This window comes from Vibrio sp. Vb1755 (assembly GCF_033338635.1).
Taxonomy (GTDB): domain Bacteria; phylum Pseudomonadota; class Gammaproteobacteria; order Enterobacterales; family Vibrionaceae; genus Vibrio; species Vibrio alginolyticus.
The window spans coordinates 1-57,671 of the sequence record NZ_JAWOTA010000016.1 but is presented as its reverse complement, the minus strand read 5'-3'; the positions used below and the strand labels follow the sequence as shown (position 1 = coordinate 57,671).

At 44.8% G+C, this 57,671-nt stretch carries 52 protein-coding genes (1 of these 52 running past the window's edge); 39 read left to right on the top strand and 13 right to left on the bottom strand.

From position 1 onward, the window contains the following. The 7 genes in view from R7E00_RS14825 to fliJ are tightly spaced (at most 24 nt apart) and all read left to right on the top strand, a layout consistent with a single transcriptional unit that may run on beyond the window. On the top strand, positions 1-498 hold the end of the coding sequence (locus R7E00_RS14825) for a sigma-54 interaction domain-containing protein (RefSeq protein WP_031778880.1). The gene continues 834 nt to the left of window position 1, outside the view; the window shows 498 of its 1,332 coding nt (coding positions 835-1,332); its start codon lies beyond the left edge, outside the window; it ends in the stop codon at positions 496-498. Between the two features lie 15 nt (positions 499-513). Further along, positions 514-870: a flagellar hook-basal body complex protein FliE gene (gene fliE / locus R7E00_RS14820; protein ID WP_005375045.1), complete on the top strand. Its 357-nt coding sequence runs from the start codon at positions 514-516 to the stop codon at positions 868-870. Between the two features lie 3 nt (positions 871-873). Next, positions 874-2,625, top strand: coding sequence for a flagellar basal-body MS-ring/collar protein FliF (gene fliF, locus R7E00_RS14815; protein WP_005384024.1), 1,752 nt, complete (start codon positions 874-876; stop codon positions 2,623-2,625). After that, positions 2,594-3,607 carry a flagellar motor switch protein FliG gene (locus R7E00_RS14810; RefSeq protein ID WP_005375048.1) on the top strand — a complete coding sequence of 338 codons (1,014 nt, stop codon included), beginning with the start codon at positions 2,594-2,596 and terminating at the stop codon, positions 3,605-3,607. The genes fliF and R7E00_RS14810 overlap by 32 nt, the downstream gene beginning before the upstream one ends. A 4-nt stretch (positions 3,608-3,611) precedes the next feature. Further along, the gene (gene fliH / locus R7E00_RS14805; RefSeq protein WP_005375050.1) at positions 3,612-4,367 is read left to right on the top strand and encodes a flagellar assembly protein FliH; all 756 of its coding nucleotides are present in this window, start codon (positions 3,612-3,614) and stop codon (positions 4,365-4,367) included. Beyond that, positions 4,360-5,706 carry a flagellar protein export ATPase FliI gene (gene fliI, locus R7E00_RS14800; RefSeq protein ID WP_053307936.1) on the top strand — a complete coding sequence of 449 codons (1,347 nt, stop codon included), beginning with the start codon at positions 4,360-4,362 and terminating at the stop codon, positions 5,704-5,706. The genes fliH and fliI overlap by 8 nt, the downstream gene beginning before the upstream one ends. Positions 5,707-5,730: 24 nt before the next feature. Then, positions 5,731-6,171, top strand: coding sequence for a flagellar export protein FliJ (gene fliJ / locus R7E00_RS14795; protein ID WP_104976429.1), 441 nt, complete (start codon positions 5,731-5,733; stop codon positions 6,169-6,171). Between the two features lie 16 nt (positions 6,172-6,187). Here fliJ and R7E00_RS14790 read toward each other — a convergent pair whose 3' ends face one another. Both R7E00_RS14790 and R7E00_RS14785 read right to left on the bottom strand, forming a co-directional pair. Then, positions 6,188-7,246: a S1 family peptidase gene (locus R7E00_RS14790; protein ID WP_005375061.1), complete on the bottom strand. Its 1,059-nt coding sequence runs from the start codon at positions 7,244-7,246 to the stop codon at positions 6,188-6,190. Between the two features lie 73 nt (positions 7,247-7,319). Beyond that, complete coding sequence (locus tag R7E00_RS14785) at positions 7,320-8,213, bottom strand: LysR substrate-binding domain-containing protein (RefSeq protein ID WP_005375063.1); 894 nt, start codon at positions 8,211-8,213, stop codon at positions 7,320-7,322. 128 nt (positions 8,214-8,341) lie between these two features. On the opposite strand from R7E00_RS14785, the gene R7E00_RS14780 reads away from it, so the two are divergent. The 6 genes from R7E00_RS14780 (at position 8,342) to R7E00_RS14755 (ending at position 13,625) form a co-directional block, all read left to right on the top strand. Beyond that, positions 8,342-9,265 carry a DMT family transporter gene (locus tag R7E00_RS14780; RefSeq protein ID WP_005375064.1) on the top strand — a complete coding sequence of 308 codons (924 nt, stop codon included), beginning with the start codon at positions 8,342-8,344 and terminating at the stop codon, positions 9,263-9,265. A gap of 98 nt (positions 9,266-9,363) precedes the next feature. Beyond that, positions 9,364-9,810, top strand: coding sequence for an SRPBCC family protein (locus R7E00_RS14775; protein WP_005375065.1), 447 nt, complete (start codon positions 9,364-9,366; stop codon positions 9,808-9,810). Positions 9,811-9,893: 83 nt separating this feature from the next. Further along, a complete protein-coding gene (locus R7E00_RS14770; RefSeq protein WP_005375066.1) occupies positions 9,894-10,646 on the top strand; it encodes a phosphatase in 753 nt (250 codons plus the stop codon). Positions 10,647-10,802: 156 nt separating this feature from the next. Continuing rightward, positions 10,803-11,192, top strand: a complete 390-nt coding sequence (locus R7E00_RS14765; RefSeq protein WP_021035869.1) for a cytochrome b562 — start codon at positions 10,803-10,805, stop codon at positions 11,190-11,192. Positions 11,193-11,410: 218 nt separating this feature from the next. Further along, on the top strand, positions 11,411-11,770 hold the full coding sequence (locus R7E00_RS14760) for a hypothetical protein (protein WP_262606204.1): 360 nt from the start codon (positions 11,411-11,413) through the stop codon (positions 11,768-11,770). Positions 11,771-12,185: 415 nt separating this feature from the next. Continuing rightward, positions 12,186-13,625: a PepSY-associated TM helix domain-containing protein gene (locus tag R7E00_RS14755; protein ID WP_104976430.1), complete on the top strand. Its 1,440-nt coding sequence runs from the start codon at positions 12,186-12,188 to the stop codon at positions 13,623-13,625. Between the two features lie 51 nt (positions 13,626-13,676). On the opposite strand, the gene R7E00_RS14750 is transcribed toward R7E00_RS14755, so the two are convergent. The 3 genes from R7E00_RS14750 to R7E00_RS14740 form a co-directional block, all read right to left on the bottom strand. Further along, positions 13,677-14,060 (bottom strand): VOC family protein, encoded by a 384-nt coding sequence (locus tag R7E00_RS14750; protein WP_176311333.1) that lies wholly within the window; start codon positions 14,058-14,060, stop codon positions 13,677-13,679. A 30-nt stretch (positions 14,061-14,090) separates the two neighbouring features. Further along, positions 14,091-15,020 (bottom strand): LysR family transcriptional regulator, encoded by a 930-nt coding sequence (locus tag R7E00_RS14745; protein ID WP_042601221.1) that lies wholly within the window; start codon positions 15,018-15,020, stop codon positions 14,091-14,093. 77 nt (positions 15,021-15,097) lie between these two features. Continuing rightward, the gene (locus tag R7E00_RS14740; protein ID WP_176311332.1) at positions 15,098-15,571 is read right to left on the bottom strand and encodes a hypothetical protein; all 474 of its coding nucleotides are present in this window, start codon (positions 15,569-15,571) and stop codon (positions 15,098-15,100) included. Positions 15,572-16,122: 551 nt separating this feature from the next. Between R7E00_RS14740 and R7E00_RS14735 the strand changes: the two genes are divergently transcribed. The 4 genes from R7E00_RS14735 to R7E00_RS14720 all read left to right on the top strand — a co-directional run bounded on the left by R7E00_RS14735 (position 16,123) and on the right by R7E00_RS14720 (position 19,879). Further along, positions 16,123-16,806, top strand: coding sequence for a spondin domain-containing protein (locus tag R7E00_RS14735; protein WP_005384002.1), 684 nt, complete (start codon positions 16,123-16,125; stop codon positions 16,804-16,806). A gap of 9 nt (positions 16,807-16,815) precedes the next feature. Beyond that, positions 16,816-17,511 carry a spondin domain-containing protein gene (locus R7E00_RS14730; RefSeq protein ID WP_213907560.1) on the top strand — a complete coding sequence of 232 codons (696 nt, stop codon included), beginning with the start codon at positions 16,816-16,818 and terminating at the stop codon, positions 17,509-17,511. Positions 17,512-17,657: 146 nt separating this feature from the next. Continuing rightward, entirely contained in the window at positions 17,658-18,389 is a 732-nt protein-coding gene (locus R7E00_RS14725) for a response regulator transcription factor (protein WP_017820525.1), read from the top strand. Positions 18,390-18,505: 116 nt separating this feature from the next. After that, positions 18,506-19,879 (top strand): sensor histidine kinase, encoded by a 1,374-nt coding sequence (locus tag R7E00_RS14720; protein ID WP_005383993.1) that lies wholly within the window; start codon positions 18,506-18,508, stop codon positions 19,877-19,879. Between the two features lie 28 nt (positions 19,880-19,907). On the opposite strand, the gene R7E00_RS14715 is transcribed toward R7E00_RS14720, so the two are convergent. Next, on the bottom strand, positions 19,908-20,423 hold the full coding sequence (locus tag R7E00_RS14715; protein WP_017635497.1) for a superoxide dismutase family protein: 516 nt from the start codon (positions 20,421-20,423) through the stop codon (positions 19,908-19,910). 541 nt (positions 20,424-20,964) lie between these two features. On the opposite strand from R7E00_RS14715, the gene R7E00_RS14710 reads away from it, so the two are divergent. The 11 genes from R7E00_RS14710 (at position 20,965) to R7E00_RS14660 (ending at position 34,678) form a co-directional block, all read left to right on the top strand. Then, the gene (locus R7E00_RS14710) at positions 20,965-22,374 is read left to right on the top strand and encodes an aminotransferase class V-fold PLP-dependent enzyme (protein WP_262606205.1); all 1,410 of its coding nucleotides are present in this window, start codon (positions 20,965-20,967) and stop codon (positions 22,372-22,374) included. 62 nt (positions 22,375-22,436) lie between these two features. Beyond that, complete coding sequence (locus R7E00_RS14705) at positions 22,437-23,369, top strand: transporter substrate-binding domain-containing protein (protein ID WP_017820522.1); 933 nt, start codon at positions 22,437-22,439, stop codon at positions 23,367-23,369. Continuing rightward, the gene (locus tag R7E00_RS14700) at positions 23,366-25,696 is read left to right on the top strand and encodes a putative bifunctional diguanylate cyclase/phosphodiesterase (RefSeq protein ID WP_213903430.1); all 2,331 of its coding nucleotides are present in this window, start codon (positions 23,366-23,368) and stop codon (positions 25,694-25,696) included. Before R7E00_RS14705 ends, R7E00_RS14700 begins: the two co-directional genes overlap by 4 nt. Before the next feature lie 212 nt (positions 25,697-25,908). After that, entirely contained in the window at positions 25,909-27,102 is a 1,194-nt protein-coding gene (locus R7E00_RS14695; protein WP_005375095.1) for a glycine C-acetyltransferase, read from the top strand. 44 nt (positions 27,103-27,146) lie between these two features. Then, on the top strand, positions 27,147-28,178 hold the full coding sequence (tdh, locus tag R7E00_RS14690; RefSeq protein ID WP_005383983.1) for an L-threonine 3-dehydrogenase: 1,032 nt from the start codon (positions 27,147-27,149) through the stop codon (positions 28,176-28,178). Positions 28,179-28,567: 389 nt separating this feature from the next. Further along, positions 28,568-29,113 carry a spore coat U domain-containing protein gene (locus R7E00_RS14685; RefSeq protein WP_021035866.1) on the top strand — a complete coding sequence of 182 codons (546 nt, stop codon included), beginning with the start codon at positions 28,568-28,570 and terminating at the stop codon, positions 29,111-29,113. A 39-nt stretch (positions 29,114-29,152) separates the two neighbouring features. Beyond that, entirely contained in the window at positions 29,153-29,650 is a 498-nt protein-coding gene (locus tag R7E00_RS14680; RefSeq protein WP_005383978.1) for a spore coat U domain-containing protein, read from the top strand. A gap of 20 nt (positions 29,651-29,670) precedes the next feature. Then, positions 29,671-30,426: a molecular chaperone gene (locus tag R7E00_RS14675; protein WP_158155475.1), complete on the top strand. Its 756-nt coding sequence runs from the start codon at positions 29,671-29,673 to the stop codon at positions 30,424-30,426. Between the two features lie 17 nt (positions 30,427-30,443). Then, positions 30,444-32,852, top strand: a complete 2,409-nt coding sequence (locus tag R7E00_RS14670) for a fimbria/pilus outer membrane usher protein (protein WP_318124440.1) — start codon at positions 30,444-30,446, stop codon at positions 32,850-32,852. Continuing rightward, entirely contained in the window at positions 32,849-33,817 is a 969-nt protein-coding gene (locus R7E00_RS14665) for a spore coat U domain-containing protein (protein WP_115386804.1), read from the top strand. Before R7E00_RS14670 ends, R7E00_RS14665 begins: the two co-directional genes overlap by 4 nt. Before the next feature lie 141 nt (positions 33,818-33,958). Then, positions 33,959-34,678: a carbonic anhydrase gene (locus tag R7E00_RS14660; RefSeq protein WP_115386803.1), complete on the top strand. Its 720-nt coding sequence runs from the start codon at positions 33,959-33,961 to the stop codon at positions 34,676-34,678. 72 nt (positions 34,679-34,750) lie between these two features. On the opposite strand, the gene R7E00_RS14655 is transcribed toward R7E00_RS14660, so the two are convergent. After that, on the bottom strand, positions 34,751-35,854 hold the full coding sequence (locus R7E00_RS14655) for a mechanosensitive ion channel family protein (protein WP_005375107.1): 1,104 nt from the start codon (positions 35,852-35,854) through the stop codon (positions 34,751-34,753). Positions 35,855-36,155: 301 nt separating this feature from the next. On the opposite strand from R7E00_RS14655, the gene R7E00_RS14650 reads away from it, so the two are divergent. Then, complete coding sequence (locus R7E00_RS14650) at positions 36,156-36,503, top strand: helix-turn-helix domain-containing protein (RefSeq protein WP_005375109.1); 348 nt, start codon at positions 36,156-36,158, stop codon at positions 36,501-36,503. Positions 36,504-36,593: 90 nt separating this feature from the next. Here the strand turns inward: R7E00_RS14650 and lldD are convergent, their stop codons facing one another. After that, positions 36,594-37,733, bottom strand: a complete 1,140-nt coding sequence (gene lldD / locus R7E00_RS14645) for an FMN-dependent L-lactate dehydrogenase LldD (protein WP_115386802.1) — start codon at positions 37,731-37,733, stop codon at positions 36,594-36,596. A 315-nt stretch (positions 37,734-38,048) separates the two neighbouring features. Then, positions 38,049-39,740 (bottom strand): L-lactate permease, encoded by a 1,692-nt coding sequence (locus R7E00_RS14640; protein WP_005375111.1) that lies wholly within the window; start codon positions 39,738-39,740, stop codon positions 38,049-38,051. A 162-nt stretch (positions 39,741-39,902) separates the two neighbouring features. Between R7E00_RS14640 and R7E00_RS14635 the strand changes: the two genes are divergently transcribed. Together R7E00_RS14635 and R7E00_RS14630 are read left to right on the top strand one after the other, a co-directional pair. Continuing rightward, positions 39,903-40,802, top strand: coding sequence for a LysR family transcriptional regulator (locus R7E00_RS14635; protein ID WP_005375112.1), 900 nt, complete (start codon positions 39,903-39,905; stop codon positions 40,800-40,802). Positions 40,803-40,922: 120 nt separating this feature from the next. Next, a complete protein-coding gene (locus R7E00_RS14630; RefSeq protein WP_206970610.1) occupies positions 40,923-42,956 on the top strand; it encodes a prolyl oligopeptidase family serine peptidase in 2,034 nt (677 codons plus the stop codon). A gap of 242 nt (positions 42,957-43,198) precedes the next feature. Here the strand turns inward: R7E00_RS14630 and R7E00_RS14625 are convergent, their stop codons facing one another. After that, positions 43,199-44,830: an ABC transporter ATP-binding protein gene (locus tag R7E00_RS14625; RefSeq protein ID WP_213896640.1), complete on the bottom strand. Its 1,632-nt coding sequence runs from the start codon at positions 44,828-44,830 to the stop codon at positions 43,199-43,201. An 85-nt stretch (positions 44,831-44,915) separates the two neighbouring features. Further along, the gene (locus R7E00_RS14620; RefSeq protein ID WP_017635485.1) at positions 44,916-45,413 is read right to left on the bottom strand and encodes a hypothetical protein; all 498 of its coding nucleotides are present in this window, start codon (positions 45,411-45,413) and stop codon (positions 44,916-44,918) included. Positions 45,414-45,600: 187 nt separating this feature from the next. Here R7E00_RS14620 and R7E00_RS14615 point away from each other — a divergent pair, with 187 nt between their 5' ends. The 3 genes from R7E00_RS14615 (at position 45,601) to R7E00_RS14605 (ending at position 51,240) form a co-directional block, all read left to right on the top strand. Next, a complete protein-coding gene (locus R7E00_RS14615; protein ID WP_005375118.1) occupies positions 45,601-47,961 on the top strand; it encodes a Lon protease family protein in 2,361 nt (786 codons plus the stop codon). Between the two features lie 293 nt (positions 47,962-48,254). Next, a complete protein-coding gene (locus R7E00_RS14610) occupies positions 48,255-49,883 on the top strand; it encodes a methyl-accepting chemotaxis protein (RefSeq protein WP_005375120.1) in 1,629 nt (542 codons plus the stop codon). Between the two features lie 397 nt (positions 49,884-50,280). Continuing rightward, positions 50,281-51,240, top strand: coding sequence for a porin (locus tag R7E00_RS14605; RefSeq protein ID WP_171344177.1), 960 nt, complete (start codon positions 50,281-50,283; stop codon positions 51,238-51,240). 124 nt (positions 51,241-51,364) lie between these two features. Here R7E00_RS14605 and R7E00_RS14600 read toward each other — a convergent pair whose 3' ends face one another. Then, complete coding sequence (locus R7E00_RS14600) at positions 51,365-52,111, bottom strand: flagellar brake protein (RefSeq protein ID WP_042521645.1); 747 nt, start codon at positions 52,109-52,111, stop codon at positions 51,365-51,367. A 127-nt stretch (positions 52,112-52,238) separates the two neighbouring features. Between R7E00_RS14600 and R7E00_RS14595 the strand changes: the two genes are divergently transcribed. Continuing rightward, positions 52,239-52,514 carry a GNAT family N-acetyltransferase gene (locus R7E00_RS14595; RefSeq protein ID WP_017635482.1) on the top strand — a complete coding sequence of 92 codons (276 nt, stop codon included), beginning with the start codon at positions 52,239-52,241 and terminating at the stop codon, positions 52,512-52,514. Next, a complete protein-coding gene (locus tag R7E00_RS14590) occupies positions 52,511-53,488 on the top strand; it encodes a phosphotransferase (protein ID WP_155396143.1) in 978 nt (325 codons plus the stop codon). The genes R7E00_RS14595 and R7E00_RS14590 overlap by 4 nt, the downstream gene beginning before the upstream one ends. A 46-nt stretch (positions 53,489-53,534) precedes the next feature. On the opposite strand, the gene R7E00_RS14585 is transcribed toward R7E00_RS14590, so the two are convergent. Next, entirely contained in the window at positions 53,535-54,035 is a 501-nt protein-coding gene (locus R7E00_RS14585) for a GNAT family N-acetyltransferase (RefSeq protein ID WP_017820512.1), read from the bottom strand. Positions 54,036-54,430: 395 nt separating this feature from the next. Here R7E00_RS14585 and napG point away from each other — a divergent pair, with 395 nt between their 5' ends. The 3 genes from napG to R7E00_RS14570 all read left to right on the top strand — a co-directional run bounded on the left by napG (position 54,431) and on the right by R7E00_RS14570 (position 57,436). Then, entirely contained in the window at positions 54,431-55,201 is a 771-nt protein-coding gene (napG, locus tag R7E00_RS14580; RefSeq protein ID WP_262606206.1) for a ferredoxin-type protein NapG, read from the top strand. After that, on the top strand, positions 55,201-56,055 hold the full coding sequence (napH, locus tag R7E00_RS14575; RefSeq protein WP_054579344.1) for a quinol dehydrogenase ferredoxin subunit NapH: 855 nt from the start codon (positions 55,201-55,203) through the stop codon (positions 56,053-56,055). Before napG ends, napH begins: the two co-directional genes overlap by 1 nt. Before the next feature lie 199 nt (positions 56,056-56,254). Further along, complete coding sequence (locus R7E00_RS14570) at positions 56,255-57,436, top strand: MFS transporter (protein ID WP_005375129.1); 1,182 nt, start codon at positions 56,255-56,257, stop codon at positions 57,434-57,436. The last annotated feature ends 235 nt before the right edge of the window (positions 57,437-57,671 follow it).

Sequence of the window (57,671 nt, the reverse complement as noted above, 5' to 3'; positions counted from 1 at the left end):
CGTGAAGATCTTTATTATCGATTAGATGTGCTGCCTCTGCACTGGCCGCCTTTGCGTGAAAGAAAAGAGGACATTCTACCGATTAGCCAATTCTTTATTGAAAAGTATCAAGATAGTAGCCGCTGTCACCTATCCCAAGATGCGATTAGTGCGCTGAGTCAGTATCACTGGCCGGGCAATATTCGTGAGTTGGAAAATGTCATTCAACGCGCTTTGGTCATGCGTCATGGTGATTACATTACAGCCCATGACCTGATGCTGCCTATTGAGCTTGTCGCGTCAGTTCCTACAGCAGAGCCAACTTCAAGTTTTGGTCATGTAGAAGCGAAGAAGCAAGCTGAATATCAGTTTATTTTGGAAAAGTTACGTCAGTTTGGTGGAAACCGAACGAAAACCGCAAACGCGCTTGGAGTCTCTACTCGAGCGCTACGCTACAAGCTCGCAGCAATGCGAGAACATGGTATTGATTTACAGTCGGCACTAGGCTCGGCTGCCTAATAGGAGAAAAAATAGATGGCAAGTCAACCTACTCATGCGGTCTCGGCAGAGCAACTTATGTTGTCAAAAATGCAGGCGATGCAGGCACAAGTGCAGCCGCCAGAGTTTATCGTGAGTGCAAATCCTTTAGATCAACAATCACTAAACGCACCTTTATCGTTCTCACAAGCGATGACAAATGTGTTGGATACAGTGAATCAACATCAATCAGTGGCTAGTCAAAAAATGACGGCCGTAGAAACAGGAAAAAGTGATGACCTAGTTGGTGCAATGGTCGCGAGCCAAAAAGCCAGCTTGTCCTTTAATGCTTTGATGCAAGTGCGCAACAAAGTCGTGACCTCATTTGAAGATATTATGAAGATGCCGGTGTAATTCATGTCAGAACTAACCCCCCAAGTCGCCGGAAACACAGCTATGGCTACCGGCACAGCACAGACATTTTCTACTGCCAACGGCATGGACGATGTGACAACGAAGCTGAAGCAAATCTGGTCTAGCAGTCAGAGAAACTTAGTGCTATCTGCGGTGTTAGCTGCGATTGTTGCAGCGATTATTGTGGTTGCACTATGGAGTTCCTCGCAGAGCTTTCGTCCGCTCTATAGCCAGCAAGAGCGTTTTGATATCGGCGAAATTGTGTCGGTATTAGAAAGCGAAGGCGTAAGCTACCGCATGCAAGAGCAAAATGGACAAGTTCTTGTACCAGAAGGTGAGGTTGCGAAGGTACGCATGTTGCTTGCATCAAAAGGTGTTAAAGCTAAGCTGCCGACAGGTTTGGATTCGCTCAAGGAAGATAGCTCTCTTGGTACGAGCCAATTTATGGAAACGGCGCGTTATCGTCATGGTTTAGAAGGTGAGTTAGTACGTACTATCATGTCTTTGAACTCAGTAGCGAACGCGCGTGTTCATTTAGCAATACCTCGTCAAACTCTATTCGTCCGCCAAAACAGTGAGAATCCATCAGCATCTGTCATGCTTGAGCTCAAACCTGGTGAAGACTTAAAGCCTGAACAAGTTGAAGCGATCATTAACCTAGTGGTTGGCAGTGTCACGGCAATGAAGCCAGAATTTGTTTCTGTCATTGACCAGTACGGCCGTCTTCTTAGTGCGGATGTCGCTTCTGCGGAAGCCGGTAAAGTAAACGCGAAATATCTTGAATACCAGAAGAGTGTTGAAAAACAGATCATCCAACGCGCAGCAGACATGCTTACGCCGATTGTGGGGCCGAGTAACTTCCGCGTACAAGTCGCTGCCGATCTGGACTTTAGCCAAGTTGAAGAAACACAAGAAATTTTGGATAACGCGCCGGTTGTGCGTAATGAGCACACCATTCATAACAACTCGGTTGATCAAATTGCGTTGGGTGTTCCAGGTTCTCTAAGTAACCAACCGCCAGTGACAGGATCTGGTGAAGTGGAAACGAACGACAGCCAAAACACGAATGCGCGATCTGAAGTGAATCGTCAATATGCTGTAGGTAGTAGTGTTCGTCGTACTCAATACCAACAAGGCCAAATAGAAAAGCTTAGTGTCTCGGTTCTGTTGAACTCCAAAGCTTCGCCAGATGGTGTTGCGTGGAGTGAAGCCGATAAAGAGCAAATCTCAAACATGATCATGGATGCTGTTGGTATCTCTGCCACACGAGGTGACAGCTTAAGTTTAATGAGTTTCAACTTCACCCCAATCGAAATTGATGCTCCTCCTGCACTGCCGTGGTGGCAAGACCCTACAGTACAGCAGCCAATACGCTACGTTATTGGTGGCTTGTTAGGCTTGGCGATGATCTTCTTCGTACTGCGTCCATTAATCATGCACCTGACTGGCGTTGATAAACCTGTGCCTGAGCTAAATTTTGCTGAGCCTCAGGAAGAGCCTGACTACGAAAACTTGCAAACGCGTGAAGAACGCGAGCATGAAGAAGTACTTGATCGCCGCCTATCTGAAAAAGGCATCTCAGCCTCTTCAGGTTTAGATGTAAACAGCGACATGCTACCACCAGCAGGTTCGCCATTAGAAATTCAATTGAAACACCTACAGCTTATTGCTAATGAAGAGCCAGAGCGCGTAGCCGAAATACTGAAACAATGGGTAAACATCAATGAACACAGTTCTATCAAAGCAGACGCTTAGTTATGTTGAACAAACCGCGCTCGTGCTATTAGGCATGGGCGAGGATGCCGCAGCGAAGGTTTTGCAACACTTTAGCCGTGATGAAACCCAGCGTGTGACTCGTGCAATGGCGAAGTTAAATGGCATTAAGAGCGATTCTGCTCGTGGTGTTATTCAAACTTTCTTTGAAGATTTCCGTGAGCACAGCGGTATTCGAGGAGCCTCTAAGGAATACCTATCTAATACATTGCGCAAAGCGTTGGGTAACGATTTGGCAAAAGGGTTATTAAATACCTTATATGGCGATGAAATTCGCAACAATATGCAGCGCTTACAGTGGGTGGAAGCAGAAACTCTCGCTCGTTTCATTGTGAATGAGCACCCACAAATGCAAGCAATTTTTCTAGCGTATTTGCCAGCGGACAGCTCTTCAGCGGTATTGAAGCACTTGCCACAAGATTACCATGACGAAATATTGTTCCGTATTGCTCAATTGCAAGATATCGATCATCAAGTTGCCGTTGATTTGCATGAACTCGTTGAGCGTTGCATCGAAAAAGTATCCGCAAGTCAAAGCACGCCGTTATCAGGTGTTAAGCAAGCAGCAGATATCATTAACCGCTTTGAAGGTGACCGTGGTTCATTGATGGAAATGCTGAAGTTGCATGATGAAGATGTTGTTAATGCAATCGAAGAAAACATGTTCGACTTTATGGTTCTTGGCCGACAACGCGAAGAAACTATGGATATGTTGGTGCAGCAAATCCCGCTAGAGTTGTGGGCAGTTGCGCTAAAAGGTTCCGATATTACCTTACAACAAGCTATTAAGCGTTCAATGCCGCAACGTATGGTGAAAGCGCTAGAAGATGACATGGACGCACGCGGCGCTGTTGCGTTAAGTCGAGTTCAAAAAGCACGTCAAGACATCATGCAAATGGTACGTGAGCTGGATGAATCTGGTGAAGTTCAGCTGCTTCTCTATGAAGAGCCAACGGTGGAGTAAGGTCATGCTAGAGACAAAATCAAGTACTATGCGATTGCCTCCGAGCGGGTATCGTTTACACCGTTTTCCGCCTTTAGCGCAACCTAAGACTATCGAAGACGAATTCGGGCTAGATAACCAAGGCTGGCAAGAACCTCAAATAGATATCCAACAGCAACTTGAAGAAGGTTTTCAACAAGGTTTGCAACAAGGACATGAGGAAGGTTTACGCCAAGGTATCGAACAGGGCAAGCAACAAGGTCTGTTGGAAGGTCAAAAAGAAGGTTTCCAAAAAGGCTTTGTTTCCGGTGAGCAGTCTGGAAAGCAAGGCTTTTTGGAGGCGGCGAAGCCTGTCAATGAACTTTTTCACGCCCTTTCTCGTTGGCAAGATGAAAAAGAACAGCAACAACGCCATATGATTTGTGAACTGGTACAAAAGGTTGCTCAGCAAGTGATTCGTGCTGAGCTCACTTTAATGCCTCAGCAGATCCTAGCTTTGGTGGACGAGACATTGTCTGCCATGCCTGGTAAAGCGGAAACAGTAACTGTGCATTTAAATCCGCAAGATTTAGAGCGCATTACTCACATCAATGCTGATTTGCCGCAATCTTGGAAACTGGTCCCTAATACGGAGCTTCCTATTGGTGGCTGTCAGTTAGTGACTGATGACGCAGAAGCGGATGCGAGCTGCGACTCTCGTTTGGAAGCCTGTATGGACAATGTAAAGCAACACCTTTTGGATGAAGTCAGTATTCCACAGGTAGAGTCTGAGCATGAGTAATACCCTAAGCCATGAACTATTAAGTGAGCGTTTGAGCGAAGCCTTGGCTTCGCTCGATTCAATCCCTGTTGCTCGCGTAACAGGGCGATTGATAAAAGTAAACGGCTTAATGTTACAAGCCGTAGGGTGTCGGTTTAAGCTTGAGCAGCGTTGTCTCGTAGAAACCGCGGAAGGCGATATGATCGAAGCGCAAGTTGTGGGCTTTGAACACACTATTGCTTACCTCATGCCTATCCGCCGTTTAGGCGGTCTGTTTGCAGGTGCAAAAGTCATCCCTCTTGATGGTGACAGTACCGTGCAGCTAAGCTCTCAGTGGTTAGGACGCGTACTGAATGGTTTAGGTGAGCCGTTAGATGATGGGGCACCGCTTAAGGGGGGGGATCGAGTTTCACTTGAACCAAAACCGATTAACCCACTGAAGCGACGCCCAGTTGATACACCACTCAACGTAGGCGTGCGAGCGATTAATGGACTATTGACGGTAGGCAAAGGCCAACGTATTGGTTTGATGGCTGGCAGTGGCGTCGGTAAAAGTGTGTTAATGGGGATGATCACCAAAAACACGGAGGCCGATGTAATTGTGGTCGGGCTTATCGGTGAGCGAGGCAGAGAAGTACGTGAGTTCATCGAGAGAAACTTAACCCCAGAAGCGCGCAAGAAAGCGATTATTATCGCGGCTCCTGCTGATGAATCCCCGCTAATGAGGTTAAGAGCGACACTACTTTGTCATCGCGTTTCAGAGTATTTCCGAGACCAAGGCAAAGACGTTCTACTTCTGATGGACTCTCTAACCCGATACGCCATGGCACAGCGCGAAATCGCTCTTTCGCTCGGTGAGCCTCCAGCTTCTCGTGGTTATCCGCCTTCTGTCTTCAGCGTGTTACCTCAACTCCTAGAGCGAGCGGGTAACAGTGAAAATCAACATGGTAGCTTAACGGCAATTTACACCGTATTGGCAGAAGGAGACGACCAACAAGATCCTGTCGTGGATTCCGCGCGCGCCATCTTAGATGGGCATGTCGTTTTATCGCGTCAACTGGCTGAGCAAGGGCATTATCCCGCGATAGATATCAACGCGTCTATTAGCCGTTGTATGAATACTTGTACGCAGGCCGCACACAGCACGATTGCGAATAACTTCCGTCAAATGTACTCCAACTACCTTCAGGTTAAAGAGTTACTGCCATTAGGGGGTTATCAACCAGGACAAGATCCTGAGTTAGATCAATCTGTTGCTATGTATCCAAATTTGCGTGCATATCTACAACAAGCTGCCAACGAGTCTGTAGATTACCCAACCAGTTTGACCGAGCTCGCGCAGCTTTTTCAAAGTGCTTAATCAAATGGGAGTGACAAGGCTGAAATGAAATCCAAGTTAAAAGCCGTAGGCAAGTTACAGCAAATGGAAGAAAAACAGCGTGACCGTGTGGGTCAACAACTTGATGCCATGCGTCAGCGTCACTCCCATCTTTCAATGCAATTGGAACAGTTGTCGGCGTTGAAAGGCCACGCTGGACAATCAACCCGAACCGGTCCGACGCTGACGAGCGCGGCTTTGATGAACTTTAATCGTGTTGACCAAATGCTACAAAGAATGCTTCGTCACCACGAGCAAGAGCAAGCCGTTATGCAAGCGGAATGTGCATCTGTACAGAAAACGCTAGAAAACAAGCACGCACGCGTTCAAGGGTTAGAAAAAGTGCTTGAACGTTGGCGTACTAAGCAGAACTATGAAAAAGCGAAAAAAGAGCAAAAGATGATTGAAGACATCATTAACTCTCGCGTTAAGCGCAAGATATTATGATGTCTTGTTGACGCTACTAGGAGCGCGAATAATTTCTGCGGTGTCTTAGCCAACCAAACCAGCCTCCAAGCATGATCAACCCTGATCCGAGAGCACCGCCGCCACTGCTGCCGTTGTTACCAAAGCCAGATGTGTTGGTATCGACAGGCTCAAAGCCAGAGTCCCCTTCGCTATGATAATCTTCCGAACTTGCTAAGAGGGCGTTATAACTGGTTTTTACACCTGAGCTGGTTTGGGTCTCAATCCATGTTGCATAGTTCAAAATCTCGGTAAACACACTTGGAATCGCAGCGGATTCGCAAACTGAAGAACCGTAGCTCACAATGCCAATTTGCTGATACATACCATTATTGTCTTGATAGGTGAGAGGACCGCCTGAGTCACCACGACAGATGCCAGTGTAGCTTCGTTCAGGAAATCCATTCGCACATAAACTTTCTTGAGCGTTAAACCCTGTTACCAACGAAGCGCATTGGGTGTCGGTAAGGGGTTTTACTTCTGCCCAGCGTAAATAGTTAGGGGGGCTTTCATCATTGGTTGAGGTCTGACCTAAACCGAATATCTGATAAACTGACTTGCTGCTGTAGTCTCCAAAGTCTTGCGGTAAAGTGATGGATTGGACGTTATCGGTGATAGGTCTAGTCAATTCAAGGACAGCGATGTCATTAATCCATAAATCGCTAGGCACATAATCAGGATGAATCGTGATAGAGCGAACATCTTTGAATTCTTCAACAAACACGTCATTCATCGTAGGGTTTTTGACTAGCACTCGTAGATCGTTGATTGTCCAGCCATCAGTAAAAACGCTTGGTTCTACGCAGTGGGCCGCAGTTAAAATGAAGCGGTCGTTTACAATGGTTCCCCCACAAATATTGGCAAACTGATTAGCGCCAGTTTTATGTAGAATAAGACGTGCAAAAAAAGGAAGTTGGTTTTGGGTAGCCTGCTGACCCCCAATAATTGCCGTGGAGATCCCTTGTTCTGAAAGGCGGTTATCATTTTCTGCTTCAGCGGTCGTACTCAAAGATACTGCAAAACAGAGTGCGCTTAGCCATATTTGATACTGCTTCATAAACCATCCTTGGATGAAAAGTGCTCTTCTAACTTTATACTAGTTTTTCAGTGAATGTGCTTAACAAAAGTTTCTAATAGTTGAATGATTGTTGTAGCCAAGATCGCAACAGATGAAACGATTCAAGCTTTAGCTTGTGTGGCGGGCATACAAAGTAAAGCTGTTGATGAGGATTAATGACGGGTTCACCCAGCTCGATTAGCTGACCATATTTGATGTCATCCTTCACAAACAAGCGATGAGTGACCAATAACCCCAAACGACGAGTTGTGGCCTGGACGGCTTGTATCGACATGTTAAAAGTGATTGGTTTTTTATTTTTAGGTCGCTGGATACCCGTCGCGTCCTGCCACACGTTCCAGTCGTTTTTTCTTCGCTCGTTAGTAACTTCAATGATGGGATACTGCTTTAAGAGTTGAGTGATGTTTGAGTCCTTTGTCGTCGCTAACAATTCAGGGCTGCACACCAAAACCAGTTCATCTTCACTGAGCTTTTCGCAGTAGTAATCCTGCCATTCTTCGGGATTTCCATGCACCAAGGCCGCGTCGATACCTTCTTGTTCTAAATTGAATCTGCCAGACAGGTTTGATAAACGAACGTCTAATTGAGGAGCAAACCCTTGTAAATCTGACATTCGAGGAATCCACCAGTGAAGAGCCAATGAATTCACCATATTGAGCGTAACACGTTGCAAGTTCTGATCTTGGATGAGTGCTTCCGTTGCATCGACAATTTGCTCTAAAGCGGGTGCCACCTTTCGGTAATACTTTTTACCGTCCGCATTGAGTTGAACTTGTCTGCCTATGCGATCAAACAAAGGCTTGTTGACTTGACTCTCCAGCGATTTAATCGCCTGACTTACGGCTGAGTGGCTCACACTTAATATCTGTGCTGCTTCTGTCATGCTGCCAGACTCAGCTACTGCAACAAATGCGTAGATGGACTTTAAGGGGACTAGTTTCCGCATAATTTAAAAACCGTAGCTGGTGATAGATAAGTTAAACTGTAAGTTTTTCTTACATCAATGGTTAATATTACTCGCTATTTACGATAAGTGATGTCTTTTAAAATGCTCCATATATTAAGGAGTATTGAATGAATGCTGTAAATAAATCTATCCTTTTCATGTTGATGTCTACGTTAAGCTTATCTGTTACTGGACTGTTAGCAAAGCAGTTGTCAGGCGAACTTTCCGTCACACTATTTAGCTTCTTACGTTTTTTGGTGCCTGCGCTTATCTTGCTTATCTTACTTCGTGTGAAAAACCTTACCTTTCCTAAAGCGGGCACGCTAAAGCCTATTTTATTGCGTGCTCTTTGTATCGGTTTGTCACAACTTTGCTTTATCGCGTCATTACAAACGTTAACGCTGGTAGAAGGGGTTGTGTTGTTTGCTACTGGCCCATTATTTATTCCCTTGGTTGAAAAGCTGTTCATGAGGGGGCGCATTCGTGTTTCAACATTGGTGGCTTTAGCAATGGCGTTCACTGGTGTGGTTATGTTAGCGGGCGGTGGAAGTGAGATTACATGGCGAGCGGATTTATTGCTCGGTTTGGCTGGGGGACTCTTCAATTCTGGTTCTCAGCTTACGTTATATAAAGTGAGTAAAACAAATATGTCGCCGCTAGAAATCAACTTTTGGGCGTTTGGATTTGCTGCCGTATTTCTGTTGCCGCTAACTTTGTTTAACGACTTCGACGTGTTACTTAATATGAGTGTTATGGCGCCTGAGATTTCTTCAAATACGCTGTGGATCGGTATGATGTCTCTGATGATCATTAACACCCAAGTTTTTCGCTCCAAAGCATATAAACTGGCAAGCAGTGGCTCTCAACTTGCGCCACTCATTTTTACTAACTTATTGTTCACTGCGGTTTGGCAGAGCCTGTTTTTTGAAGACCGAATGAGTCAAAGTCAAATTGTTGGGATGAGTTTAATAGTGCTCGCAATCATACTGAACACATGTTGGGTTCGCTTTAAGGCGCATCGCAGTGGCGGTTTACAAGCGAGAACTTCTTAGTCTGTCGAAAATGAAGGGGGCAGGTAGATAAATTGGTCGTGTGGTTTGATTTTTCCTGAGTATGGGCTAGCGTCAAGAAAGGTTCAGGGAGAGAAATCATGCTTACGCTAAATTATTACGTCGAAATTTCGGCGACACCGCAACGAGTGTGGGAAGTGCTAACCGATGTTGAGTTGTATAAACGTTGGGCACAAGCCTTTTCACCGCAGTCTCAATTTGAAGGAGCTTGGGAAGAAGGAGGTGGCATCACTTTTTTTGATCCAGATATGGGCGGGACAAGGGCGATCATAGATACGGTGCTACCGCTTCAAAAACTTGAATTTCATCATGTTGCCATTTTTAATCCGGATAATCGTCAACAACTCGATGCTGACCTAGCATCTAGGTGGATCGGATCGCGAGAGATCTACCAGATCGATACCAACAACGATCGTTTACTACTCAATGTTACCATTCATACTCACAACGACTTTGTTTCTATGTTTAATCACGGATGGGAAAAAGCCTTACCCTTGATAAAAGCCATTAGTGAAGAGCAAGCTTAGGGTTCTTGCTTATCTTGGGCTGACGATGCGTTGCCTGAAGGTATACAATAGCACGCAAGATAGCGCACCTTAGAGAGTGGATGATGGAATTTAAAGTTGATACCCATACACATACGTACGCAAGTGGTCACGCGTACAGTACCTTGATTGAAAATGCAAAGTTGGCAAAAGAGAACGGGCTGGATATGTTCTGCACGACCGATCACGCAGAATCAATGCCGGGTGCGCCTCATTACTGGTTCTTCTCTAACCAGAAAATTCTGCCTCGCTTTCTTGAAGGCGTTGCGATTATTCGCGGCGTTGAATCTAACATTATGAATACCGAAGGCGACATTGATATTCCACTGAGTGTGGACCGCAACTTAGATTGGGTGATTGCGAGTTTTCATGAACCCGTTTTTCGTCCTGCAAACAAGCAAACTCACACGGAAGCACTTGTTAATGTCATTCAGAGTGGTCGTATTGATGCGCTCGGTCATCTTGGTAATCCAAATTTCGACTTTGATTTTCAGACCGTTTTAGCGTGCGCGAAAGAGCACAATGTCGCGATTGAAATTAATAACACCACGCTGAAAGGCAACAGCCGAGTAGGCAGCGTAGACCGTTGCCACGAGATTGCACAAATCGGGAAAGATCTCGGTGTTTTCTTCACCACGGGCAGTGACGCGCACTTCTGTCACGATGTTGGTAATCTGGATTTGGTTGGAGAGTTAATGGACAAAGTGGGTATTGATAGCAAGAAAGTGATTACTCACACCGCTCAGCAGTTTTTGTCTTTCTTAGCTTTGAGAGGCCGTAAACCAATTGCAGAATATGACAGCATTCTCAACGCATAAACTTGATTACATTTAAGGTATGCACCCGACGCCAGATTGCTTTACACTGCGACCCGGAAATACTCAACTAAGCTAGTTTTTCGCCTTTTATGGCGTAGGTTATTTGGGTGAATAAAGCCGACACAGAATTCGGCACTATAAATGGAGAAGTGAAAAATGTTACGTCCTTTAGTCCTAGGGTGTGCGATTGCGTTTGGCTCAACATACGCAATGGCAGAAGCGGTTGATTTAAAACAAAACATGAAACAGATGAAGATGGAATTCAAACAGGCGGCAGAAGCATCTGATGTCGAAACCATGAAATCTGCGATTGATAGCTTGCAAGCGATTGTTGAACAATCTAAGCGTGGTAATTACCCACCAGAGAAGTTTGATACTTACTTAGAAGGCTTTAACAAGCTGACGGTAACGCTAGATAAGATTGAAGCGGATCTTGATGCGGGCAAGCTACAAGAAGCAAAAGCTCAACTGCGTGAAATCGATAGTCTTCGTGAAGAGTACCACGACAAGCGCAATCCAAGCATTTGGAGCAAGTTGTTTGGCTAATTATCTACTGAGCGGAGCATTTGCTCGTGGCAGTGGATTACGCGTTATCTCTAAGTAATGAATGAACACATTATCAGCCTGCCATTTCGGCGGGCTTTTTTGCGACTGTCAATCGATGCATTCAAGAAAACCTGTGAGGTAGCAAGCACTTATTGATCCTGTTTTTGAGCTATCACTCAAAATTGGTTACGCTGTGTGAAATTTGTTAAGTCACCGTTATGCGTAGATTAATTCCTTTTTACCGCTCGATGTTATTTGCTAGTGCTCTCAGTTGGGTGCTAGTGACGCTGATGCCTGTTATCAATGCTCATGGTAACAGCATGGGCGTGTGGGCGACGTTATGTACGCTTAACGGTTTTGAGTTGGTCCAAATAGAAGAGGGCGACAATTCGGTCAGCCACAAAGGCAAGCCTTGTCCGTTTAGCCACTTCTCGACTTTTCATCACGATACACTTCCAACGACACCGATACTTTCAAGACAGAGCTTGGTGACTTCTGACAGGCACGCTTATTTGGCTCTAAGTGTGCGATTTGAAACACCAGTTCCTAGAGCGCCGCCAGTTTCCCTTTTCTCATAACGAAAACAATTACACGATACCCAAGTAACCTCGAGATGCTTGGTTCAGCGAGAATGACTTGGTTTGTAGACGCGGCGGCGATTTAAAGGTCTAGTGGGTCTAAATCAAGATATCGACAACAAAGTATACAAGCCAAGGCAACTCGCCCTTCGGGAGCGTGTCATTGCTCCGATTGCTGCTTCAAACAACTTGGAAAGAGTTGTCTATTACACAGCGTTGTTTTCTTTGCACTCGAATCAATGACAACGCTCTGAATCCAGCATCTTGAAGTCACTTGGGTATATAGTCAGCAACACTGCCACTTCGAGCAGTGGTACTCCTGAATCTAAGTCAATTAGCGCCGCATACGAATGCGTATGTGCAGGATGCGTTTGGCTCAATTTGGGTGTTCAATAATGAAAAAAGGAAAATACACATGTTGAGAAACTCGGCAAAGCCTCAACTCAAGGAAGCCTCACGCTTAAAATCCATCTACTTTATGACGTGGCGATGGCACTTTTACGCAGGTTTGTTCGTCATTCCATTTATGCTCATGCTTTCCCTCACGGGGTTGGTGATGTTGTTTGATGACGAAATCGAATTGGCTCGATACGAAGCGACATTACAAGTTTCACCACAAGAACAAATGGTTCCTGTCTCTGCACAATTAGAAACCGTAAAGCAGGCGTATCCCGATTTTAATGTCACTCAATTTGTACCTGCTAAAACGGCCGATATTGCCAACCGATTCTCGATTCAAAACCAAGAAGGCAGCTCTCTGATTGTTGCAGTAAATCCTTACACAGGAGACGTACAAGGCACCATTAATCGTGGTGATAGCATCTATGAACTGATGAACAGCATTCACGGCACCTTGCTCATCGGCGACCTAGGTGACCGCTTAATTGAAATCGCCGCAAGTTTGGGGATTTTGCTGTTGGTGTCTGGTTTGTACCTTTGGTTACCTAGAGACAATGCCAGCCGCGCCGGCTTTTTGAAAATCCGCTTTAACAATGGCCCTCGAATTTTGATTCGTGACCTGCATGCGAATTTAGGTGGTGTGCTGTCGATTGTGCTGTTGTTCTTTTTGATTTCAGGATTGTCGTGGGCAGGGATCTGGGGTGCGAAAATGGTACAAGCTTGGAATACCTTCCCAACCTATTACACATGGGGTGAGAAACCGGAATCCACACTGACACATAAAGATCTTAACCATGGTGCATCAGAAGAGATGCCATGGAACTTAGAGCTTGCTGCTGTGCCAGAGTCGAAAGATAAGCCCGCTCATGATCATGCCAATATGAAGGAAGAGACGGCATACGCAGGCAGTCATGATGCGCTCTCCATTGATGATATCATCCTCAAGGCTGAAATGATGGGCTTCACTGGCTATAAGCTGTTTTTGCCACGCTCTGAGACGGGCGTTTACACCGTTGCAGCTAACTCTATGGGTGGCGATATCTCTGACCCAAGACAAGATCGCACCAGCCACTTTGACCAGTATTCCGGTCGCTTGTTGGTGGATGTAACGTGGCAAGATTACAGCCTATTTGCCAAGTTCATGGCGGCAGGTGTGTCATTGCATCAAGGTGATGTGAGTATATTGAACAAAGTACTCAACGTAGTGTTCTGTTTGGCGTTCATCTTAATCTCAATCACAGGCGTGGTGATGTGGTGGATTCGTAGACCAAGTCGCAGTGCTGCATTAGGGGCGCCACCTAAGTTTCAGCAAGACAGTATTTGGAAGCTTGGCTTAGTAACGTTAGTGATATTGTGTCTCGCGTTCCCGATGGGCGGTTTCGCGATTGTTACGGTTCTTGCACTGGATTGGCTGTTGTTTAACCGCGTTGAGAAGCTGAAAACAGCGTTGAATTAGTAACAGACAAAGAATGGAATGGTAAAAGAGCCAGCGACGTGCTGGCTCTTTTTATTTCTGGTAAATCTCCAATGGCAAGCCATCTGGGTCTTGGAAGAAGGTAAAGGCTTTGCCTGTGAATTCGTCAATACGAATTGGCTCAACTTCAACGTCATTCGATTCTAGGTAGGCTTTCACCTGTTCAACATCATCAACCAAAAACGCGAGATGTCGTAGCCCTTGTGCTTCGGGAAAGCTCGGTCTCTCTGGTGCGCCCGGAAAGCTAAACAGTTCAACTTGGCGGCCGTCGGGTAAAGCGAGGTCAAGCTTGTATGAGTCTCTGGCTTCACGATAGTTTTCAGCAATGACTTTTAGCCCCAACACTTCAGTGTAAAAGCGTTTTGACCTTGGGTAATCGCTACAAATGATCGCGACGTGATGAATGGCATTAAACATGGTTAGCCTCTTCAAACATGGCTCGTATCCTCAAGCATGGTTAGTGTCCTCGGAGACTAAATGCTCCTTAACGAAGTCGATAAACACGCGCAGACGAGCAGGCATGTATTTGGTTTGTGCATACTGCATCGCGATAGCGCCGTGGTAGTTACTCTTTATCATCCAATCCGGCAGAACCTCCACCACTTCCCCTTGCTCTAACGCGTCTTTGATCACGAAGTCATGGAAGATCCCAATTCCCAAGCCAGACTTAACCCCGTTCAAGCGCATTTGAGAATGGTTGACGGCGTAGCGCCCACTCACGGCAATCGAATGAAAGGCTTCCTCTTTAAAGAACGACCAGATGTTGTCTTTGTCGTTCTCGGCAAGGTAAATGCAGTCGTGTTGCTCAAGCTCGGTTGGGTGCTCAGGCATACCGTGTTTGGTGAGGTAATCTGGAGAGGCACATAAAACGAGATTGGTCTTGCTGATCTCTTTGAGTACCAGATTCTCATCGGGTTTGTCGGTGAGCTTAAACGCGACATCAATGCCTTGGCGGAACAGATCGATCTCACCATCTGCTGCACGCAGCTTAAGCTGAATATTTGGATAACGTTCTAGGAATGGCAATACAAACGGTTGAAGCACCGAATTAAGAAATGCTTCAGGGGCTGCCACTGTGAGTGCGCCTGTTGGCTCGGCATGATCTTCCGCAGATAGCTCAACGGCTTGCTGCGCGGCATTCACCATTGCGATGCTTTGGTCGTAAACCTTTTGTCCTGCTTGAGTGATGATCAACTTACGAGTCGTGCGCTCAAACAATTTGACCGAAAGCGCTTGCTCTAATCGTGTGATCAACTTACTTAAAGCCGATGGCGTCACGCCGAGTTGTTTGGCTGCTGCGGTAAAACTGCCTTCGTTTACCACTAAGATAAACGAAGCAAGATCAGGAAGTAGGGCAATGAGTTTTGGATTAACCATAATTGTTCAGTTCTGCGCAGCGGAATAACGATATTGTCTGGTACGGTTTCACGAGGTTCAAGTGTCACTGTCTCGCTTTAACGATATTTTGCCAAAAATGCATTGAGTTCAGGCAAGCCAGATTCACCAGTATGGTATTGCTGCCAACAGTGATAAATGGCCGTTTCGTGGTCTGCAATCAACTCGATAGCTTCTCGCTCAGCGATTGAATACTGCTGTGAAGCTTTCACTTCTTCATGCCACTCTCGATACTTGACCTCATAAGGTTCTACCCATTTCAGAAGAGTCGCCACCAACTCTTGCCATGGTAAATCAATCCATTTGGTTGCATCTTCCAAGCCTTTATCCAGCATCTCTTGGTATCGACTTTCTATATCCATCCCATTTTTCAGCAGTACAGGTTTGAGCTTTTCTGCGGTGAGTTCTTCCACTTCAATCAAGGTTTGCCACAGCGTTTGTTGTTCACTTTGGGCGTAATGGCTCAAGTAGTGGTTGAAAAAAGCGATGCCGTAGATTTCGCCATAGTAGGCAGACAGAACGTTATGAATCATGGTGAGAATCGTGATTTAAACAGAGAATACCGCATTGTAGGAGGGGAAAGCGCGAAGTGTAAATATCTGAATATACTCAAGTGACTTCAAGATACATGGTTCAGAGCGTTGTCACTGATTCAAGTTCAAGGAAAACAACGAAGCGGAATAGCGAGCTCTTTCCAAGTTGTTTGACGAAGAAATTGCTTCAGTGGCACGCTCCCGAAGGGCGAGTTGCCTTGGTTCGCATGCTTCGTTAACAATTTTCGATTTAGAACCACTAGATTTTCAAATTGTTGCCTCGCCTTCAAACCAAGTCATCCTCGCTGAACCAAGCATCTCGAGGTTACTTGAGTATAAATAAAAAAGTGCTGCTGACAGAATTCGAACAGAACTTGTGAGAATTTTATGAGAATTCGATGAAGTTGCTGATAGATTTGCTCGTCATTCTTAGAGGCAAGAACGCAAAACGTTCGAAACGTAATGCTTAACCTACTCAAGTCACGAACAAAGAAGTAAAGCCGTATACATGGGCTTGGGTAGTTCAACCCTCATTAAAGGATGGAATCACAATGAAAAAACGTACCCAACTCGGACTCGTCATGACTTCAGTCGCTATGGCACTAGGCTCTGCATCAGTGAATGCGGCGGAATTGGAAATCACCGTGACAAACGCAACCAAAGGCATCTACTTTACGCCTCTTATTGTTGCTGCACATGGCTCTGATCTTCAAATGTTCAGAACGGGTCAAGCAGCAACGCCAGAACTAGAAGCAATGGCAGAAGGCGGTGATATCTCTGGTCTTGCTAGTGTGATTGGTAACGCTGGTGGTGCGGTGGTTGAGAACCCTGCTGGTGGTATTTTGAATCCGGGTGTGGCAACCACCTTCACCTTGGACAGTGGCGACCACGGTTATCTTTCTCTGAGCGCGATGTTGCTGCCAACCAATGATGGTTTTGTCGGTCTGGATAGCTGGAAGATCCCAACGGAAGCGGGTACATACCGAGCAACGCTAAGAAGTTACGATGCCGGTACAGAAGCGAACGATGAACTTGCGTCTAGCATGCCAAACCCACCTTTCATTACCTTTGGTACTGGCGGCACAGGCGTTGAAGCAACAGTAACTAACGACAAAGTTCACGTGCATCCGGGTAACCTTGGTGATAGCGATCCAACCGGCGGCATCAGTGACCTAGACAGCAGCAGCCATCGTTGGTTAAACCCAGTTGCAACCATCACAATCGTTGTGAAGTAAGGGGGATGTATGAAATACAGAATCTTACTATTAGCAGCTTCAGTCGGCTTGCTCGCCGGTTGTCCAAGCGATGATGATAATGACGTAGTGAAATCGTACCGCTACACCGTCAACGTGGCGAACTTGACTGCGAATCAACCTATGTCTCCGCTCGCGGTACTCACTCACAATGCTGACTACCAATTGTTTGAAATTGGACAAGCCGCATCTGTTGAACTTGAGCATCTTGCTGAAGGCGGTAGTAACGCCGAGCTGATTGAATTGATGAACAGCAATGACAGTGTTTACCAAGGTATTTCGGGTAATGGATTGGTGTTGCCGGGTGCATCGGACGAAGTCACCATTACGGTTGACCCTAGTCGTTACGGTTACTTGTCTGTGGCGTCTATGTTCGTGAATACCAATGATGCCTTTGTTGGCGAAACGGGGCTATCGCTCAAATCGCTCGCAGTGGGTGAAAGCTACGAAATGAGCATGAACGTTTGGGATTCCGGCACAGAGCTGAACGATGAACTTGCTGCAACCATTCCGGGCCCAGCAGGTGGCGGTGAGGGTTTCAATGCCGCTCGTAATGACAGTAATGACGTTGTTGCATTCCATGCGGGTGTTGTTAGCCAAGATGACGGATTAGCAAACTCAGCACTTTCTGCGAACCATCGTTTCTTGAACCCAGGTGCGAAAGTCACCATCACTCGAGTCGAGTAACACAGGCTCCGATGACGTCTCCTTTCCAAAGCGCTTGTAGCCGAGCGCTTTATCCCTCATGGCGTCATCGGAACCTTTTTTGAAAGAATTTCTAATTTGTTCCGGTCATGTGCAAAGTGAGGATACTCGAAGGCAAGGAAAGGACCATGGAACAACAGGCAATCAATTTAGTCGCGAACATCTTGTTGGTGGAAGATGACGATGATTTGGCAGAACTGGTTCAGATGCATCTTAAGTTTCAGGGACACCAAGTGTCGCGAGCCACAAATGTCGCCGATGCTAAAACGCAATACCAGCAACAACCCTTTGATTTATTGATCCTTGACCGAGGTTTGCCAGATGGTGATGGTCTAGACATCTGCCATTATTTGCGTCAGCAACAAGATTGGAGCCCAGTGCTTATGCTGACAGCCAGAGACGGTGAAATGGATAAGGTTGACGGTTTAGAAGCAGGCGTTGATGACTACATCACTAAGCCATTTAGCGTATTAGAATTTCAAGCACGAGTGCGAAACGTGCTGCGCAGAGTCAGCCAAACCGCTGAAGCAAAGGTGGCAGATGAAGTCCTCGATGATGCGATGGATTTTGGCCCGCTGAGAATCATTCCGGAGTTGCACCAAGTATCCTTAAACGACAAGGATGTCACGCTCACCGCGACAGAGTTTACTTTGCTGCAGTTTCTCGCGACTCGTCCGGGCAGAGTCTACAGTAAAGATGAATTGCTCGATCACGTTTGGAACACCAGTCATTCTGGTTATCACCACACGGTGTGTAGCACCATAAATCGTTTACGCAGCAAGTTGTCGTTGTCTGATTCTGATCATCACTTCATCCAAACCGTGTGGGGTGTTGGATATAAGTTTCAACCAAGACACTAATGCAAGAAAGTAAGTCAAAACATCAAGCCAAGACAGTAAGTCGGCAGTTGTTTTCACCATCATTTTTCAATCATCACGGGTGTTGCAAAAACACCGCTGTTTAAGGAGGCGATAGGATGAGCTTCAAATCTCGCTTAGTGGTATTTACTAGCTTGTGGTTCTGTCTCGCGGCGGTGGTGATTGCACTGACTTACAATTGGCAAAAAGAAACCATTGAGTTACGCACCAAGCAAAGCCTGCATAAAGAGCTAGCCAGCCACATGCGTGATGATAATCCGCTGATGATCGGAACGGATTACAACCCTAAAGCGCTCAAGTCGATTTTTCACACGCTCATGCTGATCGGCCCTGATTTTGAAATCTACTTCCTCGATAGCCAAGGCAATATCACCACTCATGCAGCACCGGAAGGGGCGGAGATCATGGGGAAGGTGGATCTCAATCCCATTAAGCAATTCTTAAATGACCAGCCTTTTCCTATTTTGGGTGAAGACCCACGTAATCGTGGTGAACACAAAGTCTTTTCTGTCGCCGCGATAGAGGAATTAGGCTCTACGGTCGGTTATCTCTACGTGGTGATTGGCAGTACCCGACATGACGCCATTGCCAATGCTCAAGTCGATACTCCTTATATCGCGCTGGCAGGATTGGTCTTAGTCTCCATTTTAGGCTTTGCTCTTGGGGCTTATGTGCTGGTGAAACGTAGCCTATTGAACCCGATTGAGCGTGTGACCAAGCAACTTCAACAGCAAGCCGAACATGATTTCCGCCTGCAACCTGATTTTACTCACCAAGTGCCGGAGCTCGTGCCGATTGCGCACTCTTATCAGATGATGGCGAAGCACATTCAGCAACAGTTTTTACAGTTGGAGTATCAATCGTCTCATCGTCGTCAAAGCTTGTTGCAGCTTAGTCATGATTTAAAAACGCCGTTATCGAGCGTGCTGGGCTATTTGGAAACGTGGCGTTTGCAACATCCGGAATCCGATCCTTTGATTGACGTTGCTTTCCGAAATTGTGAGAAGCTCTCAACTCAACTGCATTCTTTATTAGACGCCGCACGCAAAGAAGCTCCAATGCCAAATTACGAGTACCGCCCCGTAGATCTGGGCGCTTTGATGGCAGAATGTGCTGAAACGATGCAGAGCCAGTTTTCTCGTAAAGAAGTGGTATTGAAAGTGGATATCGATAGCGAAATCCAAACCGTGGGTGACAAGGGGCTATTGGAGCGATTGGTATTGAACCTGCTTGAAAATGCATTGCGCCACAGCCCAATCGGTTCAGAAGTGCATTGCCAAGCGCATTTGAGTGAGGATAAGTCGCGTATCCATTTTACCTTCGTCAATCACATCGAGGAAGAAGCGGAGGGCGGTTCTTTGGGGATCGGGACGAAGATTGTTCAATCGATCTTAATGCTTCACCACAGCTATCTTGAGACCAATGCAACCTCCTCTCAGTATCAACAGAAGTTCACACTTCTCGCAATCTAAAGAGAAGTGTGAGACATAAAGTTAATGTTTATTCAATAACACCACATACGACGCGAGCGCCACCACCACCTAGCTTATTTGGGTGATCGGAGTGATTGTCACCACCTGCATGGATCATTAACGCTCGACCTTTTAAATCCGATAATTTTAGGCGAGGAGCGACAACGGGCTGATTGGCATTGCCGTCCATGTCCACATAGAGTGGAGGCAAGTCGCCTAAATGATTGTCATCGGTCCAAGGATAGCCATGCTTCCCTGTGTTGTTAGGATCATAATGGCCACCTGCTGCGCCGCCTAATACGGTTTTGTCATCCTTTTCTATGCTATCGCAAGATGGATTAGTGTGAACATGGAAACCGTGCACACCTGCTGACAAACCTGATAATTGAGGCGTAAAAACAACGCCATAATCACTTTGTGAAATCTCAATGGTACCAGCGCTCTCATTGGTGTTGAGAGCAGTCATTTCTACCGTTTTTGCTAGCGCGTTAGGGGCGGCGACAAGAGCGGATGCAACTGAAATGCATAGCAATCCTTTTAACATGGGACCTCCTTCTTTTAGGGTGTACGCTCAAGCACATATTAGTGAAAACCTGTTTTACTTATGTCTGTTGAGCGGTGAGTTTATGTCATAGAGTGATGTGTATCACTTTATAGTCTTAAACTGATATCTCGATCCGAAATCAGCTTTCTTTTATTTAGTCTTAACATGTTGAGATCGTTAAGATATAAAAAGAATAGACGCCAATCTTAAAATAGCCTGAATATTTTTAAATTAACGCAAAGTTAAATTTTTAATGACTTTATAACAAAGCTCATAATTGTTTTATAAAGAATTTGGTGGAATTGTCCGCAATAAAGAATAATCAAATTAACGAATATATTAATGTGAACATTGTTGTTTATAGATTTGTGGTCAAACTGTTGCTTATATCATCAAATAAGATAAAAAATTGGAACTAAAGTCACTTAATGGCAGAGGAAAAAATTAAACTCTGATTGTAATGGGTAATAATGTTTTAGTAACAGATAGTTACGCACTTAAAATTAATAATATGGCTAATTTCCGACAAGGATTGAAAAAGATGAAAGACAAGGAATCTATTCAGACTAATAGCAGCCGCCGTAATTTTCTGAAAGGCGCAACAGGAGCTGTTGTTGCTGGTGTGAGTGCTTCCGCTTTCTCAGGCGTAGCTCAAGCACGAGAACAGAAAATTGATTGGAGCAGCCGCGGGCTAGGTAGAAAACATGATAAGCGCTTCTGGCGTAAAGTGCGAAGACAGTTCGTTTTGGACAAACGAACCACTTACATGAACATTGGTACAACAGGTTCAATGCCAAAACATGTTCTTGAAGATTACGAGTATAACAACAAGCTGGTGGCTAAATATCCTTGGGACATGAAAGGCAAATTTGGCTCTTGGCCTTATGTTTCAGAGATGGTTAAAGACGTCGCACCAGGTTTTGGTGCTAACCCAGAAGAGATCATTCTCAGCCGCAACACTACTGATGGCTTATGCTCGATCATTAATGGCTTACACTTTGAACCAGGTGATGTGATTCTAACGACACACCATGAACATATTGCTGCAACATCACCTATGAACGTAGCGAAACATCGTTTTGGTGTGGATGTGGTAGAAATTCAACTACCAGTATTTACTGGTACCGAAAACGTTTCTGAGCAAGATTACATTCAAGCGTTCCGAGACGCGCTTGATGCGAATCAAAACGTTCGCCTAATTGTTTTCTCTCATATCACATACAAAACAGGAACCGCGCTACCAGCAAAAGCCATTTGTGCTTTAGCAAAAGAGTATGGTGTACCTACTCTTGTTGATGGCGCGCATACGGTCGGTATGTTTGACCTTGATTTCCACGATATGGATTGTGATTTCTATGCAGGATCTGGTCATAAGTGGCAGTGTGGTCCGGGCGCGACAGGTATTCTGTATGTTCGTGATAACGGTAACCGTTTGAATGAGTATTGGAGTGACCGAGAGAACCCGTTATGGTTGATCAACTCCTCACTTTCTCATGCTGATTACCTAGGTAAACAGCTGCAAATGCAATACATTGGTAACGATAACTATCCTGCGAAACAAGCACTAGTTGATAGTTGCAAAATGTGGGATGAGATTGGTCGAGACCGTATCGAAGAGCGAGTTGTAAGCCTTGGTAGTTTATGTAAAACCTTGCTTCAAGACTACTTGCCACAAGCCAAAATGTATTCACCAAACGTGGAAGGCTTAACCAGTGGCTTAACGACGGTTAACCCGTTCTCCGATGTAACTAATGAAGAGATACTGACGGAATTCCGAGATCGTTTACGTGAAGAGTATGGTTACATCATCCGTACGACTAGCTTTAAGCTGCATAAGGATGATGACTTTGATACTTACGCGCTGCGTATCTCTACGCATTTGTTCCATGACGAACAAGATGTGGAAGGGCTCGTAGTGGCGATGACGAATTTGTATTACTCGTCGTTCTAACATCGTTGTTTATCACTCAAGCGCCCATTATTGGGCGCTTTGTGAAAGGTAAGGATATTATTATGTCAGTCATAACATTCAAAAGAACTTTAGCGACGGTGGCGCTCATGGTTACCTCTGTTGCGTCGTCTGCCGCTTGGTCAGACGATTTACAACAAATCCGTGAACGCGGTGTACTGCGTCACATTGGTGTCCCGTACGCTAACTTTGTCTCCTATATTGAACAAGGTGAAGTGGAAACTTTGACTGGCTTGGATGTAGAGATAATAAAAGGTTTTGCCAAGTCGTTAGGTGTTCAGTACCAGTATGTTCCAGCACAGTGGAGCGACGTGGTTGGTAAGTTGACAGGGCAAAATGTGCAATATCACAACAAGCAGGCTGTTGTCGGAGAAAGTGTTCCAATTGAAGGCGATTTGATCGCAAATGGCGTTACTATTCTTGATTGGCGTTCTGAGGTTGTCGATTTTTCACAAGATTATTTTCCTTCAGGTGTATGGTTGGTTTCCAGATCCGACTCTAGTCTGAGCCCGATTAAACCAAGTGGGTCGGTCGATGAAGATGTTAAAAACGTCAAGCAGCTGATCGATGGTCGCGAAGTGTTAGCTTTAGAACATTCTTGCTTGGATCCTAACCTTTATGACTTATATGACACAGGTGCAAAAGTTATATTACCTGATGGGGCGCGTCTCCTTAATGAGATGGTTCCAGCGATAATGAAAAATGATGCGGAAAGCACATTATTAGATGTTGCGGATACGCTAATTGCCCTCGAAAAATGGCCGGGTGAAATAAAAGTCATTGGCCCTATATCTGAGAATCAAAAAATGGCTGTTGCATTCCGTAAAAATTCCCCTGAATTACGCAAAGCATTTGATCGTTATTTAGACTCGATAAAACAAGACGGTTCATACGAAAAACTAGTAAAAAAATACTATCCATCTATTTACTACTTTTATAACGATTACTTTATAGAAGATAAAAAGAAACTCCGATGAATAAGGCCGTTAAAAAATTTTCCAGTAAAAGATTTATTACAATAAGCGCAATATTAGTTTCAATTTACTTAGCTATGCTTATTACTGTGACTAGCGTAGGTCAAAATAAGTTAAAAGAATCTCAATACAGAGAACTAGATTTAAAAGTAAAAAGTTATGCAAGCACACTCGATAATTTATTTACCATAGCGAGTGAAGATGTTGATAATCTAGCTACAGATAAAACAATACAAACATTCTTTGGTAATTTAGCTTCTGGCATGTCAATGGAGTATGGATTAGGAGCCAGTCTAATTAATTTAAAGCGTCGCTTCGATGAGAAGATAGACAGTAAGCTAATTAATAGCAGCCAAATCTATAAGAAGCTCACGCTGGTAGGCAGTGATGGAGTCACCATTGTCACCACTGGATCTGAAAACCTTGCCGAGCACAAAATGGACATACAAACCTTAATGACTCAACACGGGCATCCCGAAGAGGTTTGTGCGACGCGATACAATGATGACGTTCGCATTCAAGTCATTAAGCAAGTTAAGTTCTCCGGAAAGCCTGTTGCTTTTTTAATTGCCGATCTTAATAAGAATATTGTTATTGACCAACTTACTAACCAAGAACACGAAGATAGTTATAGCCGAATGGTGCTAAAAATAAAAGACGTGGAAATGGTTGTATGGGATACCATAAATAAAACACCTTCTCACAATAAGGATGAGAACTATTTCGTTTCTGAGGCTGTAGACGGAAAAATTTACTTTGAAGTGCCTGTGGATAAACATCACTTTAAATTGATGGCGTGGTTCGAGCCTTTGAGTGAACGAGATATATTTACATCACGGCTCTTTATTATTGGTTTGAGTATTCTGGCCGTTATGATCGTCATTGCTTTATGTTATGCATTCATCACGAACAATAATAGGATTGAATTGAAAATTAAGCTTGAGGAAGAAAAAAAGCGTAAAGATATTCTTTCTCAACAGAATAAAAAATTAACGAACGAAATTGAACGTCGAAAAGCGTCTGAAAAAGAACTCGCCTTCCAAGCTAAATATGACACATTAACTAATTTGCCTAATCGTAGTTATGGTTCCGAGCGATTGGCTTTGGAGTTAATTAGGGCATCGCGTAGTGGGTCTAAAGTTTTGGTGATGTTCATCGACTTAGACCACTTCAAGCAGATTAACGATTCAATGGGACACTTTGTTGGGGATGAAATCCTTAAACTCAGTGCTCAGCGACTGTATCAAGTCGCGAGAAAAACAGACTTATTGGCGAGAATTGGTGGGGATGAGTTTTTACTCGTCATCCCTGATTTGCCTGATAATGATACTGCAAAGCGAGTTGCTTCAAGTGTACTTTCGGCGTTTAACGATCCGTTTGTTTGGAACAACCATGAATTCTTCTTGAGTAGTAGCGTCGGAATGTCTGTGTTCCCGGATGACGGAGACAACGCTGAGCAGCTTCTTGCATGTGCAGATATGGCAATGTATCGGGCGAAACAAGATGGGCGTGATGGCTTTTGTTTTTATAACCATAATATGAACCAAGATTTGCAACGCTATTTGGATCTGGAAAATCGTCTGAGAAGTGCGATCTCCAATCAGTTGTTAGAGCTGTATTATCAGCCAATTATTGAGCTGAGTAGTGGTAAAATCGTAGGGGCAGAAGCGCTAATGCGTTGGAATGATGACAAGTACGGATTCGTAAACCCTGAAGAGTTTATCTCTATTGCAGAGAAAAATGGTTTAATTCATCAAATTGGTGAGTTTGCTATTCAACAAGCGTGTCGACAAGCGGCACAATGGCAGAGTCTGACTCCGTTGTTTGTTTCTGTAAACTTTTCTAGTGTTCAATTTAGGTACTGCGAGCGCTTACTTACGTTTATTAAACACAGCGTTGAGGAGTCTGGTCTTCCGTCAGATAAGTTCGATATTGAAGTGACAGAAAGTCTCCTCTTCAATCACGATTCTGAGCTATTAGACATGCTTAATAACTTACGAGCGTTAGGCACCAAACTTACTATTGATGATTTTGGTACTGGTTATTCTGCGCTGAGTTACTTGCAGAAGTTTCCGTTCGACCGCTTAAAGATTGATCGTAGCTTTATGCAAAATATGTTCGAGAACGACTCAGACCGCGAGCTTGTGAACGTAATCATAGCAATGGCGAAAGCGCTGGATCTTAAGATCGTCGCAGAAGGCATCGAAGAACAGCGTCATGTGGATTACCTGAAAAACCTAAACTGTGAGTTCGGACAAGGTTTCCACTATAGCCGACCATTACCTGCTAAGGACTTTGAAGCACTTTTGGCTAAGCCTACCTGGCTATAATTCCTTTTATAACAAACTCATAGAAAAGCATTAATCGAATTTGTGCCTAGGATTCATTAATGCTTTTCCACCTTAAGGTATAATCCTTCCTCCTTCCTTGAATTACACTACAATTAATTGATGAGTGATAGCCCGTGACGCCCGTCACATAAAGGCTAAGCCTAATTCTAAACGAGTAAATACTCGCCAAAATAACTAGGAAGGAATTTCAAATGTCTTCTGCATTCTACCAACAGATTCAGCAGCAAATCGAAGAAGTAAAGGCGGAAGGCCTTTACAAATCAGAGCGTGTCATTACGTCTCAACAGCAAGCGGCTGTTAAAATCTCTACTGGTGAAGAAGTACTAAACTTCTGTGCGAACAACTACCTTGGTCTTGCTAACCACCCGGCACTTATCGAAGCGGGTAAAGCAGGCATGGACGAGCACGGCTTTGGTATGGCTTCAGTACGTTTTATCTGTGGTACGCAAGACATCCACAAAGAGCTTGAGCAGAAGCTTTCTAAGTTCCTAGGTAAAGAAGATACGATTCTTTACACATCATGTTTCGACGCAAACGCGGGCCTATTTGAAACTATTCTAGGCAAAGAAGACGCAATCATCTCTGACGCTTTAAACCACGCGTCAATCATCGATGGTGTTCGTCTATGTAAAGCGATGCGTTTCCGCTACTCAAACAACAACATGGAAGAGCTAGAGCAACAACTGATCGCTGCGAAAGAAGCAGGTGCTCGCCACATTCTTATCGTAACGGACGGTGTGTTCTCAATGGACGGCGTAGTAGCAAACCTTCCGGCTATCTGTGACCTAGCAGAGAAGTACGGCGCATTGACTATGGTTGATGACTCTCACGCTGTTGGCTTCATGGGCAAAACAGGTGCAGGTACGCACGAGCACCACAACGTGGTTGACCGTATCGACATCATCACTGGTACGCTAGGCAAAGCAATGGGCGGCGCTTCAGGCGGTTACACATCTGGTAAAGCGGAAGTGATTGACTGGCTACGTCAGCGTTCTCGTCCATACCTATTCTCTAACTCTGTTGCACCAGCAATCGTAAGCGCTTCTATCCGCGTTCTAGATCTACTAGAAGAGAGCGGTGACCTACGTGATCGTCTATGGGAAAACGCAGCACACTTCCGTACTCGTATGGAGGACGCTGGTTTCACAATGGGTGGTGCTGACCACGCAATCATCCCAATCATGCTTGGCGACGCAAAAGTAGCAGCAGAATTTGCAGAGCGTGCGCTGGAGAAAGGCATCTACGTAATCGGCTTCTCATTCCCTGTAGTACCAAAAGGTCAAGCACGTATCCGTACTCAAATGTCTGCGGCGCACTCTCGCGAGCAACTAGACCGTGCAATCGACGCGTTCATCCAAGTTGGTAAGGACATGGGTCTTATTTAAGATTCTAGGCCTTAGACAATAGGGCCTTTAATTAAGGTTACATTATGAAAATTAAAGCATTATCAAAGCTAAAGCCTGAAGAAGGCATCTGGATGACTGAGGTTGATAAACCTGAAGTTGGCCATAACGACATTCTGATCAAAATTAAGAAAACCGCTATCTGTGGTACAGACGTACACATCTACAACTGGGACGAATGGTCACAAAAGACAATTCCAGTGCCTATGGTTGTTGGTCACGAATACGTGGGTGAAGTGGTTGCGATTGGTCAGGAAGTTCGTGGCTTTGAAATCGGTGACCGCGTATCTGGCGAAGGTCACATCACGTGTGGTCATTGTCGTAACTGTCGTGGCGGCCGTACTCACCTATGCCGTAACACGATTGGTGTGGGCGTTAACCGCGAAGGTGCATTCGCAGAATACCTAGTTATCCCAGCGTTCAACGCGTTCAAGATCCCTGAAGGCATCTCTGACGATCTAGCGTCTATCTTTGACCCGTTTGGTAACGCAGTACACACAGCACTTTCTTTCGACCTAGTAGGTGAAGACGTGCTTATCACAGGTGCTGGCCCAATCGGTATCATGGCAGCTGCGGTTGCTAAACACGTTGGTGCTCGCCACGTAGTGATCACAGACGTGAACGAATACCGTCTAGAACTTGCTCGTAAGATGGGTGTAACACGCGCAGTAAACGTGGCTGAAGAGAAGCTAGAAGACGTAATGGCTGAGCTAGGCATGACAGAAGGCTTCGACGTTGGTCTAGAAATGTCTGGTAACCCAGCAGCATTCAACTCAATGCTAACCACAATGAACCACGGTGGTCGCATTGCACTACTAGGTATTCCACCGTCAGACATGGGTATCGACTGGAACCAAGTTATCTTCAAAGGCTTGGTGATCAAAGGTATCTACGGTCGCGAAATGTTCGAAACTTGGTACAAGATGGCTTCACTGATCCAATCTGGTCTGGATCTATCGCCAATCATCACGCACCACTACAAGATTGATGACTTCCAAGAAGGCTTCGATGTAATGCGCAGCGGTATGTCAGGCAAAGTTATTCTTGATTGGGAATAACTTATTCAAGTAAGAAATGCGCTCCTTTTTGGGGCGCATTTTTGTTTCATGAAGATTTTTGTTTCGGGAAGAAATGGTCGCCAATCTTTTCTAAACTTCTCGTATCGTTCTGCTACTTTTTTTAGATTTTTTCCACTCAACTTCACCCTACCTTCTAACTAATTGTCAATTCTGTATTTGGAATAAGATAATAACCATTTGTTTTTAGTGGTTATTTTTTAGCATTACATGCTTAAAAATCGTCATTTTTAAGTTTAATGTTTTTATTTTCCGTTCATCTTTATCCTTATCCTGCTTCTTTTTATTGTTTTACATTTTATATGCATTTGGTTTGTCATAATTGAGCTATAACTAATAAAAAGGTTACCGATATACAGTGGAATGTAAAAATGGAGCTTTATATGAAAAGATTTTATCTGATGATGCCTCTGCTCTTAACCTCATTTAGTTGGCAAGCGAATGGAGCGTCAGTGAGCGGTACGATTGATGTTTCAATTAACCTTGTACAAGGTTGTGTGATTAATGGAAATAATGCGGTAGATGCAGCTTCTGGCGTTGGCTTTGGCTCACTCGCCTTTGGAGACGTGCCTGCAATCTTCAGTGAACAAGATGGTGTGGTAAATGGTGGTAGTGCGACGGGTATTGAAGTGCTTTGTAGTAATGGTGTGACACCGACGTTTACATTGGGCACCGGATTGTATGATGCAAGTGCGACCGTTGGTACCTACGCGATGTCAAATGGCGCGCAATTTATTGATTATACGTTGTTTACCGACTCAGACCGAAGCACACAAATTATACAAGGTGGGACGGTAGCTCTGTCTGAATTTACTAGTGCAACATCGCAAACTATTGAGCTTTTTGCGAAAGCTTACGGTACGAGCAGCATTGCCGGTACATACTCCGATACCATCAGTGTGACGCTAAGCTGGTAAAACGTGACGCTGGTTGTTAGGGGCTTTTCACTTGTCGCGATGAGTTTGTGTTCTTTAACTGTGCTGGCTGATGCGACACAAACTTTTCAGGTGTCTGCCACCGTAGATACAGGTTGTTTGATTAACGGCGCAGTACAAGAAGAAAGCGCAACCCAAGCCGGGCAAATAGGCACGTTAGATTTTGGTGAGCATTCTTCAGTTTACGTGACGGAAGTACAAGGCAGCATCACTTACAGTTCATCACTCACATTAAGTTGTACTCCGGGTATTACGATGAATGTTTCCGTAAATGGCGGGATGAATGCATCGGATGGTGTACGTAAGCTAAAGCACAGTGAAGAAGCGACAACGGTAGATTACTTTTTGTTTCAGGATCTAAATTATACGCAGGTGCTTGATATTGACACGCAATATTCCGTCGATACTGACCAAGACCCAGATAATATTCAGTTTCCTATCTGGGCAAAGGCGACAATAAATGGGAATGAAATGGCTGGAATTTATATGGATACGCTTACGCTGACATTAGAGTGGTAAGTGAACTTTGGAGGGGTGAAATGGAATTCATACTCAAAAAACTATTATTAATAACCTTCCTTTTTGTTTTTTTCTCAAATGCCAACGCTAACTCATTATTAATTTGGCCGATTTACCCCAAAATATCAGAGGAGAGTAATGCAACATCACTTTGGATGGTAAATAAAGGCAGTGTTGATTCTTATTTACAGGTGAGAATTTTTAAGTGGGAACAAAACGAAGGAGAAGATAGCTATTCAAGTCAAAGCCAGTTAATTGCAACCCCTCCGTTTGTCAAAATTGAACCAGGTGAAAAGCAGTTAATCCGCATCATCAACCAAGATGAGGCCTCTGCGGGTAAGGAGTATGCATACCGAGTGATCATAGATGAATTACCGCCAACTCAAAACCCTCAAACAGAATTGACGGAAAATGAACTCGCTGTCAAAGTCCGAATGCGTTACTCGATACCTTTGTTTATTTACGGGAAAGGGCTGACTGATACTCAAACACCAAACCGTGACAGTGAATTATGGGGTGATTTACAGGCACAGTTTATTAAGAAAAATAATCAGCGTTTTGTTCACATTAAAAATTCAGGAAAACACCATGTTCGCTTAGTGAATTTACAGTTGAATCTACCAAATAAAGATCCTGTCGTTATTTCCGATGGACTAGCTGGCTATATTCTTCCTGAACAGTATAAGGTTTGGTCTATTCCCCATAGTAATGTCAGGCCCTTGAGTTTGAGCGCGAATATTGGAGGTAAACGTTACCAAATACCATTGAAGCAATAATGAATAGATTTAATACAATGAATGCTTTCTTGTGGTTGGTATTACTTAGCGTAACGTGGAGCAGTATTGGTCTTTGTGCAAATTCAGCAAACTACTTCTCTGAGCTACCGAGTCCTGAAAATTTCTCATTAGAAAAGTTTGAGAATATTAGCCTCAATCTGGAGTTGGTGATCAATCAAAGAGCAACAGGGCTTGTTGCGAAAGTTGAGCGAGTTGGCGATCAGTTCTTTTTGCTCCGGGAGGACCTCATTTCAGTTGGGGTTACCGCCACGTCGTTGCCTGGAACCGAAGAGAGACTTGAGGTTACGTCTATCCCAGGTGTTAACGTGCGTTACTTGCAATCGTCATTGCAACTCGCAATTGACGTACCGCCTAATTGGTTACCGATGCAGAGCTTATCAGCGCAGGATATGGGGCGATTTTCCCCGGCTCAGTTTGGGCGTGGTGGCCTGCTTAACTACAACGTATTTGGTGTGTACGAGAACGAAAGCCGACAAAAGGAGGTTTCTATAAATCATGAAGTCAGAGCCTTTTCTGAGTTTGGCGTTTTTTCTACTACCGGGATATTTAAATCTAACTTTCATCGCGATGTTCAGTCCCAGCAAAGCAGCCAGTACACTCGTTTTGATACGAGTTACGAGTACGTCAATCAAGAGAAGCGAATTCGTATAGAGGTAGGGGACTATATTGTTCGCCCTTTATCTTGGAGCCAACCAGTAAGACTAGCGGGTATTCAGTTGTCGCATGATTTCTCTATGCGTCCGGATGTCGTGACGACGCCGTTACCTGCATTTTACGGTGAGGTCACAGCGCCCACTACGTTAGATTTGTTTATCAATGGCTTTAAAACTGACTCAATGAATGTTGGGCCCGGTCCTTTCATTATTAACGATATTCCAATGCTCTCTGGTGCTGGGGAAGCAACGGTAATTGCAACGGATGCTCAAGGTAAGCAAACGGTCATGACCAGCCCATTTTTTCTCTCTTCCGATCTACTCAAGACCGGATTTACATCTTACAGTGCGAGTATTGGTGCGATCAGAGAAAATTTCGGTAATGCATCTAACGACTATGGAGACGGTGGCGTGGTTACCGCTCTGCGTCATGGCATGACTGATTGGTTAACATTAGAAGCTCAAGCCGAAGCAAAAGATGACCTGATCGTTGCGGGGCTGGGCTTTGTCACCAATGCTTTCAATTTAGGTACGGTGGATGCCTCGTTTCGTGTGAGTAATTTTCAGGATCAATCTACCTCATATGCGCTAGGTTATAGTTATCAGTCTCGGCGGTTTAGCTTCGCTGCTCGAACTCAAGTAGAACAAGCCGACTTTTATACCTTATCTCATTTACCAAATTACGAAATGCTCGATGACGGCAAGGACGCTTCACTCGCGTCGCGCCATCTATCACAAATCAATATGGGAGTCCGTTTGGGAGATTGGGGCTCACTTTCTGGTGGGTACTTTGATATTCAACAATCCGACTCAGATTCACGTACCCTAAATCTTACTTATAGCTACGCTCTGCCTTTTAATATCAATATGTCCCTGTCTTACAACCATAGTATTGGTGGTCAGAGTGTTACGTTGGCGCAATTCTCTCTACCTTTCAGTTCTTTGGGGGGAAGTTCGGGGCTAACGCTGAAAAGAGAGGATGATGGCGATGTGCGAGGGCGAGTGGGTTACAGCCGCCTTGCGCCAATACGAGGTGGATGGGGCGTCAATTTAGCGCATGATATTAACGAACACCCAGAAAACCGTAAACAGGCTGATTTGACCTACCGTGCGTCATGGGCGCAGTTCAGAGCGGGGTTAAATGGCACCAGTGGCGACTATGATTATTTTGCGGAAATGGCAGGTTCGGTCTCTACGTTGGATGGAGAAATATTCCCAGCGAATGAAGTGTATGACAGCTTCGCTGTGGTGAGCACCAGTGGTTTTGAAGGTATTCCGGTTAAATATGAAAATCAAATTGTCGGAGTGACAGATGATGAAGGTTACTTACTTGTTCCTTGGGCTACGGCGTATTACACCGCCAAATATGAAATCGATCCACTTAATTTACCTGCCAATGCTGCGTTTTCTGCAACAGAGCAGTTTGCTTCGATACATTCGGGCTACGGCTACCTGTTAGAGTTCCCAATAGAGCTACAAATTGCACTGAGCATGACGGTGGTAGACGAAAATCATTTGTTCCTTCCGATTGGTACATATGGCCGCTCAGAAACGGGCTTAACAAGCCAAATTGGTTGGGATGGTTTTACGTACTTTGAAGGCGTTGACCCAGGCCGCTATATTCAGTTTTATCCTCAAGGACAGTCGCCATGTAAAGTGTTTATTGAGGGGTTGTATCAGCGTGACAGTCAAAAAATACAAACATTGCCTGAGCAGGTTTGTATCAAAGCCGAAGAAGAGACCGCACTATGATTTTGCGCAGCTGGTTTGCTAGCCTACTTCTCTTTTTCTCGTGCTCGACAATGGCTTGTCAGCTCACGGCGGCAGCACCTTTAATCTTGTTTGGCAATGTTTCTTCGTTTACTGTTTCAAGCTCTCAGCAGCAAAGCTCAGCTCAGCCTCATGCGGGGATTACGTGTGACTTTTCTACACTTGTGTCTTTGTTAAGTGGCGACTACGTATCAGCAACGTTTAACAGTATAAATAATGGTTTGCTATTAAATGAGGATGATCCGAGTTCGGAGCTCAGCTATCAGATTTTTGGCGATCCAGGGCTTTCACAAGAGTATGTATTCGGCCAAACTTACAATTTTTTTGAAATCGGGTTACTCGATTTACTCGGGTTGTTTGGCACTCAAGCCGAGTTTCCGCTCTATGCTCGGACGGGAGTGGGTAGTAATCTTTCCGCTGGGACTTATAAAGACCAAATCACCGTATCCTGGATTTGGGATTACTGTAAGGGTATCGGGGTTCTAGGGGTATGCATTGGCCGCGCCAATGGCAGCGCTCAAAGCGTGATTACGGTTGAGTTGCAAGTGACCCCTGATTGTATGATCACAGCGCCAGATATTGATTTTGGTTCGTCCCCATTAGTGGCCGGTTTTGAACCAGTCAGTCAGGTTATATCGTTAACTTGTACCAAGAATAGTTCCTTCTCCATTGGCTTGAATGACGGCCTAAATGCGTCCGGCGGTCAGCGGCGAATGATTTCTAGTGGTCACTATTTGGAGTATGAAATCTATAAGTCATCAACGATGGAGCGCTGGGGAGGCACCAGTTCTGAACGTCGTGAACACGGTGACGTCGATACTGGCGGCTCCATTCCGGATGGTATCACTCCACAGAATTATAATTATCGCGCGCAGATACTAACCAGCCAAACGACCCCTCCTGCAGGTACTTACACCGATTCAATAATCGTTGACGTTCAATTTTGAGCATCATGTCAATTACATCATTAGAGGCTTCTATTCCAAAAATCTTTTGTAATCATAGTTTTCACTCTGTCACTGCTTAATTTTGTGAGATTAGTATGGCTTTATTCTCACGGAATTTAACTTTCAGAAATAAGGAAAATGATGAAGAAGTCACTAACAACACTAGGTTTGGCACTGGTATTTACAGGAACAGCTTATGCAGCAAGCTGGGGCTACGAGGGAAACCATGGGCCAGCTCATTGGGGTGAGTTTGCATCTGAGTGCGCAAAAGGTCAAAACCAGAGCCCAATCAACATTGAATCGGCGACCGAAGCGAAGCTAGAAAAATTGAATTTCGACTACGAAGGTAAGGCAATCACACTGCTGAACAACGGTCACACTTTACAGACTGGTTTAGAAGGTAAAAACACACTCACCATTGATGGTAAAGAGTTTACGTTGAAACAGTTCCACTTCCATACGCCATCTGAAAACCATGTGGACGGTAAAGAATACCCTCTAGAAGCACACTTTGTGCATGCCGACAAAGTAGGTCATCTAGCTGTTGTCGCGGTGTTCTTTAAACTGGGTGACGCGAACCCAGATCTAGCTAAGATGCTAGCTAACATTCCAACTAAAGATCAAGATGTTACCATCAAGGTTCCATTTGATGCTGATGCCCTTATCCCAAGTGATAAAGACTACTACCGCTTTAACGGCTCACTAACGACACCGCCATGCTCTGAAGGTGTACGTTGGTTCGTGATGAAAGAAGCACAAACTATTTCTCCTGAGCAGATAAAATCTTTTTCGGAAGTAATGGGGAAAAACAATCGCCCAATCCAACCGCTGAATGCACGTATAGTGTTAACGCAACAATAACCACTTCATGCGAAGAAAAATAAAAAGCCCGCTTAAACACAGCGGGCTTGATTATTTGGGTATTGGTGAGAACTAGAAGCCGTGATCTTCTTGCTCTTCCGCTTTTACCATTTGTATAGGATCAAGCTTAAGCGTCTGAGTAGGGAACGCGATATCTGCATCGTGTTCTTTAATGATGTTGATTACCTTAAGCAGTATGTCCTGCTTAACCTCATGGTATCTCACCCAATTCACGGTTTTAGTAAAGGTATAGATAAAGAAGTGCAATGATGATGGACCGAATGTATCGAAGTTGACGATAAGTGTTTGGCGTGCATCAATGTCTTTGTGATTTTTCAGCATTTCTTTTACCGCGGTGATAATTTGCGGCATTTTTTCAGCATCGTCGTAACGAAGTCCAATTTTTTCGTAGATACGTCGGTTCAGCATGCGAGATGGGTTTTCTACGACAATGCTGCTAAACACTGAGTTTGGCACATACAGTGGACGCTTATCGAAAGTTCGGATAATGGTCATACGCCAGCCAATGCGTTCTACCGTCCCCTCTATTTGTCGGTCTGGAGAACGGATCCAATCGCCAACTTTAAATGGACGATCGAAGTAGATCATAAGACCTCCAAAAAAGTTAGACAGCAAATCCTTCGCCGCTAAACCGACGATCAAACCACCAACACCACCGAAGGTAAGTAGGCCCGATAGTGACAGACCAAATGCCTGCATTACGGTTAGAATTCCGACGGTAATAAAGAACAGGCGCGCGACCTTAGCTATCGCTTGTACTGTTGTTTCATCTCGGTTCTTTTGTTCGAGAACATGCTCTTCAACATTGGTAATGAGCCGCATAACGGTCCATACGAAGATGCTGATGATTAAAATCAGTTTCAGCGTACTTAACCAGTTTATTTTATCGTTGAGCTCGCTCTCTAATATGATGCCGATAGAGACGGTTGCTGGCCAACACCAAATGAGTGTACTGACTGGCGCTTTTAGCGCATCAAGCAACATGTCATCCCAGTGGAAGGGCGTTTTCTCTACGAGCGCAGCGAGGCGAGAGCGGATCAGTCGCCAAGCTATCCAAGCTATAAAGCTAGCGAGCGTAATGAAAAGGACGCTCCCACTCCAATTTTGATGAGACGTTTCAATGTAGCTTTGTAATTCGGTAAACCACTGTGGCATATGTAACTTATTTCTAGTGAACCATGGAAGGAAAGGTAGCAGATATTACTCCTTCACCCCAGTGATTTCCTTTAAATCATTTACTTATGTCTAAACCGTCCGAGATGGACTTTTCCTTCCGATGACAAGAGAGTCACCTCAATGTTCTGTTGAGCGACCGCCTCATGCATGTTCAGAGGTACGCTACCAATGATTGAGGGTTGATATTTGGACGATCAATTATAACTTCTCTGACTTATCGCTAACATTTATCTTAAGTAAGTGTGAGAGTGTATTGGCTCTTGAATTAGCGGAGGCAGATATGGAATTTACAGAGCTGGATCGAAACGCGCTCTACGACATCTGGATGTCACAAAAAGCCAAAATGCACATCACTCAAATGGAAATGGCGAAGCGCCTTGGTTTGAGTCTACACGAGTTTTCTGGCTTGTTACGTGGTAATTCTCCACTGACGCTAGGTTTTGTAAAACAGCTATGCGAGCAGCTACATGTACGTCCTGGTCAGGTGATTCCGTCTTTGACGGAGCGTGACCTATCTGCATCTGGTACCGTTTATTTACAAAATCGTGTGACGGTGGATGGCGATATCAGTAACGTGTTTATCGACGGAAACCAAGTCGTGATCGAGTACGTCCACCAAGTTAGCTAGCTTGCTCGTCAAATTATCGGGTTGAAGAGCAATAAAAAACGAGCCACTGTTGGCTCGTTTTTTCGTTTCTGTTTTGCTCGCTTGCAAAGATTATGGGATTTTCACTAGCGAATCGCGTGAAAGATCCGCGATAGACTTAGCGCCAGTCAGCGTCATTGCTACACGCATTTCTTTATCGTACAGATCCAGTAGGTTTTCAACGCCTGCTCCGCCTTGTGCTGCCAATGCGTACACAAATGAACGGCCAAGAAGCGTACAGTCTGCACCAAGTGCGAGCATACGAACGACATCAAGACCAGTACGAATACCAGAGTCTACGAAGATCTTAAGATCACCTTTTACCGTATCCGCAATGCTTGGCAGTGCTTTAGCACTTGAAAGTACGCCATCTAACTGACGGCCACCATGGTTAGATACCACAATGCCATCTGCGCCGAAACGTACCGCATCTTTCGCGTCTTCTTCATCTAGAATGCCTTTGATAACCATTGGGCCATCCCAAAAATCACGAATCCACTCAAGATCTTTCCAGGAGATAGAAGGGTCGAAGTTTGCGCCTAACCAGCCGATGTAATCTTCTAGCTTTGTTGGTTCGCCACGATAAGTTGAGATGTTACCTAAGTCGTGCGGTTTACCAAGTAGACCCACATCCAGCGCCCAGCTTGGGTGGCGCATCGCCTGGAATACACGACGCATGGCCGCGTTAGGGCCACTCATACCTGAGTGCATGTCACGGTAACGTGCGCCAGGAACTGGCATATCAACGGTAAACACCAGCGTTGTTACGCCTGCTGCTTTTGCACGCTCAAGTACGTTTTTCATAAAGCCACGGTCTTTAAGCACGTAAAGCTGGAACCACATTGGACGTTCAATTGCAGGTGCGACTTCTTCAATCGGACAAACCGAAACAGTCGACATAGTAAATGGGATGCCTTTTTTCTCGGCTGCTTTTGCTGCTTGCACCTCGCCTCGGCGCGCGTACATACCAGTTAGACCAACAGGAGCTAGCGCGATTGGCATTGCCAGTTTCTCACCGAAGATCTCGGTTTCGAGGCTCAAATCTGTCATATCGCGTAGGACGCGTTGGCGAAGAGCGACATCACCTAAATCGTCAGTATTACGCTTCAGCGTGCGTTCGTCGTAAGAGCCGCCATCAATATAATGGAATAGAAACGGGGGAAGCTTGGCTTTCGCGGCAGCGCGGTAGTCAGTAGAAGCTGAGATAATCATAATGGTGTCCTAGCGGTTATTCTAAGCAAAGTTGTGGAGCAATTTGCTCTTTCGTTGAGCCTTCATCGCAAAGCAGTGAAGACATCAAAATGAGTATAGTTACCTATGGTTCACTTACGTTTGAATCGGTGATGTTGGTAACCCATTTACATAATTGGTTGAAAAATTTTATTAAATCACTCAATCAGTTATGCAAACTGGAAAGGGTGACACAGCTGTCGGGGGAATTGATGTAGCAAGCTAAATCAACATGTCGGGGTAGTAGTGCAGACAGCTGTGTCAAATTAGGCAGGGCTGTAAACCCTGCATTTCGCGTTACTTCATTAAGACATCTGTCATTTGGAAGCCATAAATCAGCACCAATCCAATAATGCCTGTCATTACAATGTAGTAGAACGTAGGGATAATCGTTTTACGCAATGTTGCGCCTTCTCGACCAAGCAAACCTACCGTGGCTGATGCGGCAACAACGTTGTGAATCGCAATCATGTTACCTGCGGCAGCACCGACGGCTTGGAGTGATACAACAATCACACTCGAAATAGACAACGTTTGTGCCACTTCGAATTGGAACTGGCTGAACATCATATTTGATACCGTGTTTGAGCCAGCGATGAACGCACCCAGTGCACCAACGGTGGCACTCAGCGCTGGGAACGCAGAACCAACAAGGTCAGAGGCGAAGTTTGCGGTTGTGACGGGCATACTTGCTAGGTCAGCACCGTTGATGCCTGAGTTGATAAAGATACGAACCATCGGAATGGTAAATACCAAGACAAAACCCGCCCCAATCAGTGTTTTGCTTGACTCGCCAAACGCTTCACGCAATGGCTTTACACTACCGCTTTGTAACATTGCAGCAAGTAGTGCGACAAACACCAGAATGCCACCAGGAAGGTATAACGGCTGAATCGCAGCGCTAACGCCAGTCTCACCAAGAATGTTGCTGAACGACAAACTTACGCTTTGTACAAAGCCTTTCAGCTCAGGGCTTACGCGGCTTGCGACGAGAATAACTGCCAGCATTACATATGGAACCCAAGCTTTTACGATGCTCATTGGCTTGCCCGGATTGTCGTTTAGATCGACTTTTAGCGAACCTAACCACTCTGCAGGCCATTTGTCTTCGCTTTCGAAATCCCACTTAGTCTTTGGTACTAAGAAGCCTTTTTTCGCTGCGGTAACAACGATAGACAGACCAACCAAACCACCGATAAGTGAAGGAAACTCTGCGCCCAAGAATACGCCGGTTAACGCGTATGGAACGGTGAAAGAGACACCAGCGAATAGCGCAAATGGTAGAATATCCAGGCCTTCACTCCAGCTTCTGTTCTTGCCGAAAAAACGTGTTAACATCATCGCCATTAATACCGGGATCATCGTACCTACGACTGCGTGAATGACAGCAACGTGTGCTGTGATATCTTGCAGGTACATTTCCCACGTTGCACCTTGTGCGGCCAACGACTCACTGATGTTATGGGTGTCTAAACCTTTGTTTACACCTACGATGATAGGCGTGCCTACCGCGCCGAATGAAACAGGCGTAGACTGAATCATCATGCCCATAAGGACAGCGGCTAGCGCAGGGAAGCCGATTGCAACCAGTAGTGGTGCAGCGATTGCTGCCGGGGTACCGAACCCAGATGCGCCTTCAATGAACGAGCCAAAGCACCAAGCAATGATGATGGCTTGTACACGGCGGTCAGCCGAAATATCGGTAAATCCATTACGGATTGTGGTGATCGCTCCAGTGTGTTTTAAAGTGTTGAGCAAGAAGATGGCACCAAACACGATCCATAGAACAGAGACAGTAATGCCCAGTCCTTGGAATACGGAGGCCAGTACGCGATTGGCTGACATATCCCAAAACATTAGTGCGATAGCGACGGTTAGACCGAACGCAACAGGCATGGCTTTTTTAGCAGGCCAGTTGAGACCAACCAATAAGATGGCGGCAACAACAATTGGCGAAAATGCCACTAGGGCAAGTAGGGTTTCACTCATTTGTACATCCTTCGTACGCTGACTTCTCGAACGGTGTCAATCCGCTGTAGAGGTGACTTTTTGTTGTAATGGTTTTGTTAATTTGGCGTGAATTTACTCCTTTATTTTTTGTTGATATAGGGAAATAATGAAAATAATTAATTCCAAAAGTGACATAATGGTATGAGAGCAGACGACTTAATCCTATTTTCTCAAGTAATCGAACTTGGCAGCTTTAGTAAGGTTGCAGAGGCAAATAACCTTACAAATTCGGTAGTTAGCAAAAGAATGGCGAGGTTGGAGGAAGAAATAGGGGCTCAGCTATTATATCGAACAACGCGCAAATTAACCTTGACCGAGGCAGGTAAGGTGTTACTCCACAGTGCTAAAAATGTGAAGCAGGCCACTCAGGAGGCTATGGATGCTGTTGCAGGCTTTGGAGAGAATGTGAGCGGTCATATAAAAATGTCCGTGCCGTGTATCTCTGGAGATTTGATACTTGCTGATGCTGTTGCCGAGTTTTGTAACCTTCATCCGGGTCTGACCGTGGACATGTCATTGGATAATCGCTTTGTCGATTTAGTGGCTGATGGTTACGATTTAGTCATTCGAACTGGCTACCTAGCCGACTCTAGTTTGATCGCACGACATATTCTCGATTCCCAATGGGTGGTATGCGCGTCACCTTCTTATATTGCGAAAAATGGGAAACCGATCGAGCCGATTGATCTCACCACGCACAATTGTCTGCAATACGCTTACCAAACCACAGGTGCAACGGATTGGGAGTTTAAAGGAGAAGATGGCAATTACATCGTCAAAGTATCGGGCTGCTTTTCTACTGATAACGCGACCGCATTACGTAAAGCCGCTCTGGGCGGCCATGGTATAGCTTACGTCCCGCGATGCTTGGTGTATCATGATATTCGCAATGGCCAACTGGTGGATATTTTTCCTGAACTAGTAGGTAAAAAGTTGGGTATCTACGCGGTGTATCCGTTTACTCGTCAACCACCGAACAAAGTGAAGCTGCTTATTGAGCACATTCGCGACCGGTACTTAACGATATCTCATTATTTCTAGGTTCTTCATAGATTTAAAACAATGTCGTTGAAATCAAAATTGGGTGCTCTAAGGTAATCACCGCAATAAAACGATTGAAGATAAACAACTTAATAAAAACAACGGAGTAACACGGACGTTATGCATTACCCAAAAACACGTAAAGATTCTGTCGTGGACACTTATTTTGGTCACGACATTGCCGACCCTTATCGCTGGTTAGAAGATGATCGCAGTGAAGAAACCGCACAATGGGTTTCGGGTCAAAATTCGGTCACCTTCGATTTCCTTGGTCAGATACCGTACCGCCAACAAATCCGTGACTTAGTGGCGAACAGTCAAAACTACGAAAAATATTCCCAGCCATTTGTACGTGGTGACTACACCTACTTCTACAAAAACGACGGTTTGCAAAACCAAAGCGTATTGTATCGACGTAAAGGCGAGGGAGAAGCCGAGGTTTTCCTTGATCCAAATACTTTCTCCGAAGAGGGCACGACCTCTCTTGGCGAAGTCAGCTTCTCTAAAGACTACCGTTTGGTCGCGTATTCCATCTCAGAAGGGGGTAGTGATTGGCGTAAGATCTTTGTCATTGATATGGAAACCAAAGAACAGTTAGAGCCTGAGATTGTTGATGCGAAGTTTACGTCGATTTCTTGGCTGGGCAGCAAAGGCTTCTATTACTCAAGCTACGATAAGCCGCAAGGCAGTGAGTTGTCTGCTCGAACTGAGCATCACAAGCTTTATTATCATGAACTTGGTACCCCTCAATCTGAAGATAAAGTGATTTTTGGTGAGTTGGATACGCAAGTTCATCGTTATGTGTCTGGTACGACGACGACAGATGATCGCTTCCTCATTATTTCTGGCGCAGAATCTACATCGGGTAATCGTCTGTTTTATATCGATTTACAGTCTGACTCCCAAGCAATTGTGACGCTGCGCGATACAACGCAAGGCGACACCTACTTAATTGATAGCCAAGACGCAACCTTGCTGCTTTACACCAACCTAGACGCGCCGAATGGCAAAGTTGTCAGCTACAACACTCAGACAGAACAATGGGCTGACGTGATTGCTGAACAAGAACAGCCGTTAGAAATCAGCAAAGGTGGCGGTTATCTGTTTGCGACTTATATGGTAGATGTGCTTTCTAAAGTGCAGCAGTTTAACTACCAAGGTGAGTGGATTCGAGATGTACAATTGCCGGGAGAAGGCACGGCTTATGGTCTGGCGGGTAAAAAAGAAGAAACCACACTTTATTACACATTCACTAACTACGTGACGCCTCCGACGATCTTCTCATTTGATGTCGAATCTGGTGAATCCACACTGTTTCAGGAATCAAAGGCACCGTTCGATCGTAATGAGTATGAATCAAAACAGGTGTTTTACACCTCAAAAGACGGCACGCAAGTTCCGATGATCATTTCATACAAGAAGGGCGTTGCACTTGATGGTAGATCACCAACCATGTTGTATGGTTACGGCGGTTTTAACATCAGCCTTACTCCAATGTTTTCTGGCAATGTAGCCAACTGGCTAGAGTTGGGTGGTATATACGCTGTCGCCAACATGCGAGGCGGCGGTGAATACGGTAAAGCCTGGCACAACGCAGGCACTCAGCAGCAAAAGCAAAACGTGTTTGATGACTTTATTGCGGCGGCGGAATACCTGATTGAAAACGACTACACTAGCTCGGATCGCCTAGCGATTCGCGGTGGTTCTAATGGTGGTTTGTTAGTTGGAGCGTGTATGACGCAACGCCCTGAACTATTCAAAGTCGCGCTGCCTGCGGTTGGCGTGCTTGATATGCTGCGTTATCACACGTTTACTTCTGGAGAAGGCTGGAAGTATGACTATGGCACGTCGGAGCAAAGTGAAGCGATGTTCCAATACTTGCTTGGTTACTCTCCTGTTCACAATGTAAAAGAAGGCGTGCAATATCCTGCTACCTTGGTGACAACTGCTGATCACGACGACCGAGTTGTGCCAGCACATTCGTACAAATTTATTGCGGAGCTGCAAGACAAACAGCAAGGCGCTAATCCAGTATTAATACGCATTGATGTCAATGCAGGTCATGGTGCAGGAATGCCGCTGAGTAAGCAAATTGACCTCACCACAGACATGTATGCATTTACGTTACATAATATGGGTATTGAGTCGATTTAATGCCCTAGTTGTTCGAAGCTTCTGAGAATAAAAAAATGCCGCGACAGTGTCGCGGCATTTTTCATGGTTGGGGGAACTCAATTCATACTGTTTGCCAGTATTTGAGCCAGGTTGACTAAGTCTGACTCTTGAACCAACCAGTCTCGGCGGCCAAACCGAAAGGCAGCTACGCCATTCTTAAGACAAGATGAATTTATCACCTTTTCTTAATCCTAGTTTATGAATATGAAACTGTGATGAACCTAAGCCGCATTGTGCTGATTTTCACTGCTTTCAAGATCAAATGAGGCATCTATCAGTTTTTTCGTGTAGTCATTTTTAGGGTTTTGGAAAATCTTTTCGGCCGTACCTTGTTCCATGACCTCGCCCTTTTGCATGACTAGAACACGATCAGAGAGTGCTTTAACTACTGATAGATCGTGGCTAATAAACAAGTAGCCAATATTGTGTTTTTTCTGCAAATCTTTCAGAAGGTCAATCACTGTCAGTTGCACCGAGCGGTCTAATGCAGAGGTTGGCTCATCAAGCAGAATAAACGAAGGTTCAAGGATCAGTGCTCGCGCGATAGCAATACGCTGACGCTGGCCTCCTGAAAACTCGTGCGGATAACGGTTGATGGACGCGGGATCTAAGCGGACCTCACGGAGCACGTCGCGCGCTTTCTGCATACGTTCTTTTTTACTCAACATTGGTTGGTGGACAGTTAATCCTTCTGTGATGATCTCGCCGATAGTCATACGAGGAGAAAGCGAACCATAAGGGTCTTGGAATACCATCTGAACGTCTTTTTTCAGCTCAAAACGTTCTTTGTTTGTCAGCAAGGCCATATCTTGGCCTTTATATTCTATTTTGCCAGTTGAGGGCAGAAGACCTATCAAAGCTCGGCCGAGTGTAGACTTACCTGAACCGGACTCCCCAACGATCCCGAGGGTCTCTCCTTGTTTAAGCTCAAGAGAAATGCCTTTTACCGCTTCGAAGTACTCATTCTTGCTCGCAATAAAATGCGACTTTACCAAGAATTTGACTCGTATATCGTCGGCCTTTAAAAGCTGTGTAGCACTTTCGCTAATAGGCTCCTTACTGCCTTTAGGAATCGAGTTGATTAGCATACGTGTGTATTCGTGCTTTGGGTCCTCGAAGAGTGTTTGCGTTTCGCCTTCCTCGACGACTTCTCCTTTACACATCACAATGACACGATCTGCAAAGTGTTTTACGACGCCTAAGTCATGAGTAATAAATAGGATTGCCATGCCCATCTGAGCCTGAATTTCTTTAATCAGGTGCAACACTTCTGCTTGAACCGTGACATCCAACGCTGTTGTAGGTTCGTCGGCGATCAAAATATCGGGCTCGTTAATCAGTGCCATCGCAATCATGATGCGTTGCAATTGACCACCAGAAAATTCGTGTGGGTACTTGTTGTACGCTTTTTCTGGGTTTGGCATATGAACCAATTCAAACAGCTCTAACACCTTTGCTTTTGCTGTTCGTCTATCGACCGGGCGGTGACACATGATGGCCTCAGCGACTTGGATACCCACCCGCATGTACGGGTTTAGTGAGGTCATCGGCTCTTGAAAAATCATGCCAATGCGATCACCGCGAATACTTTGCATTTCACGCTCTGTTTTATCCAAGATGGAGCTACCCTCAAACATGATGGATGAGCTTTCATGCAAAATAGCGTTGTCTGGCAGTAGTTTCATCAGTGCATTGGTTGATACTGACTTGCCAGAGCCAGATTCGCCAACGATGGACAGCGTCTCGCCTGCTTTTAAATCGAAGCTAACATTCTTTACTGCATCGACGATCCCATCGTTTGTCGTAAAGCTGACTGATAGGTTGTTCACCGAAAGAATGGTTTTAGAAGACATCACAGATCCTTGTGGTTGATAAAGCAAATGATACTCAAGCAATAGACAGTACAAACCTAGCTGGCCTCAATGCTTGAGCTTTAGATTAATTATACAGGTGAGAAGGCGAAGCTTTTGCCGAACTCATTGCTTGCAAATGTAAGAACTGCTCATGCGCGCGCGTTACGTGCTCGAGTTCTATCATCCATTGAGCATTACGTTGGGCAGAGCAAAATGCCGCCATGTGAGCTAATAAGTCTTCGCTCTGTTGACCAAGTAGGTGACCTACGCGCTCAATCAGTTCATGGCTCTCTAGCTGCAAAAATTGAAATAGCGCGTAAGTTTGATTGAGTATTGAGAACGCATCATGCTGTAAGCCGAGTTTGTTGAGAATCTCTGATTGCGTCACGCTAGCATCTCTAAGTCCCGTAATGAGACATACAAATTGGCAAGGTTTAGTTTGTGCATTTTCTAGCGCTAAATGAATGTGGTTGGGTAGATTGTTGAGCACGTCGTCATATAAACGATGAGCTTCTGGCCAATGGCCTTGTTCCATCAGTTGCTCCGCTTTTAAGTAGCGCATCCAGCATTGCTCAATATTCATATCCATCTCCACAACATTTGATTTGTTTAGATATTAAATGAAATTGATTATCAATTGCAAGTGCGTGTTAATATTACTTATGTGTTCATAAAATGTCCAATCAATCTAGGGTGGAAGGTAAATCACTTAAAATTAAGCAAATAATCTCTACACTCAAATAACGAAAATAAGAAAAAAGGAAGTGGATATGGCAATACTAAGATTGGAAGCTAAGCAGCTATATTCTGTAGCAGATCTAGAGAATATGCCATGTAAGTCGACCAAGGAGTTACCTCCAATTGATGAAATCGTGGGCCAAGAGCGCGCGCAAAAAGCGGTCGAGTTTGCGATGTCCATCAAAGAGAAAGGGTATAACATCTACGCCATTGGTCAGAATGGGCTAGGTAAACGCACCATGATCTTGCGCTATCTGAATCGTCACCAGCACGATGCAGCAGCCCTGTTTGATTGGTGTTACGTTGCGAACTTTGAGGATACCCGTACACCAAAGGTATTAAAGCTGCCTTGTGGTATCGGAAATAAGCTACGTGTTGATATTGAAGCTTTAATGGGCAAATTATTAAATGCTTTACCCCTAGCATTCGACAATGAAATGTACTTTAGCCGCGCTGAGCGATTAAAAAATCAATTGGCAGCTAAGCAACAAAACGAGCTGGATCGTATTAGTCGAGAGGCAAAAGAAAAGGGCATCAGCCTAACACTGACTACGCAGGGGGATTATCAGTTTGTCGCCATGAACGGTGATGAGCTTCATACGGAAGAGTCTTTTGATGTACTAAGCAAAAAAGAACAAGAGCAATTCAGCGATGCTATTGATGAACTCGAAGTGCGATTGCGCTCGATGGTTCGTGAGCTTACGGAGTGGGAAGAGACATACAGCGATAAAATCAAAAAGCTCAATGATGAAGTGACGCTTGATGTGATTACTCACTTCATCAAAAAACTCAAAGTGGATTACGCGCAATATTCCGAAATCAAAACCTACTTAACTGAGCTGCAAAAAGATATTGTTGAAAACGCAGATATCTTCCTTGACCAAAGTGGCGAGCAAGGCGAAATTGCGACGGCATCCTTGGATAAAAAATTGCCACGTCGTTATAAAGTGAATGTCTTGGTAAGCCGTAAAAGCAGCGAATTTCCTATCGTTGTTGAAGAAAATCCCAACTATCATTCACTCTTCGGGTCGATTGAGACTGCCACTTTCAAGGGAACGGTGTTTACCGACTTCTCGCTGATTCGTGCAGGGAGCTTGCATAAGGCGAATGGCGGCGTTCTATTAATGGATGCTCAGAAAGTACTTGAACAGCCTTACGTTTGGGATGGTTTGAAGCGCGCATTGCGTGCTCGTCAATTGAGTTTTACGTCTCTAGAAAAAGAAGTCACATTGACGGGAGCGGTATCACTCGATCCTGAACCGATTCCGCTTGATATCAAAATTATCTTATTTGGTGATTACCGAACTTACCAATTACTCCAACATTACGATCCAGAGTTCAGCGAGTTGTTCCGTGTGACGGCAGATTTCGAAGACGAAATGAAACGTACGCCGGAGTCTGAGCTGCATTACGCGCGCTTTATCTCTAGCGTGGTGCATGACAACAATATGCTGCATTGCGATCGCAAAGCCATTGCTCGGATCATCGAATACAGCTCACGTTTGTCTGGCGACCAATCCAAGCTATCTCTACATTCGGCTAATATCGCCAACTTGCTTCGAGAGTCGAACTACGTTGCTCGTCAAGCCAACTCCAACATGATCCGTATTGGGCATGTTGAAGAGGCGCTCAATAACCAAGAAATGCGAGTAAGCCGATTACGCGATAACGTAATGGAAACCTTTATTAACGGCACAACGCTGATTCGCACCGAAGGAGAAGCCGTAGGCCAAGTGAACGCACTTTCGGTATTGAGCACTAGTGACTACATGTTTGGTGCACCGAATCGCATCACAGCGACGACGTGTTACGGTGATGGGGATGTTATCGATATCGAGCGCAGCGTGGATTTGGGGGGCAGTATTCACTCTAAGGGCGTAATGATTTTGTCTGCCTACTTATCTTCCGTATTTGGTAAAACGGCACGAGTGCCATTAACGACAACCATTACCTTTGAGCAATCTTATGGTGGTGTTGATGGTGATAGTGCCAGCATGGCTGAGTTATGTGCGGTTGTGTCTGCTTTTTCAAAGCAACCAAACCGACAAGACATTGCGATAACAGGGTCGATGAATCAATTTGGTCAAGCTCAGCCTATTGGTGGCGTAAACGAAAAGATCGAAGGCTTTTATGATGTGTGTGTAATTAAAGGTCGTCATGACGGGCAGGGAGTCATTATTCCGCGCTCTAATGTTCACAATCTAATGCTTCGTTCCGACATCGTGAAAGCAGTCGAAAAAGGCGAGTTTAATATTTGGGCGATTGACCATGTTACTGAAGCTATCGAATTGTTTACGGGGAAAGTTGCTGGTGAGCCAACCGATGAAGGTTCTTATCCAATCGATACCATTTTTGGCCTTGCTCAAGCTAAGCTCAATTCGTTGAGAAAATAGGCTGAAACCGTCCTAAATGTGAATGTATCTCATCATAAGTGATCATAAGTTATCATAACGACAATATCCCGACGCTACTGTCGGGATATTGTCAATAACAGATTGAAAATGGAGAGTTTTTGTACTAGACAAAAGTGTGATCGACCTCTAATATTCGCCACTTGTTTATTCGTCTGGGATTTATCCCGTCGCAAGGAAGCATAGATATTCAAACTGCCGAAAAGTAACGTTGTTATAAGCACTGCTCGAGTTTGTTTGGATATAGACATCACGCATACAACTGAGGCCCTGTCATGCAGTTATCACTGAAAAATTTGTCAGTACGAACGCAAATTTTGGTTCCGGTATTATTTACCGCGATTGTTTTGTTTATTGCTCTTTGGATTACTAAAAACAATCTTCAAGCAGAGCAAGATGTTATTGCTTCCAACCAAGAATCTTTGGTTTTTCACAAAGACACATTGGCGAGTATTGACGACCAAATTTACCCTCTGCGCATAAGCGCGGTTTACGCTATTTACGATGCTTCTCGTCGTGAGAATTTTCTAACCGAATTGAAAGAAGGCTTAAAGCAAGTTGATGCCGATTTAAGCGCAATTGAAGCCCGAAACCTATTCCGTGACGATGCCGTTAAAGTTCGCCAAGCAATTGAATCCTATGTGCGATATTCAGAGCGCTCAGTTGCTTTCTTCAACCAATACGATCAAGGTTTGAAATCGGATAGCGAGTACCGTGCATTTGTCAAAGAGTATCGCAATGTTGGCCGAGAAATGGTCCAACAAATTAACACACTATCAAAGCATGTAAACGAGCAAGCTGAACAATCTACTATCAGAAGTCATCAGCAAAATGAACGTGTGCAAAATAACGCTATGTTGACGGTTTTAGCGGTATTTGCTTTCTCATTGATAGGCGCTTGGTTCCTATCTGGCATGATTGTTACACCAATCCAAAAGCTGCAAGAAGTGATGCGTCAGTTAGCAATGGGTAATCTATCAGTACGTGCAGATGTCGATGGGGACAATGAGATCTCTAAGCTGAGCAAAGATGTAAACCAAACCGCAGAGCAGTTATACAACACTGTGGACCAGTTAACCCGTATTAGTGAGGAAGTTGCATCTGCATCGACCGAATTAGCTGCGGTAATGACGCAAGCGGAAGCGAACGCTCAACAAGAGTTGGCGGAGATCGAGCAAGTTGCATCTGCGGTTAACGAGCTTGCAAGCACTGCGAATAATGTGAGTGATAACGCGACCTCTGCTGACGCAACCGCGCGTGAAGCTGATGGACTTGCTCAATCAGGTTTGGCTATCTTCCAAGAAAGTGCGGAAGCAAGTGCGCAAATGTCTCAAGCATTGAACGATGCAGCGCAAGTTGTTTTGCGTCTAAAAGAGCAATCTGTACAGATCAACGATGTTATTGAAGTGATTCGCGGCGTATCTGAGCAGACCAACTTGCTAGCATTGAATGCTGCGATTGAAGCGGCGCGAGCTGGTGAGTCTGGTCGTGGTTTTGCGGTAGTAGCTGATGAAGTACGAATGCTAGCAGCGCGTACTCAAGACTCGACACAAGAGATCCAAACGATCATTGAAGAGCTTCAAGCGCAGTCTGGGCTTGCGAATGACAGTATGCAAGTCAGCCTTGATATGCTTAGCCGCAACAACGAGCTGACGCAACAAGCTAATGAAGCGTTGGTTGGAATTACCGAGTCAGTCGCCAACATCAACGATTCAAACACGCAAGTAGCAACCGCAGCCGAAGAGCAGTCTCAAGTTACGCAAGATATCAATCGCAACGTGGTTAACATGTCGGAGCTTGTAAACCAAAACGTAGCGGGCATCAGCCAGAGTGCAAGTGCGAGTACTGAGCTTTCATTACTTGCAGAGAAGCAGAAAGAGCAATTAAGTTTCTTTAAGCTTTAATTCATCATCTACTTATCAAATCTCTAAATCCCTGAGTGAATGCTCAGGGATTTTTTTGTTTGTAATAATCGGATTTATTATCAATAAGTCTATCTAAAACAGTCAGTTAACAAGATTTTTTTGCGGGCAATATCACGTTTTGTGATATTGTTTTTACATTTTTTTCGTCAATTTTTTTTTGACGCGAACATTTTTTTTAACTCAACCGATAACTTGATGGTTGAGAGGTATTCATATCGTCATTTTAAGTGGTGTTTTCTTCTATAAGCGCTGTTTATTCAACACGTTGCGTGAAAAATAACAGCTGCTACTATGCCGCCAGTTTTCTCGTTGGTACAGAAAAGTCCTGTTTTTCTGGTGAGAAAACACATATAAAACAATGATATGGAAAATAACAATGAAATTAAAAACTTTAGCTGTAGCAGTGGCGCTAATGGCATCAGGATCTCAAGTTGTCGCTTCAGAACTATACAACCAAGATGGCACTTCTCTTGAGATGGGCGGCCGCGCTGAAGCGCGTCTTTCTATGATGGATGGTAAGGCAGAAGACCGTACTCGCATCCGTCTTAACTTCCTAGGCAAACAGGAAATCAATGAAAACCTATACGGCGTTGGTTTTTGGGAAGGTGAGTTCAAAACAAAAGAAGAAGGTGCCGTAGATAACAATAGTGATCTTGAAACTCGTTACGCTTATGCGGGTCTGGGTGGCAAATACGGTGAAGTAACTTACGGTAAAAACGACGGCGCACTAGTGGTTCTTACTGACTTTACTGATATTATGGCTTACCACGGTAACACAGCAGCACTTAAACTGCCTGTTTCTGACCGTACAGATAACATGCTGTCTTACAAAGGCCAATTCGAGCAACTAGCTGTACGCGCTAGCTACCGTTTTGCTGATCGCACAACAGATGCACAAGGCTTTACAGACAACGAGGAAGATGGCTTCTCTCTATCTGGTGTTTACGCGTTTGCTAACACTGGTTTTGAACTAGGTGCTGGTTACGCAGATCAAAACGACAGCGATGAGTTCATGCTGGTAGCTGCATACTCTGTAGGTGACTTCTACTTCGCTGGTAACTACACTGGCGCGGATATGGATGTTGCAGGTAAGACTTTTGATTACAAAGGCTACGAACTAGCCGCTGCTTACACTATGGGTCAAACTGTATTCACTTCTACGTTCAACAAAGGTGAACTAGAAGACGCAGATACTGTAGAAAACCTAGCTGTTGATGTAACTTACTACTTCAAGCCTAACTTCCGTGGCTACGCATCATACAACTTCGATCTAATGGATAACGAAGGCGCTGATGAAAAAGATGAGCTAGCGCTAGGTCTACGTTACGACTTCTAAGTCATGACTCTTATCTAAGATACTGCCTTATTCTTAGTAAATAAAAACCCCTTACTGAAAAGTAAGGGGTTTCTTGTTTTCTAGCACTTCAAAGCTTCTTGATAAGCGATAGGGGTTATCAAATCTATCTTTTTAGTGTGAGCTTAGTACCATCAAATTTGAGGTGACTGAGGAGGTTTTTAGCGTTGTTTTTACCAACCTCATCAAACTCCATTCCGTAGCGAGCATAGTGCGTTGATTTTTGTAAATTACAAATACGACCTCGCAATGGCGCTAGCATACGACTCTCTCCGGGCATCGTTAGATCCAATGAAACGTGGTCACCAACCTGAAGTGGCCGGCTCATTGGTGATGTTACAAAACGACAGCCACTACGAGATAAATCTCTTATTTCGCATTCAGTTCGATAGGCTTCTAAACAAACGCGCGCTCTCAAATTTACTTCGTAACGCACTTCTTTGCGAAGCTGAAAGACCTGCATAGTGTTGGGTAGGTCTAGCACCAAAATTGGGTACGGATCGCCTAGTCGATGCTGTAATTGGGCCCGAAATGGGATAACGGCCCCTTCACCTCGATGAGAGTAGGCTTTTACATTGATCCAAAAGCCTTCTTGAAAATAGAACTTCAAGTCTTCATCGGAGATGTTCGGAACCTCTATCAATGCAGTATTATTTGAGTGACAGCCAACAAATGTGCTGGTTGTAATAAACTTTGTACCAACGGGGGTGGTGACGTTTAAGCTCACTTCACTGCCATGTTCGACCATTGCCATTGCATCGGTGCTATTTAATGTACTTGCCTGACGTTCTGGTGCCTTCTTGCTTTGCAGAGGTAGCTTGCCGTCTCTGGCAATTGGGCTCATATTTCTCATTATAATTGTCGTACCTGATGTAAGAAGGTAATCGCGTGAGGCGAAGCAGCACTCTCGCATGGTATCGATTTTATTCAGTGATATAGTTTGATTCAATCAATCTGTAACAAAAATTAGAGAGCAAGATATGCATAAAGTAACTCATGAGACCACGAATAGTACATTCTGGGTTGATTTAGAGCAGGGTTATAAAGCCAAGGTGATTTATCAGCTTAAGGGTAATGTCATGCACATTACATCAACGGTTGTTCCTGAAGCACTGCGAGGTAAGGGGTACGGAAAAGTGATGATGGAAGCGGTGTTGCCAGAAATTGAGTCACTCGGTTATCAAATCAAACCAGTTTGCCCATATGTTATTCACTATATGGAGAAGAACCAAACGTGGTCACATCTGCTCGCATGATGAGTAACAACCACCAACGCTACCAAACTATTGGCCAGGAACTCAATCTCGGTAATTACCGCTCTGTAGAAGTCATACAATCGCTATGGGGAGGCTATGGGGAGTTAGTCCGAGTTACTTATTCTACTGGTTCGGTGATCATTAAGCATGTAAAACTCCCTAAGCCTTCAGAGCATCCTAGAGGCTGGAATACGGACCGTTCTCATCAAAGAAAGTTGCATTCTTATCAGGTGGAAGTGAATTGGTATGAGTATTTTTCCGGAGGGGTGGATACTCGCTGCCGAGTACCACAAGGTCTAAAAACGTTCCAATCGGAGAATGAATGGCTCATTGTGATGGAAGATCTCGCCGAGGTGGGCTTTCCAAAAGTCATCACAGATGCACAGCTAGAGCATCTACAAGCCTGCCTCACTTGGTTGGCGAACTTTCATGCGCGATACATCGATGTTCGTTCGGATAAGTTGTGGCATACCGGAACATACTGGCACTTAGCAACCAGACCCGACGAGCTTGAAGCATTGCAAGACACTGAGCTACAAAATGCGGCTCAATTGATTGATCAAACGCTCTCGCAAGCTAAGTTTAAAACACTAGTACATGGTGATGCCAAATTGGCGAACTTCTGTTTTGATGAAGAAGAATCAAGCGTTGCTGCGGTTGACTTTCAATACGTTGGATGTGGGTGTGCAATGAAAGATGTGGCACTGTTTATGAGTAGCGCCGTTAAGCCAGAACGTTGTGCAGAGATGGAAGTTTGGGTTTTGGATACGTATTTTGCTCAGTTGCAATACTCGCTAATGGTCTATCAACCGAATCTTGACCCTAATGAAGTCGAGCGTGAATGGCGTCCTTTGTTTGCTGTGGCTTGGGCAGACTTTCAGCGATTTGTGAAAGGTTGGAGTTCCGACCACTGGAAGATCAATCCCTACACAGAAGCATTGACTCGCAGAGCGTTGGCTTACTTACGAAAGTGAGTCGAAGTTTAAAAAGAAAAGCCTCCAATTAGTAGGAGGCTTTGTTTTATCTTTGGCCTGGTCTGATGCGCGCCATGTAATAGGTATTGATGAATTCACCATCACGGAAGGAACCGTCAATCGCTTCACCCTCAATTTGAAATCCATGCTTTTTATAAAGCCCAATGGCGGCGTCGTTATCGGCATTGACCTCTATCTGAATTCTTCTCACATTTAACCAGTTATCTGCTAGTTCAGTGACTGTTTCTATCAATTTGCTACCAATACCGAGTCCGTGGAAACTATCATGTACTCCGATGCCAAACGATGCCGTGTGCATCGTTCTTGGACGTAGAGAGTGGTGAAAGCCAATATTACCGACGACTTTACCATCAATTTCAGCGACATAGCTATAAACACCATCAGGTATGTTTGACAATCTTTCCACCCACATCGCGAGCGAAGGCTTTGGGAGTTGCAGGGTTTCACGCTGTGCTTTTGGTTGTGAATAGATTTCTACGAGTGCCGCTGCGTCTTCGACGGTCGTTGGACGTACGATAATTTCCATGCCTCTCTCCTTCGCTTTTTAGTTTTAATTTTTAATCTAACCACAGTTTTCTTATTTGGATAGTATTTTTTTATGTTTAATGGATAAATGCCTTTTAAATTAGCTTGTTATGATGTCTTTTTTTTAATTTTCAGTAGTGATTTATCATCGAATTGAGCGAATAGATTGCAAAGGTGTTGAATTATTGTACTGAGAATGGTGCGTACTGCAGAGTATCGTGGTGAATTTCATGTCGCAGTAAATAAACGCATTTAGTCAAACTGTGATGACGGCACTGTGCGTCAGTTGACTTGAATCAATAGAGGATGGGGTTACCTCCTATGAGGTATAGGGAAACGACACGTTTAGGGCTATTTATGCTTAACTTGATAAGGGAGTTTTGTTGAGGAAATAGCATGAAATCCTCTCAGTCTAAAATATCGCAAAGTCGGCGCCGATTTTTGCGTGATACAGCTCGAACTGCGGCTGGTGTTGGCGCAGCTGCGTGTGTATTGGGCTTACAATCGCTACAAAGCCAAGCTCGAGAAACCAAAGGTGTGCCTATTCGTCCGCCTGGTGCACTGCCGGAAGGCGATTTCGAATCAGCTTGTATTCGATGTGGCTTGTGTGTTCAGGCATGTCCTTACGATACCTTGAAACTTGCGACATTACTTTCACCCGTCGCGACTGGCTCACCTTACTTTACTGCACGCGATATTCCCTGCGAAATGTGCGAAGACATTCCTTGTGTTGTCGCTTGTCCGAGTGGGGCGCTGGATCCGAAACTAACCGATATTGATGATGCTCGAATGGGTACAGCGGTTCTTATTGACCATGAAACTTGCCTTAACTGGCAAGGGTTACGATGCGATGTTTGTTATCGCGTTTGTCCGCTGATTGATGAAGCCATCACGTTAGAGATGGTTAACAACGATCGAACTGGCTATCACGCCAAACTTATCCCTACAGTGAATTCCGAAGTGTGTACCGGATGCGGTAAGTGTGAACAAGCGTGCGTGTTGGATGTCGCTGCTATTAAAGTTGTCCCGACGGATTTGGCGAAAGGCAAAGTGGGCAGCCACTACAATTTTGGTTGGAAAGAGATCGACAAACCACTCGAAAATATCCTCCCTAGTGAGACGCCTGTACCGGAAGGTGCGCTTGAATCGCTAAAAGGAGGTAAGTAATGGCAAAGAACTTAGCTCAAAATGCTGGCAAAGAAGCGCTTGAAAAGCTTGGTTGGTGGCGCGCGCATCGGTTTTTGATTTTACGTCGGCTATGTCAGTTCACCATCATTGCGCTATTTATGGCTGGGCCGACGCTGGGAATTCTAACTGGTAATCTGTCATCAAGTATGTTGCTCGATACCGTGCCGTTAAGTGACCCGTTAATTGTGCTTCAAGCTTTGGCGACAGGGCATGTTCCGGAGTTTAATGCGTTGTTAGGCGTAGTGATTGTCGTGGTGTTTTACGCGATTTTGGCGCCGCGCGCATTTTGTGCTTGGGTGTGCCCGTTGAACATCGTGACAGACTTGGCGGCGTGGTTGCGTCGAAAGCTCAACATTAAAGCGAGCTATCGTTGGTCTCCCGTGATTCGTTATTGGCTGATCCCTGTTTTGATGTTGGGCAGTGCGCTGTCTGGCGCAATTCTTTGGACATGGTTAGATCCAGTGGCGGCACTGCATCGCGGGTTGGTGTTTGGTATGGGCGCAGGTTGGGTGTTGATCGCCCTGGTGTTCGTGTTGGATTTACTCTTGGTTGAGCATGGGTGGTGTGGGCACTTATGTCCACTGGGGGCTACCTATGGCGTGATAGGCCGAAAAAGCCTGTTGCGCGTTACTGCTGTTCGCCGCGAAGATTGCACCAAATGCATGGATTGCTTTTACGTTTGCCCAGAACCAGAAGTGCTTCGGCAGCCTTTGAAAGAGGGAGATCGTCGAGTTATGGATCAAAACTGCATTAGCTGTGGTCGTTGTTTGGATGTATGTCCAGAACATGTGTTTGAATTTAAAAATTGCCTATCAGTAAAAGTCATTGATTAAGCCACTGAGCACATTTACTCATGCTTTATTTCTCTTGATACTTGAACATCGCGCTTAGCCGAGGAGTTAAGTGCGATGTTTATCTTCATAACAATATCCCTCAGCCATATCTGCTTGCTCTGGGCTGAAAATAATAATGATATTGCGAATTTGTTACATTTAAAGCTATGATGATGCCTTCATATTTAAAGGAAACATCATGACTACCTCATCGCACGGCTGGAGAACGCCGCAAAATTTCCTCCTGTTAATTTCCATTATCGTGCCCATTGCTTTTTCTACCTGGATGGCGTTGTTGAACAACTTTGTTATCGAGAAAGCAAACTTTGATGGTGCCGACATAGGCTTATTGCAAAGTGTGCGTGAAATTCCGGGTTTTTTGGCCTTTACCGCCGTGTTTGTATTGCTGTTTATCCGAGAGCAACGCTTTATGCTCGTCTCTTTGGCGATGCTTACGCTTGGTACGGCATTAACAGGTTATTTTCCCACTTTGTACGGTCTACTTTTTACAACCTTGTTAATGTCCACCGGCTTCCATTACTTTGAAACACTCAAGCAGTCTTTGTCTTTACAATGGCTATCTAAAGAAGAAGCGCCAGAAATGCTGGGTAAGTTTATTTCTGTTGGAGCTTTGGCTTCTCTGTTTACCTACGGCGCCATTTGGGTTTCGCTCGAACAGCTCAAACTTGATTTTAAAACGGTCTATTTAATGGCTGGTGGTTTAGGTTTTGTGCTCATTTTGGTGATGGCATTTGCCTTCCCACAATTTAAGACAAAAGTGCCTCAGAACAAGAAGCTCATCCTGCGTAAACGTTACTGGTTATACTATGCGCTTACGTTTATGAGTGGAGCACGCCGTCAAATTTTTACGGTGTTCGCTGGTTTCTTGATGGTAGAAAAGTTTGGTTACTCCGCCGCAGATATTACGTTGTTGTTCCTGATTAACTATGTCTTTAACTTCTTGTTTGCGAAGCGAATAGGCCGTTTTATCGGCGTTGTTGGTGAGCGCAAAGCGTTGATGTTTGAATACGTCGGTTTGATCTTCGTGTTCGTCGGGTACGGTTTGGTGCAAACGGCAGAGTGGGCGGCAGCATTGTATGTTGTCGATCATTTATTTTTCGCGTTAGCGCTTGCGATTAAAACCTACTTCCAGAAAATTGCCGATCCTGCCGATATGGCGTCGACCGCAGGCGTTGCGTTTACGATTAACCATATTGCTGCAGTTGTAATACCTGTTACGTTTGGTGTCATCTGGCTTGTTTCACCTGCGAGCGTATTTTACATCGGCGCTGGTATGGCAGCAGTGAGCTTGCTGTTGTCACTCAATATTCCAGCGAAGCCGGAAGAAGGCAACGAAACTCGCTTGTTGAAGTGGAGTTAAGTTGGTACTCACTATCTAATCATTAAAGCGAATACCTGTAATTAGACTCACTAAAAAGGGTGCTTATGCGCCCTTTTCTTTTTATTTTCAGCCCTAAACCACCTACTTCAGTAGGTGGTTATCATCCGTTTCGGCTTTGCCTGTAAAACTACTCATGCTAAATGCGTCTTTGATTTTTCCAGAAGTCAAAGAGGACAAATAACATGAGTAGATACAATCAAGCTTCCCACGTATT

What these genes read in the sequence shown, in the direction of transcription:
- R7E00_RS14780 (WP_005375064.1), top strand. Translation starts at nt 8,342, where the DNA reads ATGAATGCTGTAAATAAATCTATCCTTTTCATGTTGATGTCTACGTTA.
- R7E00_RS14760 (WP_262606204.1), top strand. Translation starts at nt 11,411, where the DNA reads ATGCGTAGATTAATTCCTTTTTACCGCTCGATGTTATTTGCTAGTGCT.
- R7E00_RS14605 (WP_171344177.1), top strand. Translation starts at nt 50,281, where the DNA reads ATGAAATTAAAAACTTTAGCTGTAGCAGTGGCGCTAATGGCATCAGGA.
- fliF (WP_005384024.1), top strand. Translation starts at nt 874, where the DNA reads ATGTCAGAACTAACCCCCCAAGTCGCCGGAAACACAGCTATGGCTACC.
- fliH (WP_005375050.1), top strand. Translation starts at nt 3,612, where the DNA reads ATGCTAGAGACAAAATCAAGTACTATGCGATTGCCTCCGAGCGGGTAT.
- R7E00_RS14770 (WP_005375066.1), top strand. Translation starts at nt 9,894, where the DNA reads ATGGAATTTAAAGTTGATACCCATACACATACGTACGCAAGTGGTCAC.
- fliE (WP_005375045.1), top strand. Translation starts at nt 514, where the DNA reads ATGGCAAGTCAACCTACTCATGCGGTCTCGGCAGAGCAACTTATGTTG.
- fliJ (WP_104976429.1), top strand. Translation starts at nt 5,731, where the DNA reads ATGAAATCCAAGTTAAAAGCCGTAGGCAAGTTACAGCAAATGGAAGAA.
- R7E00_RS14590 (WP_155396143.1), top strand. Translation starts at nt 52,511, where the DNA reads ATGATGAGTAACAACCACCAACGCTACCAAACTATTGGCCAGGAACTC.
- R7E00_RS14730 (WP_213907560.1), top strand. Translation starts at nt 16,816, where the DNA reads ATGAAATACAGAATCTTACTATTAGCAGCTTCAGTCGGCTTGCTCGCC.
- R7E00_RS14775 (WP_005375065.1), top strand. Translation starts at nt 9,364, where the DNA reads ATGCTTACGCTAAATTATTACGTCGAAATTTCGGCGACACCGCAACGA.
- fliI (WP_053307936.1), top strand. Translation starts at nt 4,360, where the DNA reads ATGAGTAATACCCTAAGCCATGAACTATTAAGTGAGCGTTTGAGCGAA.
- R7E00_RS14640 (WP_005375111.1), bottom strand. Translation starts at nt 39,740, where the DNA reads ATGAGTGAAACCCTACTTGCCCTAGTGGCATTTTCGCCAATTGTTGTT.
- R7E00_RS14785 (WP_005375063.1), bottom strand. Translation starts at nt 8,213, where the DNA reads ATGCGGAAACTAGTCCCCTTAAAGTCCATCTACGCATTTGTTGCAGTA.
- R7E00_RS14790 (WP_005375061.1), bottom strand. Translation starts at nt 7,246, where the DNA reads ATGAAGCAGTATCAAATATGGCTAAGCGCACTCTGTTTTGCAGTATCT.
- R7E00_RS14665 (WP_115386804.1), top strand. Translation starts at nt 32,849, where the DNA reads ATGATTTTGCGCAGCTGGTTTGCTAGCCTACTTCTCTTTTTCTCGTGC.
- R7E00_RS14570 (WP_005375129.1), top strand. Translation starts at nt 56,255, where the DNA reads ATGACTACCTCATCGCACGGCTGGAGAACGCCGCAAAATTTCCTCCTG.
- R7E00_RS14695 (WP_005375095.1), top strand. Translation starts at nt 25,909, where the DNA reads ATGTCTTCTGCATTCTACCAACAGATTCAGCAGCAAATCGAAGAAGTA.
- R7E00_RS14630 (WP_206970610.1), top strand. Translation starts at nt 40,923, where the DNA reads ATGCATTACCCAAAAACACGTAAAGATTCTGTCGTGGACACTTATTTT.
- lldD (WP_115386802.1), bottom strand. Translation starts at nt 37,733, where the DNA reads ATGATTATCTCAGCTTCTACTGACTACCGCGCTGCCGCGAAAGCCAAG.
- R7E00_RS14585 (WP_017820512.1), bottom strand. Translation starts at nt 54,035, where the DNA reads ATGGAAATTATCGTACGTCCAACGACCGTCGAAGACGCAGCGGCACTC.
- R7E00_RS14685 (WP_021035866.1), top strand. Translation starts at nt 28,568, where the DNA reads ATGGAGCTTTATATGAAAAGATTTTATCTGATGATGCCTCTGCTCTTA.
- R7E00_RS14615 (WP_005375118.1), top strand. Translation starts at nt 45,601, where the DNA reads ATGGCAATACTAAGATTGGAAGCTAAGCAGCTATATTCTGTAGCAGAT.
- R7E00_RS14710 (WP_262606205.1), top strand. Translation starts at nt 20,965, where the DNA reads ATGAAAGACAAGGAATCTATTCAGACTAATAGCAGCCGCCGTAATTTT.
- napG (WP_262606206.1), top strand. Translation starts at nt 54,431, where the DNA reads ATGAAATCCTCTCAGTCTAAAATATCGCAAAGTCGGCGCCGATTTTTG.
- R7E00_RS14745 (WP_042601221.1), bottom strand. Translation starts at nt 15,020, where the DNA reads ATGGTTAATCCAAAACTCATTGCCCTACTTCCTGATCTTGCTTCGTTT.
- R7E00_RS14635 (WP_005375112.1), top strand. Translation starts at nt 39,903, where the DNA reads ATGAGAGCAGACGACTTAATCCTATTTTCTCAAGTAATCGAACTTGGC.
- R7E00_RS14600 (WP_042521645.1), bottom strand. Translation starts at nt 52,111, where the DNA reads ATGAGAAATATGAGCCCAATTGCCAGAGACGGCAAGCTACCTCTGCAA.
- R7E00_RS14720 (WP_005383993.1), top strand. Translation starts at nt 18,506, where the DNA reads ATGAGCTTCAAATCTCGCTTAGTGGTATTTACTAGCTTGTGGTTCTGT.
- R7E00_RS14680 (WP_005383978.1), top strand. Translation starts at nt 29,153, where the DNA reads ATGAGTTTGTGTTCTTTAACTGTGCTGGCTGATGCGACACAAACTTTT.
- R7E00_RS14755 (WP_104976430.1), top strand. Translation starts at nt 12,186, where the DNA reads ATGTTGAGAAACTCGGCAAAGCCTCAACTCAAGGAAGCCTCACGCTTA.
- R7E00_RS14725 (WP_017820525.1), top strand. Translation starts at nt 17,658, where the DNA reads ATGGAACAACAGGCAATCAATTTAGTCGCGAACATCTTGTTGGTGGAA.
- R7E00_RS14715 (WP_017635497.1), bottom strand. Translation starts at nt 20,423, where the DNA reads ATGTTAAAAGGATTGCTATGCATTTCAGTTGCATCCGCTCTTGTCGCC.
- R7E00_RS14675 (WP_158155475.1), top strand. Translation starts at nt 29,671, where the DNA reads ATGGAATTCATACTCAAAAAACTATTATTAATAACCTTCCTTTTTGTT.
- R7E00_RS14660 (WP_115386803.1), top strand. Translation starts at nt 33,959, where the DNA reads ATGAAGAAGTCACTAACAACACTAGGTTTGGCACTGGTATTTACAGGA.
- R7E00_RS14620 (WP_017635485.1), bottom strand. Translation starts at nt 45,413, where the DNA reads ATGAATATTGAGCAATGCTGGATGCGCTACTTAAAAGCGGAGCAACTG.
- R7E00_RS14670 (WP_318124440.1), top strand. Translation starts at nt 30,444, where the DNA reads ATGAATGCTTTCTTGTGGTTGGTATTACTTAGCGTAACGTGGAGCAGT.
- R7E00_RS14765 (WP_021035869.1), top strand. Translation starts at nt 10,803, where the DNA reads ATGTTACGTCCTTTAGTCCTAGGGTGTGCGATTGCGTTTGGCTCAACA.
- napH (WP_054579344.1), top strand. Translation starts at nt 55,201, where the DNA reads ATGGCAAAGAACTTAGCTCAAAATGCTGGCAAAGAAGCGCTTGAAAAG.
- R7E00_RS14750 (WP_176311333.1), bottom strand. Translation starts at nt 14,060, where the DNA reads ATGTTTAATGCCATTCATCACGTCGCGATCATTTGTAGCGATTACCCA.
- tdh (WP_005383983.1), top strand. Translation starts at nt 27,147, where the DNA reads ATGAAAATTAAAGCATTATCAAAGCTAAAGCCTGAAGAAGGCATCTGG.
- R7E00_RS14705 (WP_017820522.1), top strand. Translation starts at nt 22,437, where the DNA reads ATGTCAGTCATAACATTCAAAAGAACTTTAGCGACGGTGGCGCTCATG.
- R7E00_RS14700 (WP_213903430.1), top strand. Translation starts at nt 23,366, where the DNA reads ATGAATAAGGCCGTTAAAAAATTTTCCAGTAAAAGATTTATTACAATA.
- R7E00_RS14735 (WP_005384002.1), top strand. Translation starts at nt 16,123, where the DNA reads ATGAAAAAACGTACCCAACTCGGACTCGTCATGACTTCAGTCGCTATG.
- R7E00_RS14595 (WP_017635482.1), top strand. Translation starts at nt 52,239, where the DNA reads ATGCATAAAGTAACTCATGAGACCACGAATAGTACATTCTGGGTTGAT.
- R7E00_RS14625 (WP_213896640.1), bottom strand. Translation starts at nt 44,830, where the DNA reads ATGTCTTCTAAAACCATTCTTTCGGTGAACAACCTATCAGTCAGCTTT.
- R7E00_RS14650 (WP_005375109.1), top strand. Translation starts at nt 36,156, where the DNA reads ATGGAATTTACAGAGCTGGATCGAAACGCGCTCTACGACATCTGGATG.
- R7E00_RS14810 (WP_005375048.1), top strand. Translation starts at nt 2,594, where the DNA reads ATGAACACAGTTCTATCAAAGCAGACGCTTAGTTATGTTGAACAAACC.
- R7E00_RS14740 (WP_176311332.1), bottom strand. Translation starts at nt 15,571, where the DNA reads ATGATTCATAACGTTCTGTCTGCCTACTATGGCGAAATCTACGGCATC.
- R7E00_RS14610 (WP_005375120.1), top strand. Translation starts at nt 48,255, where the DNA reads ATGCAGTTATCACTGAAAAATTTGTCAGTACGAACGCAAATTTTGGTT.
- R7E00_RS14655 (WP_005375107.1), bottom strand. Translation starts at nt 35,854, where the DNA reads ATGCCACAGTGGTTTACCGAATTACAAAGCTACATTGAAACGTCTCAT.